Here is a 57,122-nt window from a genome sequence, read left to right as displayed (position 1 = left end):
GGGGGGCATCTGATGGTGCTCGAAGGACCTTTCGTCGACCCCGGGCTCGTCTCGGACTGCGTGCACTGCGGGTTCTGCCTGCCGACCTGCCCGACGTACGTGCTGTGGGGCGAGGAGATGGACTCCCCGCGCGGCCGCATCCAGCTGATGCGCCAGCGCCTCGAGGGCGAGCCGCTGACCCCGTCCGCCGCCGGCCACTTCGACGCGTGCCTCGGCTGCATGGCATGCGTGACCGCGTGCCCGTCCGGCGTCCGGTACGACACCCTGATCGAGCAGACCCGCGTCTCGGTGGAGCGGGAGCATCCCCGGCCGTTGCCGGAACGGGCGCTGCGGGGGCTGGTGTTCGGCCTGTTCCCCCACCCGCGACGGCTGGCGCTCGTGAAGCGGCCGCTCGGGCTGTACCAGCGGCTCGGCTCCCCGCTGCTGTCCCGGCTGCCGGGCCGGCTGGCGGCCCTGGCCGCGCTCGCTCCGCCGGTCCGCCGATCCGTGCCCCTGCCCGCGCTGGTGCCGGCCCTGGGCCCGCGCCGCGCCGTGGTCGGGATGCTCACCGGCTGCGTGCAGCGCGAGTTCTTCCCGTCCGTGAACGCCGCGACCGCCCGCGTCCTGGCCGCCGAGGGCTGCGACGTGGTGATCCCGCCGTCGCAGGGCTGCTGCGGCGCCCTCAGCGTCCACAGCGGCCGCCACGCCGAGGCCACGGACTTCGCCCGGGGCATCGTGGACACGTTCGCCTCGGCGGGCATCGACGCCCTGGTCGTGAACGCCGCCGGCTGCGGCTCGTCGCTGAAGTCCCTCGGCGAGCTGCTCGCCGACGACCCCGCGTACGCTCCCCGCGCGGCCGCGCTCGCCGCCCGCGTCACCGACTTCTCCGAGCTGCTCGCCGACCTCGGCCCGGCCGCCCCGCGCCACCCGCTCCCGCTGACCGTCGCCTACCACGACGCCTGCCACCTCGCCCACGCCCAGGGCGTCCGCTCCCAGCCGCGGACCCTCCTGCGCGGCATCCCGGGCCTCGACCTGCGCGAGATCCCCGACGCCGAGATCTGCTGCGGCTCCGCCGGCGTCTACAACATCCTGAATCCCGCCCCGGCGGCCGACCTGGCCGCGCTGAAGGCCCGCAACGTCCTGTCCACCGGCGCCGCCTGGCTCGTCACCGCCAACCCCGGCTGCCTCATGCAGATCACCGCCGGCCTCCGCACCACCGGCGCCACCATCCGCACCGCCCACACCGCCCAGGTCCTCGACGCCTCCATCCGCGGCGTCCGCCTCAACCCCGACCCCGCGTAACGGGACGGGCAGCGCGGCACGGCGGCGATCGCGGCCGCTGCGCTCGTTCATGCCGGTCGGCCCCGGACCATGGACCCGCCCGGCGTCGGGTAGGCGACGGGGCCGAGCCTGGTGACTCGGCCCCGCGTGGATGCCGGTATGACGACGAACCTCGTGGACTGTCCCGAGTGCGGGCTCCCGGCCACCGTGCGCGGCGACGGGCCGGCGCGGAGCACCGGCGGGCCGGTCGAGCACATCCGGCTGCACTGCGTGCTCGGTCACCGCTTCTTCGGGCCGGTCACCACCCTGCGGCGCCCGCCCGGGGCCGCGTAGCGGGGCCGGTCAGTTCGGGCGCAGGGGGCGGCCCTGGCCGTCGACCGGGCGGCCGGTCAGCAGGATGATGCCGTCGACCACGAACCAGACCCACAGGCCGAAGACGATCAGGAACGGCAGCCAGAAGAGGAAGCCGCACCAGAACGACGTCCAGCCGACGACGACGCTCAGCACCAGCTGGGTCACGCCGAGGGCGGTGTTGCCCGCGTACAGCCGGCCGATGCCGCCGAGGATGAGGAACAGGCCCGGCAGGAGCTGGAGCAGGCCGGCGGCGAGCTTCGACTTGTCGGAGTACGGCTGGCCGGTCGCCGGGTCGTAGCCCGCGTTGGCCGCGCCGGGGACGCCGTAGCCGGGCTGGCCGTAGGCCGCCTGCTGACCGTACGCCGCCTGCTGCTGACCGTACGGGTCGTAGCCGCCGGACGTGGGGGCGCCGGAGACCGGCAGCTGGTAGGTCGGCGAGTACGGCGGGCTGGAGCCCGGCGGCGACGAGGACGGCGGGCCCGACATCGGCTGCTGTCCGGCCGGCAGCGCGTACGGGTCGGAGGGCTGCTGCCCGTACTGGGGCTGCTGGCCATACGGGTTGGGCTGATATGGGTCCTGCTGCCCGTAAGGTGGCTGCGTCATGGGAGCAGGTTACCGCCACCGGCCGAAGGGACATGACCCTGTGAGCATGGTGACGTTGAGCCGCCCCCGTGTCATGCGATCGGATTGACGCATGGACTTCGACGGCCGCAGGCCGCTGCGCACCACCGTCCGCCTGCTGGCCCACCGGAAGTGGCGCATCGCGCTGGCCACCGTCGCGTTCGCGGTGAAGGACAGCCCGATCTGGTTGCTGCCGCTGCTCACGGCGAACATCATCGACGTGGTCGTGGAGCACCGGCCGCTCGCGCAGCTGTGGCTCAACGCGGTCGTGCTCGCCGTGGTCCTGCTGCAGAACATCCCCGTCCACATGCTGTGGGTCCGGCAGATGAGCCTGATCGTGCGGGACCTCGGCACGGACCTGCGCTCGGCGCTCGCCGGGCGGTTGCAGCAGCTGTCGATCAGCTTCCACACGAAGGCGGGCGCGAGCCTGCTGCAGACGAAGGTCGTCCGCGACGTGGAGAACGTCGAGATGATGCTGCAGCAGGTGGCGGCGTCGGGGACGTCGGCGGTGCTGACCCTGGCCGGGGCGCTGAGCCTGACCGCGGTCCGGGTCCCGCAGTTCGTGCCGCTGTTCCTGCTGGTGGTGCCGGCGACCGCGGGGCTGGTCGCGATGGTGCGGCGGCGGTCCGGGGCCCGCAACGAGGAGTTCCGCCGCCGGGTCGAGGACCTCTCGGCCCGCGTCGACGAGATGGCGCACCTCATGCCGATCACGCGCGCGCACGCCCTGGAGACCGAGGCGCTGCACCGGGTCCGCGGGACCGTCGAGGAGGTGCGCGCGGCCGGCCGCCGGCTCGACCTGGTCAACGGGCGCTTCGGCGCGCTGTCGTGGGTGACGTACCAGCTGCTGGGCGCGGCCTGCCTGATCGCGGCGGGATGGGCGGCGTGGAGCGGGTTCGCGCCGGTCAGCGCCGGCGACGTGGTGCTGCTCAGCACGTACTTCGCGGTGCTGACGTCGTCGGTCATCGGGCTCTTCGGGCTGGCCCCGATCATCACCAAGGGGCTCGAGTCGATCCGGTCGATCGGCGAGGTGCTCGCCGCGCCCGACCTGGAGCGCAACGAGGGCAAGCAGGTCGTCACGACGGTCGCGGGCGCCGTGACGTTGCAGGGCGTCGGCTACCGGTACACCGACGGCGCGGACCCGGCGGTGAGCGGCGTCGACCTCGACGTGCGGCCGGGAGAGACGATCGCGTTCGTGGGCCCGTCCGGGTCCGGCAAGTCGACGATGCTCAACCTGCTGATCGGGTTCATCCGGCCGACCGAGGGCCGGATCCTGCTCGACGGCGTCGACATGGAGCGCATCGACCTGCGTAGCTACCGCCGCAGCGTCTCGGTGGTGCCGCAGGAGTCGGTGCTGTTCGACGGCACGATCCGCGACAACGTCACGTATGGGCTGCGCGGCATGACGGAGGAGACGGTGACGCGGGCGCTGCGGGACGCGAACGCCCTGGAGTTCGTGGAGCGGCTCCCCCACGGCTGGGACACCGTCGTCGGCGAGCGCGGCGCGCTGCTGTCCGGCGGCCAGCGGCAGCGGCTCGCGATCGCCCGGGCGCTGGTCCGGGACCCGCGGGTGCTCCTGCTGGACGAGGCGACCTCGGCGCTGGACAGCGAGTCCGAGGCGCTCGTGCAGGAGGCGCTGACCCGGCTCATGCGGGGGCGGACGACGTTCGTCGTCGCGCACCGGCTCGCCACGGTCCGCAACGCCGACCGGGTCGCGGTCCTGTCCGGCGGCCGGCTCGCCGAGCTCGGCACCCACGACGAGCTCCTCGCGGCCGGCGGCACGTACGCGAGGCTGCACCGCCTCCAGCATGTGTAGCCACGCGCGAGCATCGTGGACGGGCGCGTGGACAGCCGCCCGCGAGCGGCGCGTGTGAGCGTCCCTCCCGGGGTCTGCGACACTGGGCAGGTGAAACCCGGTGCGTCTGACGAGCTGGCCAGCGCGAGCCTGGTCGAGCTCGCCATGTCACGGCTGCGCCGGGAGATCCTCAGCGGCGCCACCGACCCCGGCGAGCGGCTCGTGGAGGAGCAGCTGACCCGCAGGTTCGGCATCAGCCGCGCCCCGTTGCGGGAGGCGCTGCGCCTGCTCGCGCAGCAGGGCCTCGTGGAGCACGTGCCGCGGCGCGGGGTTCGGGTCGCCACGCTCTCCGCCGACGACATCCAGGAGTTGTACGCGGTCCGCGACGTCCTCGAGCGCCACGCCGTCTCCGCCACCGCATCCGACGCGGACCTCGCCGGTGTCGCCGCCGCGGTGAAGGCGCTGCAGGAGGCCGACGCCCGCGGCGACCAGTTCGACGTGGCGACCGCCCACCGGGAGTTCCACGTCGCGGTCGTCGCCCTCGCCGGCAACCGCCAGCTGACCCAGGTCTACGAGTCGATCCTGGTGAAGATCCAGCTGTACATGGCGCTGAACCTGCGCCGCGAGGCCGAGGTCGCCCGCCCGCACGACGGCGTCCACCGCCACGAGCGGCTCTTCGAGGCCGTGTCGGCCCGCGACTCGGCCGCCGTGCTCGCGGCGCTGGACGAGCACGGCGCCCGCTCGTACATCGGCTGACGACGCTGGACGCGAGGCGGTCGGCCCCGCAGGCGCCGGCGGCCGGTTGGGCGGCACCTCGGGCAGCGTCGCGGCGAACGCCTCGCGGGCGTGGTGCGGGAGCAGCCAGCCGCCGTCCATGCTGACCCGCACGCCCGCCGAGGCGCCCGGCGTGCCGCGGGCGGGGGTCAGCCGCTCGGCGAGGTCCAGCCGGAGTGCGAAGGCACCGGTGGCGGCGCGGCGGACGGCACGGGCACGGGCTCCGCGGCGGGCTGGACGGTGGCCCAGGCCGCCGACGGCGCGGCGGTGGCGGGGACGGTCCAGCCCGCGGGCATCGGGTACTCCGGCAGCGGCTGCGCCGCGAGGGCCGCGACGAACGCGGGGTGCGGGCGCCGCGGCTCCAGCCACAGGCCGTCGCGGCTGACCCGGACGCCGGCCACGGCTACGCGGGTACCGCGGGCGACGACGATGAGCCCGGCACCCATGCAGGCCACCGTGACGGCGATGGCGGCGAGCGCGGCCGTGCCGTGGACCCGCTCGCTCAGGTACAGGGCGGCGACGAGGCCGGCGACGATCGTGGCGGCGCCGGCGGCGATCCGGGCGGCGCGGCGCAGGCCGCAGCGGTGGCACGACGGCCAGGCCGGCGCGAGCGCCTCCTTGCGCAGCGGCCTGAGCAGGATCCGGTAGAGCAGGCGGCCGGCGAGCACCGCCAGGGGCCACGCCCACAGGGGCAGCGGCGACAGGAACACCATCGGCCGCATGCTGGTGGCGGGCCGCCCGTGGCGCGGGCAGATCGGCGGCACGAACGCGCCGGCGGGGATGCGGACGGGCGGCATGGCAGGCTCCGGGGGCCGAGGGGTCGGCGGGATTCTGCCACGCCGCGCGCCGTCCGGGAACCCGTCAGGGCAGCGGGGCGAGGATGGAACAGCTGCTGGTGGTGGCGCCGTCGGCGCCCGGGTAGCAGATGTCGGAGTCGGCGCCGCCGTTGAGGCTGTCGAACCCGGCGTCGCCGTACAGGGTGTCGTTGCCGGTGCCGCCGTTGATGGTGTCGGCGCCCTGCCGGCCGCGGAGGATGTCGGGGCCGCCGCCGCCGTTGATGACGTCGTCGCCGGAGTAGGTGGTGCACGGCGGCGGCGCCTGGATCGCGGTGGGCACGAGCAGCCCGCCGCCGGACGGGAAGGGCTGGCACGGCGTGGTGTACCAGCCGCCGTCGATGACGTTGGCGTTGCCGTCGCCCGTGAGGGTGTCCGCGGCGCCGCCGCCGGTGAGGTTCTCGATCTCCTGGTACACGTCGGCCTCGCCGGTCAGCGGGTCGCCGCCGTGCGCCGGGCTCACCAGGGTCGCGGTGATCTTCGCGGTCCGGCCCTGGAACGTGACGGTGTCCGAGCCGGTGCCGCCGTTGATCCAGTCGTCGCCGGGGCCGGAGTGGATGACGTCGTCGCCCGGTCCGCCGGACGCGTCGCCGGCCGCGGCGGGCGTGGCGTGGCCGCCCATCTTGATGACGTCGTTCCCGTCGCCGCCGGAGGCGTGCACGTTGGACGTGGTGCGGTTGTCGATGACGTCGTCGAGGTCGGAGGTCTTGATGTCCAGGAAGGTCGCCGCATGCACACAGTGGACGGTGGTCTGGGTGGCGTACGGATAGCTGCAGGTGCTGCCGTCAGGCGTGCTGAACGTGATCGGGTAGACGTCGGTGAAGGCGACGACACCGGGCGACGGGTTGCTGACGGTGAGCCGGTTGGCCTGGTTGAGCGCCGCCTCGTAGTGCATCTCACCGCTCATGGTGAGGGTAGCGACCAGTGGTTCCGCGTGGGCGGGACCCACGGCGGCGACGGTGAAGCCGACACCGAGGATCACCGCGAGTCCGAGCCGGGACAGTCGTCTCATCGCGGCAGGGTCGCAGTGACGGCGATCACATACGAGCAACTGTCGGGTACCGGCCTCCGGACATCGACGCGTTACACGGGCCGCGGTTCGGCGTAACAGAACTGTCGACAATCGACAGCATGCCCGCACTCGACGGGCCGCCGAGGAGCCGACCGCGGCGCACGGGTTCCTGTGCGAGGCCTCCGCGGCCGGCACCGCGCGGGACATCACCGCCAGCGGGGGCCTTTCGGGCACACCGTCACTTGGAGGGGCAATGACTGCAAGCATCGGCCCGGTCGTCGAGGCCCGGCCCTACGCCTGGCCGTACGACGGCTCGGTCCCGGTCGAACGCACGGCGCTGCTGTGCATCGACTGGCAGACGGACTTCTGCGGACCGGGCGGCTACGTCGACAGCATGGGCTACGACATCGGCCTGACCCGGGCGGGCCTGCCGGCGACCGCGAAGCTGCTCGACCACGTGCGCGGGCTCGGCATGCTGGTCGTGCACACCCGGGAGGGCCACGACCCGGACCTGTCGGACCTGCCGCCCAACAAGCGCTGGCGGTCCGCGCGGATCGGCGCGGAGATCGGCGCCGCCGGCCCGTGCGGGCGGATCCTCGTCAAGGGGGAGCCGGGCTGGCAGATCGTGCCGGAGGTCGCGCCGGCGCCCGGCGAGGTCGTCGTCGACAAGCCCGGCAAGGGCGCGTTCTACGCCACCAACCTGGACCTGGTGCTGCGCACGCGCGGCATCACCCACCTCATCCTCACCGGCATCACGACCGACGTGTGCGTGCACACCACGATGCGCGAGGCGAACGACCGCGGCTACGAGTGCCTCATCCTGTCGGACTGCACCGGCGCGACCGACCCGGCCAACCACGCCGCGGCGCTGCACATGGTCACCATGCAGGGCGGCGTCTTCGGCTGCGTGGCCACCTCCACCGACGTCATCGCGGCGACCGTGTCCGGCACGGTGGTCTGAATGGCCACGGTGGACGCCTCGCCCGGGCCCTTCACCTTCGACCCGGCGAGCACCGCGCTCCTCGTCATCGACATGCAGCGCGACTTCATGGAGCCCGGTGGCTTCGGCGAGACCCTCGGCAACGACGTCGCCCAGCTGCGCCGCGTCATCGAGCCGACGGCTGCGCTGCTCGCGGCCTGCCGGGCGCTGGGCCTCACGGTCATCCACACCCGCGAGGGGCATCTGCCGGACCTGTCGGACTGCCCGCCGGCGAAGCTCAACCGGGGCGAGCCCAGCATGCGCATCGGCGCGCCCGGGCCGATGGGCCGCATCCTGATCCGCGGCGAGCACGGCCACGACATCATCGACGAGCTGGCCCCGGCCGCCGACGAGCTGGTCATCGACAAGCCCGGCAAGGGCGCCTTCTACAACACGTCCCTCGGCGACGTCCTCGCCGCGCGCGGGATCCGCAGCCTGGTCGTCACCGGCGTGACCACCGAGGTCTGCGTGCACACCACCGTCCGGGAGGCCAACGACCGCGGCTACGAGTGCCTCGTGCTGTCGGACTGCGTCGGCTCCTACTTCCCGGAGTTCCAGGAGGCGGGCCTGCGGATGATCGCCGCGCAGGGCGGCATCTTCGGCTGGGTCGCGCCCTCATCCTCGTTCATCGCCGCACTGCAACCCTCTCCGCAGAGGACGTGAGACATGACCACTCCCGCTTCGCTCAAGGTCCCGTGGTGGGTCCGCGGTGACACCAACGCGTTCTTCGGCTTCGGCGTCAACGTGCTCGTGAACGTGCTGACCCTGACGTCACTGTGCCTGTTCGTGGTGAAGCTCAGCGAGCGCGACGTCTTCCACGCGATCCTGCCGGCGCTCGGCATCGCGCTCGTCGCCGGCAACGTCTACTACACGTTCCTGGCCCGGCGCCTGGCCCGCAAGGAGAACCGCACCGACGTCACCGCCCTGCCCTACGGGCCGAGCGTGCCGCACATGTTCATCGTCATCTTCGTCATCATGCTGCCGGTCTACCTGAAGACCGACAACCCGACGCTGGCCTGGAAGGCCGGTCTGGCCTGGGCCTTCATCATCGGGGTCATCGTCATCATCGGCGCGTTCGTCGGGCCGTACATCCGCAGGTACGCGCCGCGGGCGGCGTTGCTGGGCACCCTCGCCGGCATCTCCATCACGTTCATCTCGATGCTGCCCGCCGCCCGGATGTGGGACCTCGCGTGGGTGGCGCTGCCGGTGTTCGCGCTGCTGCTCATCGGCCTGCTCACCGACACGAGGCTGCCGGGCAACTTCCCGATCGGGCTCGCCGCGCTGCTCGTGGGCACCGCGATCGGCTGGGCCGGCGGCGCGATGGACGGCAACGCGGTCAGCGCCGCCGTCGACGACATCGGCTTCGCCCTGCCCGGCCTGCACCTGGACCTGCTCACCTCCGGCCTGTCCGACGTGGCGCCGCTGCTCGCGACCGCGATCCCCCTCGGCGTCTACAACTTCACCGAGGGAATGTCCAACGTGGAGAGCGCCGCGGCCGCCGGCGACAACTACAACCTGCGCAGCGTCCTGCTCGCCGACGGCGCCGGGGCGCTGATCGGCGCGGCGCTCGGCTCACCGTTCCCCCCGGCCGTGTACGTCGGGCACCCCGGCTGGAAGAAGGCCGGCGGCGGCAGCGGCTACTCGATGGCGACCGGCGTCGTCATCGCGATCCTGTGCTTCCTGGGCCTGTTCGGCTTCCTCGGCGCCATCTTCCCGCTGCCGGCGATCGTGCCGATCCTGCTCTACATCGGACTGCTGATCGGCGCGCAGGCCTTCCAGTTCTCCCCCAAGGCGCACGCCGCGGCGGTCATCGCGGCGCTGATCCCCAACATCGCCCAGTGGGCCACCAGCCAGATCGACAACTCCCTGGCGGCCGCGGGCACCACCGCCGCCAAGGTCGGCGACGCCGCGCTCGCCGGCAACGGCGTCGTCTACAGCGGCCTGCTCACCCTCGGCCAGGGCGCGATCCTCGCCGGCCTCGTGTTCGGCTCGATCGTCGCGTTCATCATCGACAAACGCTTCATCCACGCGGGAATCTTCGCCCTCTCGGGCGCGGCGCTGGCCTTCGTCGGCCTGATCCACGGCGAGAAGGTCGCCTGGAACGCCAACGGGCAGGTCGCGCTCGGCTACCTCTTCATCGCGGTGGTGTGCGGCCTGTTCGCCCTGAGCCGCCCCGAACCCCGGCCGAAGGACGCCGACGAGCTCGAGCTGGACCGCCTACACGGCGAAGCCCCACCGGCTCCCGCTCCGGCGGCCTCTGCCCCCGCCGCCGCACCACCGGCCTCCGCCCCCGCCGCCGCTCCGGCGGCGTAGCCCTCCCCGACTGCGCGGTGGTCCCCCGTCCTCCCTGGGGACCACCGCGCGACCAGCACCGTGCAAGCCAGTCGCGTCAGAAGGGACACCCGTGCGGATCAACAGGGACGACATCGTCGCCGAGGTGGAGGCGGCGTTCGTGGCGTACGAGAAGGCGCTCGTCGCCAACGACGCCACCGCCCTCGCCGAGGCGTTCTGGGACTCCCCGGCCGTGGTCCGCTTCGGCGTCGCGGACCACCAGACCGGCGCCCGCGAGCTCCGCGACTGGCGGTCCGCGCAGCGGCCGCTCCCGCCGGGCCGCCGGCTGTTCGGCACCAGGATCACCACGTTCGGCACCGACCTGGCCACCGTCACCACGATGTTCGACTACCCCGGCACCGACGACCGTCCCGGACGGCAGTCCCAGACCTGGGTCCGCCTCCCGGAGGGCTGGCGCATCGTCCACGCCCACGTCTCCCATCCGCGCGGCGACTGAGCGGCCTTTCAGGCGGCCGACAGCCGTCCCCGCCCCTGATGCGACAGCTGGTACGCGGCGACGAGGAGCAGCACGCCGCTGGCGATCGCGTACACCCCGATCGCCCACGCGATCGCGACCGCGCCCGCCTCGGGCCGCACCACCACGAACAGCCCGGCCACCACCGAGATCGCGCCCACCAGCGCCAGGGTCCAGCCGCCGTGCTGGCGGGCGGCGAGCCACAGGTCGGCGACGCCGGTCACGATCGCCCAGGCGCCGACGATGACGGCCAGCACCACCCCGGTGATGCCCGGCCACACGATGGCGAGGACCCCGACGACGAGCCCGAACAGCCCGGCGACCGCCCGCGCCAGCCGCGGCCCGTTGCCGTCGGCGAAGCCGGTGACCGGGTTCGTGGCGCCCGCGGAGGGGCGCATGGCGTGGACGAGCTGCTCGATGCCGGTCGCGATCGTGAAGATGCCGAACAGCACCGCGAGCGCGATCACCGTCACCCCGGGCCAGATGATCGCGACGATGCCGAACACGACGGCGAGGACGCCTCGCACACCGAGCAGCCACGCTTCTCTTCTGAGCATCATGCCCTCCTTGCGAGTCGGTCTTCGAGTTCGTCGATCCGGTCGAGCAGGTCCAGCACCACGCCGACGGCGGCGTAGTTGAGCGTCAGGTCGTCGTGCAGCCGGCGGATGCGGGCGACGGTGGCCAGCTCCCGGACGGCGAAGCCGGGTGCGCCGTCCGGGAACGTCGTGACCTCCACCAGCCCGAGCGTGACCAGCCGCGCCACGAGCTCGGGGTGCAGCCCGGCCGCCGCGGCGAAGTCGGGCAGGGTCAGTTCGTCGGGAAGCCGCGCCGCCCGCACCAGTGGAAACGTCATGCCGGGCTCCGGGGGTCGGTCGTGGACGCCGCGGCGAGCTCCGCGTACAGGCGCCGCTCGCGCTCGGACAGGTCCGGCGGGACGACGATGCGGACCTTGGCGTACAGGTCGCCGGCGGCGCCGCGCGGGTTGGGCAGGCCGAGCTCGGGCAGGCGCAGCCGCCGGCCCGACGACGAGCCGGGCGGCACGTCCAGGCGCACCGGACCGGCCGGGGTCTGCACCCGCACGGGTGCGCCGAGCGCCGCCTCCCACGGCGCCACCGGCAGCTCGACCAGGATGTCGCGGCCACGGACCCGGTACCGGGGATGCGGCGACAGACGGACGACGAGGTAGAGGTCCCCGTCCGGCGCGCCACCGGTGCCCGGCCAGCCCTGACCGGCGAGCCGGACGCGCTGCCGGTCGGCGACGCCCGCCGGAATGTCCACTGTGTACTGCCGGGGCCGTCCCGTCGGTCCGGGCAGCGTGATCGTGCGCCGGCCGCCGTGGTACGCGTCCTCGACGGAGACGGCGAGCTCGGCCTGGTTGTCCGCGCCGGCCCGCCCCTGGGAACCCTTCCCGTCCCGGGAAGCGTTCCCGTCCTGGGAGCCGGACCGGTCCCGTGCGCCGGCCTGGTTCGCGGGGCCGGTGGGGTCGCCGGGAGCCGCCTGGTCCCGGGGGCCCGGCTGGTTGTACGGGGGCTGGCGGCGCTGCGGTCCGGGGGCCTGCCGTCCGGGGGCGGCCGCCGGGCCGGGACCGCCCCGCTGGAACAGGCTGCCGAGCCAGTCGTCGGCGGCCGCCTGGGTCGCGTCGTAGTCGCGGCGGCGGCGCGGGTCGGACAGCACCCGGTACGCCTCGGCGATCCTCTTGAAGCGCTCCTCCGCGCCGGGTTCGCGGCTCACGTCAGGGTGGTGCAGGCGGGCGAGGGTCCGGTACGCGCGCCGGACCTCCTCCCGGCGGGCGTTCCTCGGCACGCCGAGGTCTGCGTAGTAGTCGCGGGTGTCAACCGTCGTCATCGGTACCCCCAACTCGTGCGCCGACCGCGTCGACCGGCGAGCGGCCCCGCGAGGGGCGGCATCGCCGTGTCGCGCGCCTGGACCCGGCCGCTCAGGTCATGCCGCTGCGACCGACCTGGCCCGTGCTGCCGGTGCCGGTGCTTCCGGCCTGCTGGCTCGCCGGCCGTGGACGGGACTGGCCCTCACGCATCTGCTTCGCCTGCGCCGCGGGCGTGTCGGCGGGGTCGGTCTGCGGCGGCCGCCCGGCCCGCGCCTGCTGCTGCCCGGCGCCCGTGCCCTGCGGGCCGGTGCCGGTGGCCCGCTGCTCCAGGCCGGGCCGGGCCGCCGACGACTGGACGGTGATGCGGCGGGGCTGCTCGCCGCGCGCCTTGGGCGCCACGATCGTGAGCACGCCGCTGTCGAGGTTCGCCTCGACCCGGTCGCCGTCGATGTCGCCCGGCAGCGCGACGAGGAACTCGAACTCGCCCTCCTGCCGCGCGTGATGGTGCATCGTGCCGGTGCGGGTCCGGGCACGGTAGCTGCCGGCCACCCGGATCTCGTTGTCCCGCAGGTCGATCCGCACGTCGGCGGCGTCGACGTCGGGCAGGTCCAGGTCGACCCGGTAGGTGTCGGTGGTCTCCTCGATGTCGACCGGCACGCCACCGATGCGCGGCATCGCCGCCGCCGGGAACGGGAACGCCCGGCCGGGTCGGGTCACCAGGAATGCCATCAGTAGGTCTCCCAACGGTGAGGGGATGTACGCGGCCATGCTGGGCGCGCGCCGGGTGACCCCGTCCCACCTCCGGCGGATGAGCGGACGTGTTAGGCCCGTTCGCTCCCTGCTGGTGATGGTGCTTCACCTGCGGGCTGGGGAGCGTTCCTCGCATGTATGAAGACGTGTTCATCACGGAGGTCCGCGAGAAGACCGGCCTTGCCACCGCCGAGGAGACCCGGCGCGCGGTCCGGGGTGTACTGCACGCCCTCGCCACGCGCCTGCCCGACGGCTGGGTGCACCACCTCGCGGCGGAGCTGCCACCGACGCTCGCGGAACCCCTGTGGTCCTATCAGCACCTGTACGACCAGGAGGTCCACGTGGACTTCCTGGCCGACGTCGCCGCCCGTGCGGCCGTGCCACCGGCCCTCGCCGAGCCCCTGGCCCGCGCGGTCTTCGCCGTCATCGCGAGCGCCGGCGACCCGGCCCTGCTGCGCCGCGTGTACGCCCCGCTGACCAGCGACATCCTCGCGCTCACCGCGTCCGACCGCTCCCTCCTGCCCGTCTGATCCGGGCCCGGAGGCGGCACCCACAAGGACCCCGTCCGAACCCGGGCGGGGTCCCCGCAACCCGGCCGGCGCCGCCGGGACGGGGTGGGACGCGACCGCGCTGCCGCAGCGCCCCCCTCACGGCTGACGCCGGCTCGCATCGACGGCTGCGGGTATCGTCGCTCGGATGGCTGCCGTGTGCGGGATCGACGACTGTGGCGTGCTGGCGATCGGGAGGTGCCGGGACTGCGGCAACGCGTTCTGCATGTCGCACCAGGGGCGCAACCCTGCCTCCGGCGACGGCTACGCCGCGCTGTGCGAGCCGTGCGCCGCCCGCCGCCACGCCGCCACCGCCTCGAACCGTGACGTCGCCCCCGTGCAGCGCCTCGGCGACGAGCAGCGCTGGGTCATGTCGGGCCAGGCCGTCCGCGACCTGACCGCGAAGGGTGTGCCGGCGCTGCCGGTGATCGAGCAGCGCCGCCGCGCCGTGAAGCTCCGCTTCGGCGGCGAGCGCGTCGAGATCGACGAGATCGAGGTCGGCACGCTGTGGGTCCTCGGCAGGTTCGAGTGGACGCAGCCGGTCGACGGCGTCGCCGAGACCCGGGAGCGCACCACCGGCCTGCTCGCCGAGCCCCGCGGCGGCTACCCGGTCGCCGCGTTCCGCCAGGCGGTCGCCCGCTGCCGCGTCACCGAGCTCGGCGCCACCCTGGTCCGCGACGGGGGCGCCGAGCTGGAGGCCCGCGCCGTCCCCCTGCTCGCCCAGGCCGCCCGCCGCCTCCTGCGCTGAACCGCGCCGGACAAGGCCCGCCGCGCTGATCGTGCGACCCCGAATGACACGTTCGGTAGTTGACCCTGGCGGCGGCGGTACGCCAATCTGGCTGCCATGCTGTCGTGGGGGCGCTTCCGGCGGTCCGCGCCCGACCTTGCCGCGGCAGGGCGGGCGCTGCTGTACCGCAGCGGGGTCGGGCTGGCGTACCTCGGGACGGTGCGGGTCGACGGCGGGCCGCGGGTGCACCCGGTCAGCCCGCTGCTGGTCGAGGACGGGCTCTACGCGCTGCTCATGGTCTCGCCGAAGCTGGAGGACCTGCTCCGGGACGACCGGTTCGCGCTGCACACGTTTCCGCTCGGGGACACCGAGGACGCGTTCTACCTGACCGGGCGGGCCCGGTTCCCGCGCGAGGAGGCGCTGCGGCGCAGCGTCGCGGCGGCGTTCCTCGCCGAGCGCGCCATGTCGGGGCCGCCGCCCGGCTTCGGGCAGAACGTGCTGGTCGAGCTGGTCGTGGAGACATGCGTGCTGAGCCGGGCGGGCGAGCAGATCACCTGGGCGGCGGCCGGCCCCTACCGGCACGAGGTCGGCCGCCACCGCGCGATGCGCTGAGCCCGGAGGCCACCGCGCACCGCGCTGAGCCCAACGGCGCTACCGCGAGTACGCCTCCAGCTCCCACAGCGAGTAGCCGTAGCCGGTGGCGCGGGCGACGCCGGCCATGCGGACGTAGCGGGCGCTGACCGGGGCGAAGGTCACGCTGTCGGTGCCGCCGTTGCCCGCGTCGATCGTGGCCGCGGTGGTCCACGCGGTGCCGTTGGCGGACACCTCGATGCGGTAGCGGGTGCCGTACGCGGCCTCCCACCGCAGGATCACCCGCCGCAGGGTGCGGGCCGAGCCGAGGTCGACGGTCAGGGACTGGTCGTCGCTCCACCAGCTCGCCCAGCGGGTGGTCGGGTCGCCGTCGACGGCGGCGCCGGCGCTGTAGCCGATGAACGTGCCGTTGCCGGTCGCCTTGCGGCCGAGGGCGAGGTTGGTGATGTCGTCGCCGCGTTTCGCCGGGAACGACACGACCTGCTGGTAGGTGGGGCGGTTCTGCCAGGAGATCTTGTCGTGGGTGATGCCGCCGAGCGGGGACTGGACGATGCTGTCGGCGCACCACTGGTCGCCGGCGCCGCAGGAGGCGTCGCCGGGGTAGGTGGTGGTGGCCGGCTCGGCCGCCGCGGCCGCGAGGGTCGAGGACAGCGTGGCGCGGCAGGCGGCCGGCGTGCCGCAGTAGGTGCGGCCGAGACCGCCCCGGACGGGGTCGCCGAGGACCGTGCGGAGGTCCTTGTCGAGGTACCCCCACCAGCCGTTCTGGAACGACGAGCCCTTGTGGCTCTGCGACTGGTTCAGCGACGTGGCGCCGGTCGATCCGGTGAAGCCGGACGGCGACTCGTCGATCTGCAGGGCGCCGGTGAGGGCCGTGTACACGTCGTCGCCCAGGCCGGGCTTGAAGACGCCGGCGATCAGCTTCGGCCACCAGGCGTCGAAGAGGCGGATGGCGTCGGCGTGCTGGTACACGTGGGACCCCGGCGCCGTCTCGATCCGCTTCGCGCCGGCCGCCTGCCACGCGGCCAGCGCGGCGTAGGACGGCGCTCCGGGGCCGAGGATGCGCAGCAGCTCCGGCAGCAGCGCCTCGGCCCGCAGGTCGGTGACGGCGGCGTCCTCGACGAGGCGCACCACCGCCGCCCGGTCGACCTTGCCGCCGCCGGCGAGGGCCGCCTTGACCCGGCGGTCGAGCAGGTCGGCGCGGTGCACGGCGCCGAAGCTGAAGTTGCCGTCAGCGGCGCTGTAGCCGGCCGCCTGCTTGTTGTTCCAGCTGACGAAGTAGTCCTGGCCCGCCGACTGGGGGTGCTGCGCGACGGTCGCGTAGTCGGCGGTGTTGGTGTCGGGGTTCCAGTTCTGCCACTCGTAGGCGGCCTCGGCGCGGGTCGGCAGGTTCGGGTTCGCGCCCGCCTTTCGGACCGGGTTGGCGCCGGAGTTGAAGTACGCGGTGTCGGTCGCGTTCACGTAGAACCAGTTGAACGCGTAGCCGACGTCCGCGGCGGAGGCGATGAACGCCGCCGGCGAGCCCATCGCGGCCGGGTCGTTGAACGCCTGGAACCCGATCGCGGAGTCCGCCTCGTGCCGGTAGGTGGAGCGCAGCCGGGTGAAGGCGACCGGCACGCCGCCGGCCTTGCCGCGCCAGGCGACGAGCCCGTACTTCGTGCGGAACGTGGTCAGCCGGTAGGAGCCCGCCGGCGTCGGGTCGGCGAGCGTCGGCGTCCACGCGTTGGTGCGGGTCAGCGCCTCCATCGGCGTGCACGTGCCGTGGAACAGGTAGCCGGAGGACTGGACGGTCGGCGCGGAGCCGTCGGTGTTGCACAGCGGCACCGAGTAGGTGTCGGTGATGTCCTGCTCGGCGGAGGTGGCGCTCCAGGCGTAGTCCTGGCCGCGGCCGAGCAGCACGTACAGGTTGAGGCCGGCGAACGCGACACCGTGCGCGCTGATCCCGGGGCCCTGCAGCTCCTGCAGCATCAGCAGCTGCGGCGAGAAGTAGCCGGTCTGCGGGCCGAACACCGCGATCGGATGGCCGGTCGCGGAGTGTGCGGCGTCGACGACGACCGCGTTGGACATGCCCTTGTGCTGGGCCGAGAACGAGCCGGTGGCGGCCGCGGTCCCGGAGCCGGTGGGGTCGAAGACGACCGGCTGCGCGGTGACGGTGCCCGCGTCCGGCAGCGCGACGCCGGGCGCGTCCGGGTCGGCGGCGCCGTAGGGGAACGACTGTCCGTTGTGGAGGGTGAGGACCGCCTCGGGGTCGTTCTGGCCGCGGAACGCCGCCCAGAGGCGGTCGCCCTCGACGGGTCCGTAGCGGGCGCGGGCGGTCACCCGTACCAGGGCCGACTCCACCTCGCCGCCGCCACCGCCGCCGAAGAGGCCGCCGACGACGCCGGCGATCGCGATCAGGTCGGTCATCTTGAACTGCTCCGGCCCACCGGCGTTGGTGACCGCGTCGAGGTGCCCGGTCAGCACGTACTCGCCGGGGCAGTTGCGGCCGGACATGCAGGCGGCGATGTAGGCGTTGACGCCGGCGACGTAGTCCTGCACGTCGGTGTAGAGCTGCGCGCCCCGCGGACCCTTGGTCCGCAGCTGCTCGACCTGGGCCTGCAGGTCGGCCTCGGTGTAGGGGGCGTTGCGCCAGATGCTCTGCTCCAGCTCGCGGTTGCCCGGGGAGCCGCCCGCGAACGGGGTCAGCTGCCCGCGGCCGACCCGGCGCAGCAGGTCCATGACGAACAGCCGGTCCTCCGCGCCCGCGTAACCGGCGCCGAACATGGTGCCGGCGCGGGTCGTGCCGGTCACGTGCGGCACGCCGGCGCTCTTGTCCCGCACGATCGTGACGTCGGCGCGCGGGCTGTAGGTGCGCTCGGCCTGGCCGGCGGGGACGCCGAAGGAGGCGCTGTTGTAAAAGCGGTCGATCTGCTCGCCCGTGAGGCCGGTGTACGCGGAGACCAGGTCCGCGTACCTGCCGAGCTGGTCGGCGGAGTGCGGTGGCCGGTAGCCGAGCGCCTGGTGCGCCAGGATGTCGGCGAGGGTGGCGTTGCCGTTCTGGCCGGGCGGGACGATGTCGTCGCACTCGTCGAGGCAGTAGTCCGTGGGGACGAGGACGGCGGCGGGAGCCTGCACGGGGGTTGCGACGAGGACGCCGGCCGTGATGAGGAGTGCCGCGGCGGCGCGTTTCAGCAGGGGCAGGGACATGGCGGATCCCTTCCGGGGTCGCGAGTCAATGTGAATATGACTCGGGTTACCGGATGGTAACAACGACATCCATCACTGAACAGAGGTTCAGCCGTCCGTGTCGACCGGGCTGGGCTAGGCTCCCTGAGGTGATCGCAGGGTGATCGTCGTGCACGCAGCCTGGCTCGACGGCCGCCTCTGCCTCTGGGCCGAGGACACCGACACGCCGCCCGCACCGCGGCGGGGGCGCCGGCCGAGGATCCCCGCGCACCCGTTCGCCGTCCGCGGCCTCCGCCTCGACGAGGACACCGGCCTCCAGGCGACCCGCACGCTCACCCTCCCCACCCGCGGCGACCTGCCCGAGCCGTCGCCCGCCGCGTCGGTGCGGCTCCCGCCCGCCGACGCCCCGCTCCGGCTCAGCGAGTGGACCGTCGACACGATCGAGTACGACGCGGACGACGCCTACGCCCTCCTGCGCTCCAGCCTCGTGGCGATCACCGGCGACGACGGCGACGACGACTTCGTCTTCGGCGAGACCATCCGCGCCCTGGCCACGGTGGCCGCCTTCGCCGGCTCCCTGGTCCGCCGCGGCCGCATGCTGCCGGGGCTGACCGGCGCCGAGGCCCGGTGGGTCCCGGTGCTGACCGGCCGGGACGCCGCATACACGCGCTCCCTGGCGCTGTCGCTGCCGCAGGCCGTGCTCGGCGGCGCGCCCTCCCGGGCGGCGCTGCTCACCGAGGTGCTCGACACACTCGTCGACGCCGCCGCCCGCGCCGTGCTCCCGCCCGCCACCCACCGGCTCACCGGCGTCGCCGGCGCCTGGCTCACCGCGCTCACCGGCACGGACCGTGCCGTCGAAGGGTCCCCGGCCGAGCTCGACGCCCTGGGCGACGACCTGCGGGCATGGCAGGCCGACGCGGTCGGCGGCGCGGTCCGGGCCTGCTTCCGGCTCGCCGCACCCCCCGACCCCGGCACCATCGAGTACGCCCGCCTCGACCTGGACGACGACGAGGAGCCGCAGTGGCGCCTGGAGTTCGCGCTGCAGGCCGCCGACGAGCCCAGCCTCGTCGTCGACGCCGCCACCGTCTGGCAGTCGCCCGGCCCGATCGAGCTGTCCCAGTGGCAGGTCCCCGCCCCGCAGGAGACGCTGCTCACCGAGCTCGGCCGGGCCAGCCGTCTGTACCCGGCCCTGGAGGACTCGCTGCGCGCGGCCCGGCCAGCCGCGCTCACCCTCGACACCGCCGGCGCGCACCAGCTGCTCAGCGAGCACGCGCCGCTGCTGTCGGCCGCCGGGTTCGGGGTGCTGCTGCCCGGCTGGTGGCGCAAGCCCCAGGCCAGGCTCGGCGCCCGGCTCACCGCCAGCAGCCCGTCCACGACCCAGCCCGGCACCGTCGCGACGAAGAGCGCCGTCGGGCTCGGCTCCGTCGTCGACTACCGGTGGGAGCTCGCCATCGGCGGCGACCCGCTCACCGGCGAGGAGATGCGCCGGCTCGCCGACTCGAAGGCGCCCCTCGTGCGGCTGCGCGGCGAATGGGTCGAGCTCGACCAGCGCCGCCTCGCCGCCGGCCTCGAGATCATGCGGCGGCAGGCTGAAGACGCCGAGATGACCGTCGCCGACCTGCTGCACCTCGCCGGCGGCGACGCCGAGGGCCCCGGCGGCCTGCCGGTCGAGGTGACCGCCGACGGATGGCTCGGCGACCTGCTGTCCGGCGACACCGAGGTGCGGGTCCCGGCCGCGTCGCCGCCCGAGCGGTTCGAGGGCAGCCTCCGCCCGTACCAGCTGCGCGGCCTCAGCTGGCTCAGCTTCCTCGAATCGGCCGGGCTCGGCGGCATCCTCGCCGACGACATGGGCCTGGGCAAGACCGTCCAGCTCCTCGCCCTGCTCGCCGGCGACGCGCCCGGCCCGACGCTGCTGATCTGCCCGATGTCGCTGGTCGGCAACTGGCAGCGGGAGGCGGCGAAGTTCGCGCCGGCCCTGCGGGTGCACGTCCACCACGGCGCCGAGCGCGCCCGAGGCGCCGACTTCCGCGCCGCCGTCGCCGCGTCGGACCTCGTCATCACCACCTACTCGATCGCCGCCCGCGACGCGGCCGCGCTGAAGTCGCTGTCGTGGCACCGGCTCGTGCTCGACGAGGCGCAGGCGGTGAAGAACGCCGCCACCAAGCAGGCCGTCGCGGTCCGCGGGCTGCCGGCCCGGCACCGCATCGCGGTCACCGGCACCCCGGTGGAGAACCGGCTCGCCGACCTGTGGTCGATCATGGACTTCGCCAACCCGGGGCTGCTCGGCAGCGCCACGAAGTTCCGCGAACGCTTCGCCGAGCCCGTCGAGCGCCGCGGGGACGCCGACGCCGCCGCCCGGCTGCGCCGCATCACCCAGCCCTTCGTGCTGCGCCGGCTCAAGACCGACCGCACCATCATCTCCGACCTGCCGGAGAAGCTGGAGATGGAGGTGCTGTGCAACCTCACCCGCGAGCAGGCGTCGCTCTACCAGGCCGTCGTCGACGAGATGCTCGGCAAGATCGAGCGCAGTGAGGGCGTCGCCCGGCGCGGCCTGGTCCTGGCGACCATGACCCGCCTCAAGCAGATCTGCAACCACCCGGCGCACGCGATGCGCGACGGCAGCCGCCTCGCCGGACGCAGCGGCAAGCTGCAGCGCCTGGAGGAGATCCTCGACGAGGTCCTCGCCGCCGGCGAGCGCGCCCTCGTCTTCACCCAGTACGCGGAGTTCGGCGGCATGCTCCGGGCGCACCTGTCCGCCCGGCTCGGCCGCGAGGTCGCGTACCTGCACGGCGGCCTCGACAAGCCGGCCCGGGACGCGCTCGTCGCCCGCTTCCAGGCCGCGACGCCGTCGTCGCCGCCGGTCTTCGTGCTGTCGCTGAAGGCCGGCGGGACGGGCCTGACCCTCACCGCCGCCAACCACGTCGTGCACGTCGACCGCTGGTGGAACCCCGCCGTCGAGGACCAGGCGACCGACCGCGCGTTCCGCATCGGGCAGCGCCGCGCCGTGCAGGTCCGCAAGTTCGTCACCGCCGGCACGGTCGAGGAGAAGATCGCCGCGATGATCACCGAGAAGCGCGGCCTCGCCGCGAAGATCGTCGGCACCGGCGAGCAGTGGCTGACCGAGCTGTCCACCGCCGAGCTGCGCTCGCTGCTGGCCCTGGAGGCCGGGGCGGTCGTCGAGTAGCCCGTAGACTGCACCGGTGTTCGTGATCACGCTCAGCTACCTGGTCGACGTCGAGCAGATCGACGAGGCGATGCCCGCGCACCGCGAGTGGGTCGACGCCCAGTACGACGACGGCATCTTCCTCGCCTCCGGGCCGCGGGTCCCCCGTGAGGGCGGCGTCATCCTCGCCGCCGGCGTCCCCCGCCCGGAGCTGGAGGCGCGGCTGTCGCTCGACCCGTTCATGCAGAAGAACCTCGTCGCCTACGACGTCGTCGAGTTCGTCGCCCGCGCCGTCAAGCCCGGCCTGGAGGCGCTGCGCGCATGACGACCCCGGAGTACTGGGGATCACGGACCGTCAAGGTCGAGGGCGGGCTCCGGGCCCGCAGCACGCGCGGCGACATCGGCGAGAGCTGGTGGAGCAAGCGCTTCCTCGCCGTCCTCGAGTCGTTCGCGCTCGGCACCCGCCTCACCCGCGGCCGCAACTACGCCCGCGCCGGGCAGGTCCTGTCGCTGACCGTCGAGCCCGGCGAGGTCGCGGCGGTCGTGCAGGGGTCGCGGCCCACGCCGTACCAGGTGAGCATCGCGCTGCAGGTGTTCGGCGACGACGTGTGGGGCCGGGTCGAGGCCGCCCTGGCCGCGGAGGCCCTCGGCGCCGCGAAGCTCCTCGCCGGCGAGCTGCCGCCGCACGTCGAGGACGTGTTCGCCGATGCCGACGCGCCGCTCTTCCCCAGCCGCGTGTACGACCTGGCGATGCGCTGCTCCTGCCCCGACGCCGCCGTGCCGTGCAAGCACCTCGCGGCCGCGTTCTACCTCCTCGCGGAGCGCTTCGACGCCGACCCGTTCCAGATCCTGCTGTGGCGCGGCCGCGGCCGGGAGACGCTGCTGGCCAACCTGCGCGCCCTGCGCACGGGCACGGCCGCGGCGACGGTCGCGGCCACCGGGCCGGCGGAGCCGGTGCTGACGGGGGCGGCCAGGGTCCTCGCCGACATGGCCGAGCCGGAGGTGGAGCCGGAGCGCTTCTGGTATCCACCGGTGCCGCTCGCGGAGCCCGAGCCCGGCGCCGTCACGGGCCGGGACCTGCTGCTGCGCCAGCTGCCGACGCCGCCACCGGCACTGGGCGGCCGCGATCTGCTGTCCGCATTGCGCAGCTGGTACCGGTAGCGCCGTTCACGTTCGGGTAGGGTCGCGGGCATGACCGGTCCGCAACCGCCGCACCAGCCGGAGCCGTCGCCGCCCGGCCCGGCCGGACCGCACGACGCCCAGCCGACGAGCGCCCCACCGACTCCCCCGTCCGGGGCGCAACCGTCGTCCGGGGCGCCCCAGCCCGGTGGGCCGCAGCTGCCGGCCGCGGTCCACGCGTTCGGCACGCCGCAGCCGTTCGGTGCACCGCAGCCGTTCGGGGCGCCGCAACCATTCGGGGCGCCGCAGCCGTTCGGGACACCGCCCGGTGCCGCTCAACCACCGGCCACGCCACCACCGTCCGGGGCACCCCAACCATTTGGCGCCGCCCAGCCGCCGGGCACGCCGCCACCGTTCGGCACCCCGCCGCCGTCGGGCGCGCCGCAGTCGTTCGGGCCGCCGCAGTCGTTCGGGGCGCAACCGCCCGGGGCCCCGCAACCGTTCGGCGCTCAGCAACCGTACGGGGCACCCCAGTCGTTCGGGGCGGCGCCGCCGCAGCCGGCGCGGGACAAGCTTGTCGTCCCACTGATCATCATCGTCGCGACGCTGCTGGTGCTGTGCCTGGCGGGCGCCGCCGGCGCCGTCTACTTCCTGCGGGAGGAGCCCGGCGGCGACAAGACCTCCGAGATCGTCGGCGGCTGACCGTGCGGCGCGGTCGGCGGGTCACGGTCGCGATCCTGTGCGTGGCCGGCGCGCTCGCCGGCTGCGGCACCCCCGCCGGCACCGACGGCGACCTCACCAACGGCTGGCCGGCTCTGCCCGCCGCCTCCTACTCCCCGCCGGCCCAGGGGTCGTGCCTGCAGGGGGCCGTGGCCGCGTTCGAGCCGTCGGCGTCGCCGCTGCGGGCCGTCGACTGCGCCGAGCCGCACGCCGTCGAGGTCGTCGGCGGCGGCACCGTCCCCGACGCGCCCGCGCCGCCCGCCTGGGACAGCGACCCGAGCCGCGCCGCGTACGCCGAGTGCGACAAGGCCGCCACCGCCTACCTCGGCGGCGACTGGCGCACCGGACGGCTGTTCCCCGTCTTCCGCATGCCCGCGGCGGCGACGTGGCAGGCGGGCGGCCGCCGGTACCTGTGCGGGATCGCCGAGGCGTCCGACGACCTCTTCGCGCCGCAGGAGCGGACCGGCAGCGTCAAGGGCGGCCTGAGCGCCGGCACGGGCCCGCTCGCGCTGGCCTGCGTCCAGCTCTCCGGCGGCAACCTCGACGCCAAGGGCTTCTACGGCACCGTCGACGCGGTCAAGCCGGTGGCCTGCGACGCCCCGCACGACACCGAGTTCGTCGGCGCCTGGACGGCCCCCGCCGGCGGGTACCCGTCGCAGCAGAAGCTCAAGGAGCTCGCCGGCGACGCCTGCTACCTGAAGATCGCCCAGTTCCTCGGGCTCTCGCAGACGCAGCTGTTCCAGCGGGCCGACATCTACACGTTCTGGACCGGCCTGACCGCCAACCAGTGGGCCCTCGGCGACCGCACCGCCCACTGCTTCCTCAACGTGTCGAGCAAGACCCCGCTGCGCGTCTCGGTCCGCAACCTCGGCACGAAGCGGCTGCCGTGACGCTGACGCTGCCCGAGCCCTGCGTGGTCGTGCTCGTCGGGCCGGGCGGGGCCGGGAAGTCGACGTGGGCCGAGGCGCGCTTCGCCGCCGACCGGATCGTCAGCAGCGACCGGCTCCGCGCGCTCGTCGGCGCCGGCGAGGACGACATCACCGCCAGCGCCGACGCGTTCGCGCTGCTCGACACGGTCGTGGCGCAGCGGATGCGGCGACGGCTGACCACCGTCATCGACACGCTCGGCCTGGACGCCCAGCGGCGGGCGGGCTGGATCGCCGCGGCGCGGGAGCACGGGCTGCCGGTGGTGGCGGTCGCGTTCGACACGCCCGCCGCGCAGTGCCGCGCCAGGAACCGGGACCGGGCCACGAAACGGATCCCGGCCGGCGTCCTCACCGCCCAGCTCCGCACCTGGGCCTCGACGAGGGACGCGCTCGCGTCGGAGGGGTTCGACGCCGTACACCTGGAGCGACCGACATCGGAGACGCCGGCGCGCACGGTGCCCGAGGCGTTCGTCGCGGACGCGCTGCGGGTGCTGCCGCTGCTGTGGGGCAAGGGCAGCCCCGGGTTCGAGGGACAGGCCCTGACGGTGCCGGAGGCGCTGTGCTACCCGCGGCCCGTACAGGAGCGGCTGCCGATCATCGTCGGCGGCAACGGCGAACGGCGCACGCTGCGGCTCGCCGCCACCTACGCCGACGCCGCCAACGTCATGGGTGACCTCGCCACCGTGCGCCGCAAGGCGTCCGTGCTGCACGGGTACAACCCGGACACCCGCCTCACCCACCTGGGCACGGCGCTCGTCGCCGCCGACGACCGCCACCTCGCCGACCTCGTCGAGCGCCGCCGCGGCCGCAGGTCACGAGAGGCCTACGCCCGGGAGGTCAACGCCGGCACCGTCGCCGACCACGTCGGCCGCTTCCGTCAGCTGGCGGACGCGGGTGTCCGCGAGGCGATGGTCCGCCTCCCCGACCCCGAGTGCCTGGCCCCGATGGCCGAGGTCATGGCCGCCTTCCGCTGAGCGCTACGGGGCGGAGTCGGTGATCGCCTGGCGGAAGACCTTGGAGCGGTGGGCGTAGTTGTCGAAGCGGCCGTAGCTGGGGGCCGCCGGCGACATCAGCACGACCCCGCCGGCCGGGGTCACCTTGCGGGACAGGGTGACCGCCTCCTCGAGGCTGTCGGCGACGTGGGTCGTGACGAGGGGCAGGTCCGCGAGGAGGCCGACGAGGCGGGCGCCACTGTCGGGCATGCCGATCACCGTGGTCGGGGTCGTCGCCGCGGCGAAGTACTCGCGCAGCGGCGAGTAGTCCACGCCGCGGTCCTCGCCGCCCAGCAGGACCGTGAGCGGGCGGCCGCGGAAGGCCTCGATCGCGTGGATCGCGGCCTGCGGGATCGTGGACAGCGAGTCGTCGACGAACGTGAGGCCCGACGGGTCCTCGATGCGCTCCAGGCGGTGCGGCAGGCCGGCGAAACCGGCGAGGGCCGCCTCCAGCAGCGGCGCCGTGGCGGCCACGTCGACGCCGTAGGCCTGCAGGACGCCGAGGGCGACGCACAGGTTGGCCTCGTTGTGGGAGCCGAGCAGGCGCAGGGCGGTGCGGGGGAAGAGCGGGGTGCCGCCGAGCCTGAACACGCCGCCGGCCAGGTGGAACGAGTCGGGGCCGCCGACGACGTGCAGCGGCAGGTCCGTGAAGCGACGGGCCAGCTCCGACAGGACGGACGTGGAGCCGGCGTGCACCACGACCGCGGACGGGCCGTTGGCGACGAGGTTGAGCTTGACCCGGTAGTACTCGTCCTCGCCGCCGGTCCAGTCGAGGTGCTCCGGGAACAGTGACGTGACGGCCGCGACACGGGGCGAGTCGTCGAGGTCGGCGCACTGGTACGCCGAGAGCTCCAGCACGTAGGCGGGCGCGGGCGGCAGGTCCAGCACGGGGATGCCGATGTTGCCGCCGAGCTCGTTGGGCGCACCGGCGGCGGCCAGCAGATGGCTGACGAGGCTGCTCGTGGTGCTCTTGCCCTTGCTGCCGGTGACGCCGATGGTCACGTCGCGGTGGGCGGCCATCCACAGGGCGGTGCCGCCGGTGACCCGCGTGCCGGCGGCGCGCAGCTGGACCATCCACGGGTGGGTCTGCGCGACGCCGGGCGAGCGGACGACGACGTCGGCGGCGCGCAGCGCGTCGAACCCGGAGGGCCCGGCGTGCAGCGGCGCGAGCGCGGCGAGCTCCGGCGACCAGTCCTTGGTGAGGAAGTTCTGCCGGTCGTCGACGGCGACCAGCGACGCGGGGCCGGCGGCGGCGATGGCGCGGACGGCGGCGACGCCCTCGCGGCCGGTGCCCCAGACGGCGACGCGCCGGTCGCGCAGGTCAGCGAGCTGCACCGAGACCCTCCAGGGCGGCGAGGTAGACCGGCGGGACCAGGTTGGGTCCGTCGCCGCGGAACGTGGCCTCGACCTCGGCGTCGGACGGCAGCCCCGCTCCCGCCCGCACCTCGGTGGTCAGCGCGGACACGATCAGGGTGTCCTTCCACTCGTCCTGCTCCGCGAGGAGGCGCAGCGCCACGAGGGACTCCTCGATCTCGCCCACGCACTCGAACGGCTTGTGCGCGGTGAGGCCCATCAGCTCCCGGTACCCCGGCAGCTGCGTCGGATCGGCGAAGATGTCGGTGCCGAAGATGCCGAGCAGGCGCTCGCGGCCGGTGAACGGGGCCATGGCGAGGAAGACGAACCGGCACTTGGGGCAGTGCCCGCACCACCGGTCGGTCGCGTCGCGCTGCTTGAACGCCGCGTTGCAGCTGGTCACGACCGCGTCGTAGGCGGTGAACTTCGCGAAGAGCGCCGCGATGTGCAGCTCCGACAGCCCGCGCAGCAGCGAGAAGTACGCCTCCTGCAGGCCGGCGTGCGCGAGCAGGGCGTCGCGCAGGTGCGCCTCGGCCGGCAGGCCCTTGGACCACTGGTGGTTGATGTCGCGGCCGAGCCAGCTGAGGTTGGGCACCGAGGCCGAGGACTCGTTGGACATGACGACCGGGCCGAGCCCGTGCATGAGTGAGGCGGCGACGGCGATCAGCGAGTTGATGGCCGTGACCGGGATGTGGCCGTTGTACGCGCCGGCGGCGTTCAGCTCCCGCATCCTCGGGTCGAGGGTGCGGCGGACGGCGCGGACGGGCTGCGGTGACACGGCCATGACGCTGCGGATGATCGGGTTGGGGTTGACCGCGAACAGCACCGGGTCGAGCCCCGCCCGCTGCAGCGCCTCCATCGTGACGATCGAGTCCTTGCCGCCGCCGACCGCCGCCAGGGGCGGGCCGGACGGCTCGTGGGTCTCCGCCGGCGGCTCGGCCCACGGGCCGGGGACGATCTCCAGGTCCAGCACGTAGTCGAGCTTGTTCTGGTACGCGAACTCGCCGAGGCCCTCGCGGAACAGCGCCGTCACCCACGCCCAGGCCTTCTCGGCGACCGGGAACCCGAGCTCCACCTTCCGCGGCGCGGCGATCTTGTAGTACGACGTGGACGCCGCGACGTAGAGAAGGTCCAGGACCCGGTCGAGGGCCGGGTGGAGCACCGACGGCGGCCCGAAGTCGACGGTCTCGGTGAGCACGAGGTCACCGAGCGCATAGTGGAAGCGGGCGACACCGGTCGACGGGTCGAACTCCCGGCCGGGGAAGCGCAGCGCTTCGACGTTCACGCGGGGTCTCCTAGCTTTCGCGCCCGCGCCATCCACGGACCGGGCAATGGTATCTGCCGCGCACCGCCCGCCGGCCGGTCCGGTGCGTCGGGAACCCGCCTCCATAGCGTCACCCCGCCCGTCACGGAAGGTGAGCGGGATCGCCCTCGATGGCGGAAGGACGTACGCTCTGGCCATGCGTACCCAGGGACGGGTTGTGGACTTGCCGGCGTCGCCGATGACGCAGTGTGAGTTCCATGGGTGGCACCACCCGCCGGGACGCGCTGCGGTGCAGCTACAGGGCCGGCTCCAGGCAGCGGCGACGGGGTGACCCCGTCCCGAGACCTGCCCGATGGCCGAGCGAGTCGCGGCAACCCCGCCGCGCCGCCGCCGGACGCACAGACTTGGGGGCAACACAGCGTGGGACAGATGCACTACGGCGGTGAGCCGGGCAACCCGCCGGCGGGCAGGGCGAGCGTTCCGGGCCCGCCGCCGCAGGCCGGGCGCGCGAGCGTCCCGGGTCCGCCGCCTCAGGCGGGGCGCGCGAGCGTCCCGCCGCCGCCCGCGGAGCCGCCGACCGGGCGCGCCTCCGTGGGTGGGCCTGTCGGCGGCCCTGTCGGGGGGCCGGTCCGGGCCGCCGTGCCGGTGACCGGGCCGGTCACCGGGTCGGCGTCGGTGCCGACCTCCGGGGCGGCGTTCGGCTCGGCGTCCGCGCGGGCCTCGGTGCCGTCGTCGGCGCGGATGGCGCCGCCGTCCGCCGCCGTCCCCGACGCCCCCGAAGGGCGGCCCGCCCCCGGTGCCCGCGCGAAGAAGCGGCGCCGGCGCAACATCCTCATCGCCGCGCTCGCCGCGTTCATCATGATCACCGGCATCGGCATGGTGGCCGGCACCTACTACTTCGACCAGGTGGAGTTGCCGGAAAACCTCGCCCTGGAGCAGTCGACGTCGATCTACTACGCCGACGGACCGCTGATGGCTCGCATCGGGCGCAACCGCACGATCGTCAAGTTCGAGGACATCCCGAAGCACGTGCAGCAGGCCGTCGTCGCGGCGGAGGACAACACCTTCTACACCAACGACGGCGTCGACTACTGGGGCGTCGCCCGCGCCGCGTGGAACAACATCAAGGGCGGTGAGCTGCAGGGCGCCTCGACGATCAGCCAGCAGTACGCCCGTAAGTGGGCCACCCTCGAGGGCGTCACGTACGGCCGGAAGGTCCGCGAGGCGATCATCGCGACGAAGCTCAACCAGCAGTACACCAAAGACCAGATCATGACGATGTACCTCAACATCATCTACTTCGGTCGCGGCGCGGACGGCATCCAGGCGGCGGCGTACGCCTACTTCAACAAGCCCGTCAAGGAACTGACCGTCGCCGAGGGCATGGTGATCGCCGGGATCATCAAGAACCCGAACGGCGACAAGGAGAAGGGCAGCCCGTTCGACCCGACGGTCAACCAGGCCGAGGCGCAGGGCCGCTTCGACTACATCCGCAAGCAGATGGTGGCCCTGAAGTTCATGCCCGAGGCCGAGGCGCAGCAGCTGAAGCTGCCGACGCCCATCACGCAGGCGCAGAACCGGGCCAACAACGCCACCGCCAACACCGGCCTGAACAACCCCGAGGGCCTCGCGGTGCACCACGTGCTGCAGGAGGTCGCGGCGCTGACCGACCCGGCGACCGGGGCGCTGCTGTACGAGGACGTCGACCCGCAGGGCGCGAAGAACTTCGACAGGGTCCGCAACGGCGGCCTGAAGATCGTCAGCACGCTCGACTCGCGCATCCAGAAGGTCGCGGTGCAGGAGGCGAGCACGCAGAGCAAAGACTCCAACATGTTCAACCAGCGGGACAACCTGCAGGCCGCCCTGGTCGCGGTCGAGCCCGGGACCGGCGCGGTCAAGGCGTACTACGGCGGCGACAAGGGCTCCGGCAACGACTACGCCGGCTACTACATGGATCCGGTGCTCGGCGACGGCAAGCCGAGCTGCTGCGGCGGCCACCCGCCGGGCTCGACCTTCAAGGTCTACACCCTCGCGACGGCGCTGATGGCCGGCTACACCATCGGCTCCCACTGGAACGGCGTGCCGCACGACATGGGCAGCCGCACCGCGGCGAACAAGAACCAGGTCAAGAACGCGACCGAGGGCACCATCCCGCACTGCAAGTCGGGCTCCGGCACGTGGTGCACCCTCGAGGAGATCACGGTCGACTCGCTCAACGTCCCGTTCTTCGAGATCGCGATGATGCTCGGCCCCGACAAGGTCATCGACACGGCGCGGGCCGCCGGCCTCACCGGGATGTGGGCCACCGTCAAGGTCGACGGCAAGTTCGAGGCGCAGCGCCAGGACCTGCTCAAGCTCAAGGGCACGGACGTCGGCGGGAAGCTGTTCGACAACGAGATCGGCTTCGGCCAGTACCCGATCACCGTCCTGGACCACGCCGGCGGCATGGCCACCTTCGCCGCCCGGGGCATGGCCGCGAAGACCCACTTCCTGAAGGAGGTGTGGCAGGGCGACAACCGCGTGTTCGCCGAGGTGCTCAAGCCGCAGCGGATCGCGGGGTTCACCGAGCAGATGGCCGACGACCTGACCACGGTCCTGCAGGGCGTGCCGAAGCACTACAACCTGTCGGCTCCCCACGGCTACCAGCTCGCCGGCAAGACGGGCACCTGGCAGCTGGGCGACACCAGGGACAACGCGCACGCGTGGATGGCCGGTTACGTCCCGTACGACAAGTCGAAGAACTCCCCCGGCCTGGCCGCCGCCGTCTGGGTGGGCAACAAGGACAAAGAGATGCCCATCAAGTTCAAGAACGGCGAGAACATCATCGGCGGCAAGCTGCCGGGACCCGTCTGGCGGGACTTCCTCGACGGGGCGCTGACCGCGGTGAAGATGCCGAAGGTGTCGTTCCTGCCGTCGAAGGGCGTCGGCGACAAGGACGTCGGCACCGGCATCTCGCCGACCCCGAGCACCCCGGTCGACCCGGCCAACCCGACGCCGGACCCCAACCCGAACCCGAGCCCCAGCGGGACCGGGCCGAGCAAGAGCCCGAAGCCGAGCGCCAGCCCGAGCGCCAGCAAGAAGAACTGACCGGTCCTGACCGGTCCTGACCGATCCTGACCGGCCCTTTCGAGGAGGGGCCGGTCAGGACCGCCAGGCGGCGATGATCGCCGCCGCGTCGTCGGCCACCTCGTCGGCCTCCAGGTCGTCGGTGTCCAGGACGGCGTCGGCGTGGGCGCGCAGGTCGCGCCGGGCGGTGAGGTAGGCACCGAGCTGGTCCAGGCGCCACGCCTGCGGGTCGTCGTCGTCATCGTGCTCGACGCGGTCGATGAGCACCGGCGCGGACACGTCGAGCAGCAGGTGGCGCACCTCGTGACCGCGGGACCGCAGCCCGTCGAAGACCTCGGCGAGCACCGGGGCGCGGACCACGGTCATGGGCACGATGAGCGGGTCGGCGCCGCGGGTCTGCCACGCGGCGGCGGTGACCGTGGCCGAACGCCAGACCGGGAGGTCCTGGTAGTCGCCGGACTTGAGCCGCCCGACGGTGCGCTTGAGGACCCAGCCGATGCGCTCCGGATCGAACGCGCGTGCCTTCGGGTCGCGGCGGCACAGCTCCTTCGTGAGGGTCGTCTTGCCGACGCCGAAGGGTCCATTGATCCAGACGATCACCTGTCCAGCCTTTCACGAGCCGGCGCCCGTGGACCGGTTACGCCGCGCCGGGCTGCCAGGTTCTTCGCAGCGGGCGTCGAGCCCAATGGCAGGCGCGCGGGCGATAAATGAGGCATGAACATCTTGACCCTCCCCCAGCGCTCCGCTTCCGGCCTCGACCACGTCACCGTGCTGATCGTCGCGGGCGGGGCGAGGTTCACGGACCTGACCCGGTACCTCCCCCACGACTGGACGGTGCTGCGCCGCACGACGGACGAGCCGGTCGGCCGGGACCCGGACATCGTGGTGCTCGACGACCCCGGCCCGAAGGCGGTGACCGCCGCGTGCCTGCGGCACCCGTCGTCGGCGATCGTGGTGGTGCTGAGCCCTTACAGCGACCACCAGGAGGTCGTCGACGTGCTCGAGGCGGGTGCGGACGCGTGTGTGCGTTCCAACACCACCGCCGTCGTCGCGGCACATGTCGAAGCCTGCCGGCGACGCCAGGCGGCATAGGGGTATTTGGCGTTTCCGACAACATATTCCAGAGAGCGCTTTCATGGGGTTTTACGATTGACAATGCGCTAGTCATGAGCCACTCTGAATCGTGTCTTGAGAGCGCTCTCAGGCCGATTGGCGGCCAGGGTGACCAGCCGATCGTCCAGGCGAAACGTGATCAGGGTGTAACCGGTGTGAGGGTGCGACGGGCGGCGGAGCGGCATGCTTCGTCGCCCGTCCTTTTTCTGCGCCATACCATCGGGCGACTTCAGTCATGATGGGTCCGGCAGACAGATATGGGGGAAAGCGCAGATGGTGATGTCGGGGCGGGATCGGCCCACGCTGGAGAACGTCGCGCAACGGGCCGGAGTCTCGCGGGCCACCGCCTCCCGCGTGGTCAACGGCTCGACCTCCGTCGCGCCGCACATCCGCGACAAGGTGCTCAACGCCGTCGACGCCCTCGGGTACGTGCCCAACCAGGCGGCCCGCAGCCTGGTGACCCAGCGGACCGACTCGATCGCCCTCGTCGCCTCGGAGACGACCAGCCGGGTGTTCTCCGACGACCCCTTCTTCGCCGCCGTCATCCGCGGCGTCAGCCTGGAGCTGGAGGCCGCCGACAAGCAGCTCGTGCTGATGATGGTCGGGCCGTCCGGCCCCAGCCACGACCGGGTCGAGCGCTACGCAACCGGTGGCCACGTCGACGGCGCGATCATCTTCTCCATGCACGGCGCGGACCCGCTGCCGGAGCGGCTCAGCCGCGCGGGCGTGCCGGTGGTCTGCAACGGCCGGCTGCTCACCCAGTCGCAGGTGCCCTACGTCGACGTCGACAACGAGGACGCGGCCCGCGCCGCGGTGCACCACCTGCTCGACACCGGCCGCCGCCGGGTCGCGACGATCGCCGGGCCGCAGGACATGAGCGCCGGCATCGACCGGCTCAAGGGGTACCGGTCCGCGATGCAGGACGCCAGCCGACGCTCGATCGTCGCGGTCGGCGACTTCACCCGGCAGTCCGGCGCGCTCGCCATGAGCCAGCTCCTCGCCGACGACCCGCAGCTCGACGCCGTCTTCGCCGCGTCCGACGCGATGGCGGACGGCGCCCTGCGGGCCCTGCGGCAGAACGGCCGCCGGGTGCCCGACGACGTGGCGGTCGTCGGGTTCGACGACATGGAGTTCGCCCGCGACACCGAGCCGCCGCTGACCACCGTCCGGCAGCCGATCACCGACATCGGGCGCACGGTCGCCCGGCAGGTGCTGCGGATGGCGGCCGGCGAGCAGATCGAGCCGGTGCTGTTGCTGCCGACGGAGCTCATCAAGCGCGAATCAGCTTGAGTGTGCCGCTTGCGGCGCACCGGGGGCTCCAGGGGATGAGAATCCCTCGGCGGGACCCGCCGCTTGCGGTGGGGCAGCCAGTAAGAGCTTGAGTGTGCCGCTTGCGGCGCACCGGGGGCTCCAGGGGATGAGAATCCCTCGGCGGGACCCGCCGCTTGCGGTGGGCAGCCAGTAAGAGCCTGACGAGTTCATCGAGATAGGGCATTGTGGGACGGGTGAGACTCGCGACCTGGAACGTCAACTCGGTCAAGGCCCGGCTCCCCCGGCTGCTCGACTGGCTCGAGACCACCGGGCCTGACGTGCTCTGCCTGCAGGAGACGAAGGTCGGCGCGGACGGCTTCCCCACCGAGGAGGTCGCCGCGCTCGGCTACGCCGTCGCCGCGCACGGTGAGGGCCGGTGGAACGGGGTGGCCCTGCTGTCGCGGGTCGGCCTCGACGACGTGGTGCGGGGCTTCGAGGGCGACCCCGGCTGGGGCGGCGAGCCGACCGGCGAGGAAGGGCTGTTCGAGTCGCCCCGCATCGAGGCCCGGGCCGTCTCCGCGACCTGCGGCGGCGTGCGGGTCTGGTCGGTGTACGTGCCGAACGGCCGCACCCCCGAGTCGGCGCACTACACGTACAAGCTGCGCTGGCTCGACGTCCTGCGCTCCCACATGGTGGACGAGCTGACCCGGACGGACCAGCTCGTGGTGTGCGGGGACTTCAACGTCGCGCCGACCGACGCCGACGTGTTCGACCCCGCGGCGTTCGCCGGCGCCACGCATGTGACGGCGCCCGAGCGGGAGGCCCTGGCCGCGCTGCTCGCCGCCGGGCTGCGCGACGTGGTGCCCGCGCCGATGAAGGGCCCGAACCCGTTCACATACTGGGACTACCGCGCCGGCATGTTCCATCAGGACAAAGGCATGCGGATCGATCTCTTCTACGCGAGTCCGGCGATCGCGGCGGCCGTCAAGACCGCCACCATCGACCGCGAGGCACGCAAGGGCAAGGGTCCGTCGGACCACGCGCCGATCGTCGTGGACATCGACGTTTGAACACGCTCCGTGACCAGTGACACCTGGCCGGACGGTACTGTTAAAAGTGAAACGATCAAGTAAAGTGGTGGCTGGCCCACGGCCTCCTTCTGTGCGTGCTTCAGCCAAAGCGGAGCGTGATCACACCGTTACGATGAGCTGGTAATTCGCCCGATTCGGGGGTGTATGATCCAAAAGTCTTTGTGCTTGGATCACGCCCTCATCACGGCCCGGCGTGGACTTGGTTACAGGACGGGGGGTGACCCTTGACGATCGGCCGAACGGGAGACAGGGTTCCACCAACGGAGGCGACACACCAAGTCGGCTTCGTGCACGCTCTGCCCGTGGACCGAACCTGCGGATAGGGCACCAGGAGTCCACGAAGACACAGCCGATCGGCTGCTGACTGCCACGGGCCCCGGTCTGGCCGACGCGCGGTTCCATGCGACGGTCATTGCTGGCGGTTGCGCAAGGCGGGGCAAGCGGCCGGGGAGAGGGGCGCCACGCCCATGACTATGGGACCCGTCACGTCCAAGAGCGACGAGCAGGTGCCGAGTGTCGAAGAGGCGACCAGTACGCCGTCCGGTGTCCCCGCCAAGGCCATCGAGGGTCGGTCGCTCGGTCAGATCGCCTGGACCCGTCTGAAGCGTGACAAGCTCGCGCTGACCGGTGCGGGCGTCATCGTGTTCCTCGTGCTCGTCGCGATCTTCGCGCCGCTGATCAACAAGGTGTGGGGACACCCGATCAACGAGTTCCACCAGGACAAGATCAACCCCAACCTCGGCGGTATCCCCGAGCCCGGCACGTGGGGCGGCATCAGCAAGGACTTCCTGCTGGGTGTCCAGCCGGTCACCGGCCGGGACATGTTCTCGCAGATCATCTACGGTGCCCGGGTCTCGCTGCTGGTCGCGCTGTCCGCCACGGTCGTCGCGGTGATCCTCGGCGTCGTGCTCGGCATCTGCGCCGGCTACTTCGGCGGGTTCATCGACAGCATGGTCAGCCGCCTGATGGACCTGATCCTGGCGTTCCCCTACCTGCTGTTCTCGATCGCGCTGATCTCCGTCGTGCCGGTCACGACCGCCTGGCGCATCGCGGTGGTCGTCGGCGTCATCTCGTTCTTCAGCTGGCCCTACATCGGCCGCATCGTCCGCGGGCAGACCCTCTCCCTGCGGGAACGGGAGTTCGTCGAGGCCGCCCGCAGCGTCGGCGCCGGGCCGACCCGGATCCTCTTCCGCGAGCTGCTGCCCAACCTGGTCGCACCGATCCTCGTCTACTCGACGCTCGTCATCCCGACGAACATCGTCTTCGAGGCGTCGCTGTCCTTCCTCGGCGTCGGCGTGCTGCCCCCCACTCCCTCGTGGGGCCGCCTGCTCTCCGACGCGGTGAACTACTACACCTACGACCCGGTGTACATGTTCGTGCCGGGCCTCGCGATCTTCATCATGGTTCTCGCCTTCAACCTGTTCGGCGACGGCCTGCGCGACGCGCTCGACCCCAAGGCCAACCGGTAACCCGTACCAGCGCTGCCACCTGCGTACCGACACCGCCACCCCGTGCCCGGACCGGATTCCGCACCTGGGATCCGTCCGTGCCGCCCCGATCTCCGCTCGCACAGCAGCACAGCTCGGACGGCCCGTCCCTCGGCGGGTCGTGCCAAACAAGGAGGGAAACCTAGTGAGAATGAGGACAGGGGCATTGGTGGCCGGTTCGGCTGCTGTCGCCCTGGTGTTGTCCGCCTGTGGGTCGGGCGGCGACGACAAGACGCCCAGCACGGGCTCCAGCACCGCGGGTGTGTCCGGTTTCAACGCCGCTACCAAGGGCGTCATCAACCCTTCTGACAAGAAGGGCGGCACGCTCAAGCTCGTCAACCACTCCGACCCGGACTCGTTCGACCCGGTCCGCGCGTACTACGCCTGGGTCTGGAACTTCCAGAAGGGTTACTACGTCCGGACCCTCCTCACCAACGCGTCGAAGCCGGGCGAGGACGGCCTGAAGCTCGAGGCCGACCTGGCCGAGAAGCTGCCGGAGATCACCGACGGCGGCAAGACGTACACCTTCAAGCTGAAGGACGGCGTCAAGTTCGAGGACGGCGCGCCGATCACCTCGAAGGACGTCAAGTACGGCATCGAGCGCGTCTTCGCGCAGGACGTGCTGTCCGGCGGCCCGACCTACATCATCGACGTGCTCGACCAGGGCCAGAAGTACCCCGGCCCGTACAAGGACACCGACCCCGACAAGCTGGGTCTGAAGTCCGTCGAGACCCCGGACGACAAGACGATCGTCTTCAAGCTGAAGGAGCCGCTCTCGGACTTCAGCTACCTGCTCGCCATGCCCGGCGCCGGCCCGGTCCAGAAGGCCAAGGACACCGGCGACAAGTACGGTGACAAGCCCGGCTCGACCGGCCCGTACAAGTTCCAGTCGTACGAGCCCGGCAAGAAGGCCGTCCTGGTCCGCAACGAGAACTGGGACGCCAAGACGGACCCCATCCGCAAGGCGCTGCCGGACCAGATCGACCTGACCATCGGCACGGCCGTCGAGGAGATCGACAACCAGCTGCTGAGCGGCGACGTCGACATCGACACCGCGCAGACCGGTGTCCAGCAGGGTGCGCAGCCGAAGATCCTGCTCGACCCGACCAAGAAGGCCAACGCGGACACGCCGACCACCGGCTTCATCCGCTACTTCTCGATCAGCACCAAGGTCCCGCCGTTCGACAACATCCACTGCCGCAAGGCCGTGCAGTACGCGACCGACAAGGTCACGATGCAGACCGCGCGTGGTGGTGCCGAGGCCGGTGGCGACGTCGCCATCAACATGCTCCCGCCGAACATCGCGGGTCACGACCCGGCCATGGACCTGTACAACACCAAGTCGGGCAAGCCGCAGATCGACAAGGCCAAGGAAGAGCTGGCCGCGTGTGGCAAGCCGAACGGCTTCGACACGGTCATCGCCACCCGTAACGCCGGCAAGGAGCCGAAGACGGCCGAGGCGCTGCAGGCCGCGCTGAAGAACGTCGGCATCAACGCCCGTCTCGACCCGACCGACGCCTCGCTGTACTTCCGCTCGACCATCGGCGCGCCGTCCAACGTGCACGCCAAGGGCTACGGCCTGATGATGGCCGGCTGGGGCGCGGACTTCCCGACCGCCTACGGCTTCCTGTCGATCCTGGTCGACGGCCGCACGATCTCCGCGTCGGGTAACAACAACTACGCCGAGCTCAACAACCCCGAGGTCAACAAGCTGATCGACGACGCCAAGGCCGCGACCGACCCGAAGGCCGCCGCGGACATCTGGTCGAAGATCAACAAGATCGTCATGGAGGAGGCCGTCATGGTTCCCTTCGTGTACGACAAGGCCCTGAACTACCGCAACCCCCGCCTGACGAACGTCTTCGTCACGGAGTACTACGGCATGTACGACTTCAGCAGCCTGGGCGTCTCCAGCTGACGAGGTCGTCCTGACCGAGCAATGCCAGTAAGCCGGTAACCCGCCCTTCCGAGGAAAAGAAGGCAGGTGAAGGCCACGGCGCCGGCCGGTGAGACGGGAACCCCGTCGAGCCGGCCGGCGTCAGGCCGCACACGTGATCAACTACATCCTGCGCCGCCTGGTCACAGCCGTCGTGCTGCTCGTGGCCGTCTCGGCCGTCACCTTCCTGATCTTCTTCGCGATCCCGAAGGCCGCCGGAGCTGATCCTGCCGAGATGTACGTCGGTAAGTCGGCGACCCCGCGCGACGTCGAGGCGACCCGGGTCAAGCTCGGCCTGGACAAGCCGATCTACATCCAGTACGGCCGCTTCCTGAAGGGCATCGTCGCCGGTCGCGACTACAACAACGGCCCGACCGTGACCCACTGCTCCGCCCCGTGCTTCGGCTACTCCTTCCGCACCGACCGCGAGGTGTGGCCGCTGCTGATCGACCGGCTCCCCGTCACCATCTCCCTCGCCATCGGGGCCGCCGTCATCTGGCTGCTCTTCGGCGTCGCCGGTGGCGTCATATCCGCACTGAGACGCGGCTCGATCGCGGACCGCACAGCGATGATCATCGCGCTCGCCGGCGTCTCACTGCCCATCTACTTCACCGGTCTGGTCGCCCAGCAGCTCTTCGTCCATACCTGGCCGATCTTCCAGGGCGGCGAGTACATCAACTTCAAGGACGACCCGGTCGGCTGGGCCAACAAGCTCTTCCTGGCCTGGGTCACCCTCGCGCTGCTCTTCGCCGCGCAGTACACCCGCCTCACCCGCGCCCAGATGCTCGAGACCATGAGCGAGGACTACGTCCGCACCGCCCGGGCCAAGGGCCTCAAGGAGCGGGTCGTGGTCGGCAAGCACGCGATGCGCTCCGTGCTCACCCCGATCGTCACGATCTTCGGCCTGGACCTCGGTGGCCTCCTGGGCGGCGCGATCCTCACCGAGAGCGTCTTCAGCCTCCCGGGCATCGGCCGGCTCAGCATCGACGCCGTCAACGTCAAGGACCTGCCGATCATCCTCGGCGTGACCCTCTTCGGCGCGTTCTTCATCGTCATGGCCAACCTGCTCGTGGACCTGCTCTACGCCGTGATCGACCCGCGGGTGCGGCTCTCGTGACGCTGCCGCAGCCCCGATCCGCTCGACCCGGCACCCCTGGAAAGGAGTGAGCATGTCCACCAGTCTGCTCAAGGACGGCGACCCGACCCCCGTCGGCGCCGGCTCGTCGGCACAGTCCTTCCTCGACGTGCGTGACCTGCGGATCCACTTCAAGACCGACGACGGCATCGTGAGGGCCGTCGACGGCCTCACGTTCCAGCTGGAGCGCGGCGAGACCCTCGGCATCGTGGGCGAGTCCGGCTCCGGCAAGAGCGTCACCAGCCTCGGCATCCTCGGCCTGCACCGGCGAGGATCGGCGAAGATCTCCGGCGAGGTCTGGCTCGACGGCGAGGAGCTCATCGGCGCCTCGCCCGAGCGGGTCCGCGCGCTGCGCGGCGCCAAGATGTCGATGATCTTCCAGGACCCGCTGACGGCGATGCACCCGTACTACACGGTGGGCAAGCAGATCATCGAGGCCTACCGGGTGCACCACAAGGTCAGCAAGGCCGAGGCGCGGCGCCGGGCCGTGGAGATGCTCGACCGGGTCGGCATCCCCCAGCCGCAGAAGCGCGTCGACGACTACCCGCACCAGTTCTCCGGCGGTATGCGGCAGCGCGCGATGATCGCGATGTCGCTGGTCAACAACCCGCAGCTGCTCATCGCCGACGAGCCGACCACCGCCCTGGACGTGACGGTGCAGGCGCAGATCCTGGACCTGATCCGCGACCTGCAGGCCGAGTTCAACTCCGCGGTCATCATCATCACCCACGACCTCGGTGTGGTCGCGGAGGTCGCCGACGACATCCTGGTCATGTACGGCGGCAAGTGCGTCGAGCACGCCTCCGCACAGACCATCTTCCGGCGGCCGGAGCACCCGTACGCCTGGGGTCTGCTGTCCTCCATGCCGCGCGTCGACCGGGAGGTGCGCGACCGGCTGGTCCCGATCAAGGGCAACCCGCCGTCGCTGATCAACCTGCCGAGCGGCTGCTCGTTCCACCCGCGCTGCCCCTACGTCGAGCGCAACGGCATCCCTTGCAAGACGGTCGAACCGACGCTGGCGGAAGGCACGATCGACCACGGGGTCTCGTGCCACATCCCGCCCGCGGAACGGCTGGCCATCTTCAAGTCGGACATCGCCCCATCCCTCTGAGGAGCACGACTGTGTCGACGAGCACCCAACCCCAGCCGTCCGCGGCTCCGCAGCGGGACGGCGAGAACCTCCTCGAGGTCCGAGGCGTGGAGAAGCACTTCCCGATCCTTCGGGGTGCCTTCTTCAAGCGCAAGGTCGGCGCCGTGCGCGCCGTGGACGGCATCGACCTCGCCGTCAAGAGCGGTGAGACGCTCGGCCTGGTCGGCGAGTCCGGCTGCGGCAAGTCCACCACCGGCCGGCTCATGACCCGCCTGCTGGAGCCGACGGGCGGCAAGGTCATCCTGGAGGGGCGCGACATCTCGCACCTCGGCGTCTCCCAGATGCGCCCCCTGCGCCGGGAGATCCAGATGATCTTCCAGGACCCGTACTCGTCGCTGAACCCGCGGCACACCGTCGGCTCGATCGTCGGCGCCCCGCTGCAGGTGCAGAACATCAAGACGCCGCACGGGCAGAAGCGTGAGGTCCAGCGCCTGCTGGAGCTGGTCGGGCTCAACCCCGAGCACTACAACCGCTACCCGCACGAGTTCTCCGGCGGCCAGCGGCAGCGCATCGGCATCGCCCGGGCGCTCGCCCTGCAGCCGAAGCTCATCATCGCCGACGAGCCGGTCTCGGCCCTGGACGTGTCGATCCAGGCGCAGGTCGTCAACCTGCTCGACGACCTGCAGCGCGAGTTCAACCTGACCTACGTGTTCATCGCGCACGACCTGTCCGTGGTCAAGCACATCTCGGACCGGGTCGCCGTCATGTACCTGGGGAAGGTCGTCGAGGTCGGTCCGCGGGACGGCCTGTACGGCACGCCGCTGCACCCGTACACCTTCGCGCTGCTGTCGGCGGTGCCGGTGCCCGACCCCGACCGCCGCGACAAGGCGCAGCGGGAGCGGGTCCTGCTCACCGGCGACGTGCCCAGCCCGATCGACCCGCCGTCCGGCTGCCGCTTCCGGACCCGGTGCTGGAAGGCGCAGGACGTGTGCGCCCAGGAGGAGCCGCCGCTGCGCGAGCTGCTGCCGGGCCAGACGGTCGCCTGCCACTTCCCGATCACCGACGAGGAGCGCTCCGCCAAGGGCGCTCAGGCGGCCCGGGCCGCCGCCGCGGAGATCCCGGTGGCCGCCTCGACGGACCCCTTTGCGGAGCCGATCGCATAACACCACGGAATGTGCGCCGGGGAGTCGACCAGGTCGGCTCCCCGGCTTTGTTCTGTCAATTCGCCCCTACCCGCGACCTGCCCCTATGTGGTGCGGACGCAAAGGAAACCGTGGAGCGAATCGCCCGAAACATTTGAAAATCTTGAGGCGAACGCCTTCCGCAGACCAATGTTTTTCGATCTCATATCCCCATCCCCTCGAACCGGGAGGACATGTGGGATTCAAGATGAGGTTCACGGGCGCCGCGGTGATCACCGCGGCGTTGACCGTGAGCACGGCAGGCTTGTCTGCACCGGCCAGTGCCGAGGCCGTCGCCAACACGGAGTACACCGTGGTGGCCGCGGACAACGTCTCCACCGGTGACGCGACCGCCGCCATCACCAAGGCCGGCGGCAAGGTCATCGCCACCAACGACACGGTGGGGATGTTCACGGTCCTGGCACCGCAGAGCGGTTTCGTCGAGAAGGCGGCAGCCTCCTCGAAGCTCGTCGGCGCCGCACACCGCACCGCCATCGGCAAGGCTCCCAAGAAGGAGCAGCCGTCCGGTGTGGAGAAGGAAGCACTGGCCGCGGCAGCGGCAGCGGCGAAGAAGCCCGGTGGCAAGAAGCCCGCCACCGCCGGACTGGACCCCATGGACGACAAGCTGTGGGGCCTCAAGACGGTCAGGTCGGACCTCGCCCGCAAGGTCAACGCCGGCGACAAGCGCGTCACCGTCGGCGTCCTGGACACCGGCGTCGACGCGTCGCAGCCCGACATCGCCCCGAACTTCAACTGGGCGCTGTCGAAGAACTTCGCGCCGGACAAGGTCGACATCGACGGTCCGTGTGAGGTCGCGAGCTGCCTCGACCCGGTCGGCACCGACGACGGCGGCCACGGCACGCACGTCGCCGGCACGATCGGCGCGGCGGCCAACGGCTTCGGCATCTCCGGTGTCGCGCCGAACGTGTCGCTGGTCGAGCTCAAGGGCGGCCAGGACTCGGGGTACTTCTTCCTCGAGCCCGTCGTCAACGCGCTCGTGCACGCCGGCCAGTCGGGCATCGACGTGGTCAACATGTCGTTCTACGTCGACCCGTGGCTGTTCAACTGCACGGCCAACCCGGCGGACTCCCCCGCCGCGCAGGCCGAGCAGCGCACCATCATCCGCGGCATGTTCCGCGCCCTGACGTACGCCCACTTCAAGGGCGTCACGCTCGTCGGCGCGCTCGGCAACAACCACGAGGACAAGGGCAAGCCGCGCACCGACATCTCCAGCCCGGACTACCCGGCGGACGCCGCGTACGACCGGCCCATCGACAACAGCTCCTGCTGGGACCTGCCCGTCGAGGGACCGTTCGTCATCGGCGTCTCCTCCCTCGGCCCGTCGCTGAAGAAGTCGGACTTCTCCGACTATGGCCTGGAGCGCATCGGCGTCTCCGCGCCCGGCGGCTGGTTCCGTGACGGCTTCGGCACGGACAGCTACCGCACCAACGAGAACATGATCCTCTCCACGTACCCGAAGAAGGTGCTGCAGGAGGAGGGCACGGTCGACGCCGACGGCAACGTCGTGCCGGAGGCCGAGGGCCTGGTCTACAAGGAGTGCACCGCCGCCGGGAAGTGTGGCTACTACACCTGGCTGCAGGGCACCTCGATGGCCTCCCCGCACGCGGCCGGCGTCGCGGCGCTCATCGTGAGCGCGCACGGCGCCAAGCACGGCAAGGACTTCGGTCTCGAGCCGTGGAAGGTCGAGTACATCCTGTACAGCACGGCCGCCGAGCACGCCTGCCCGGAGCCGCGCCTGCAGACGTACACGAACGAAGGCCGCTCCGAGGAGTTCAACGCGCTCTGCGAGGGTGGCACGGAGTTCAACGGCTTCTACGGCTTCGGCATCGTCGACGCCTACAAGGCCGTGACCGCCAAGGCCTGGTGGGAGCACCGCTAGCAGTTTGTGACCGTCCTGGTGGCACGCGTCTATGCGCCGCGTGCCACCAGGCGTCCGCCGAGCAGCGCGTCGGCCTTGCTGACCAGGACGCTCGGGCGGATCGGTTTCGTCATGTACTCGGTGGCGCCGACCATCATCGCCTCCTCGCGGCCCCGCATCCGCCCGTACGCGCTGAGCATGAGGATCGGCAGCTTCGCCGTCGCCGGGTCGGCCCGCAGCGCCTTGCACAGGTCCAGGCCCGAGATGTTCGGCATCCACATGTCGGTGACCAGCAGGTCGAACCGGTCCTTCCGGAGGGCCTCCAGCGCCTCGCCGCCGCTGGTGACGGCGACGACCGACGCGCCTGCGGACTCCAGCGCCATGGTGAAGAGCTCACGGATATCCGGATCGTCCTCTGCCACCAGTACCGTCGCGGCCCCCATTACCCCAGCTTAAGATCCTCAGCGTGGCGTATGAGGCGGCTTCGAGCCGATACCAGGACATGCAATACCGGCGCAGCGGCCGCAGCGGGCTGAAGCTGCCGGCGATCTCGCTCGGGCTGTGGCATAACTTCGGGCACGCGCGTCCGTACGAGACCCAGCAGGCGATCGTGCGTCGCGCCTTCGATCTCGGGGTCACCCACTTCGACCTGGCCAACAACTACGGGCCGCCGCCGGGCTCCGCGGAGACGAACTTCGGGCGGATCCTCGCCGAGGACCTCCGGCCCTACCGGGACGAGCTGATCATCTCGACCAAGGCCGGCTACGACATGTGGGACGGCCCCTACGGTGAGTGGGGGTCGCGCAAGTACCTGACGGCGTCGCTGGACCAGTCGCTGCGGCGGATGGGCCTGGAGTACGTCGACATCTTCTACTCCCACCGGCCGGACCCCGACACGCCCCTCGAGGAGACGATGGGGGCGCTGGACCGGGCCGTGCGGGCCGGCAAGGCGCTCTACGTGGGCATCTCCAACTACTCGCCCGCGCAGACCGCTGAGGCGGCTTCCATTCTGCGCTCGCTCGGCACGCCGCTGCTGATCCACCAGCCGCGGTACTCGATGTTCGACCGCTGGATCGAGGACTCGCTGCTCGACGTGCTCGAGTCGGAGGGCGCCGGGTGCATCCCGTTCTCGCCGCTCGCGCAGGGGCTGCTGACGGACCGCTACCTTTCCGGTATTCCGTCCGACTCGCGGGTGCGGACCAGCCGCTTCCTCAACGAGAGCGACCTCAGCGAGTCGCGCCTGAAGACGATCGAGGCGCTGAACGAGGTGGCCCGCGGGCGCGGCCAGAGCCTCGCGCAGCTGGCCCTGGCGTGGGCGCTGCGCGACCCGCGGGTCACCTCGCTGATCATCGGGGCGAGCTCGGTGGCGCAGCTGGAGCAGAACCTGGGGGCTTTGTCGGCTCCCGCGCTGACCTCCGAAGAGCTCACCCGCATCGACGCTGTGCTAGCTCAGCAGACCGTTTAGCGTCGTGATCACCGGCTGGAGGGCGGCGGGCACGGCGCCGTCCTTCACCTGGACCTCCTTGCCGCCATAGGTGATGGTGTACGTGTAGCCGTCGGCGACGTTGGTGCTGCCGGCGGCGGTGGGCAGCTTGGAGAAGCCGACCTGCTCCAAGGTGCCCTTGAGCGTGGTCAGCTGGGCCGGGGTGAGCTTGCCTTCCTTGGTGCCGGCCTTGGCGGTCAGCGTCCAGCCGCCGTCCGGCCGCACGACCAGGCGGTCGTTGGTGCCGGCGAGGCCTCCCTGGCGGGTGAAGATCAGCAGCGCGTCCGTGGTGTTCTGGCTGCTGCCGGTGCTGGGGTCGGCGCTCGGGCTCACGCTGGTGCTCGCCGGCGCCGCCGCACTGGTGGACGGCGCCGTGCCGGCCTGGTTGGCGTCGTCGGCGCAGCCCGTCAGGGCCAGCGCGAGCAGGGCGGTGACGGCGATCGGGGTCCTCGACCTCATCGAAGGTGTCTCCATCTCTCTTGGACTGCGGGTTCGCAGCTCGGGTTCCCCGTGACGTGTTCTTCGTTACCTTCTGTGCGCTCGTGGCGGTAACTCGCTCGTTTCTTGTCATACCCCCACGACATGATTGCCCCATGCGCCTCGACCCGTACCGTCACGTCCTCGCTCTTCCTGGGGTGCGGTCGCTCATGGTGCTGGCGCTGCTCGCCCGGATCCCGATCACCGCCATCGGGGTCACGATGACGCTGCACGTGGCTCAGGACCTCCACCGCGGCTGGGGCGCCGCCGGTCTGGTCGGCGCCGCCCTCACCGTCGGCACCGCGATCGGCGGCCCGCTCAACGGTCGCTTCGTCGATCGTAAGGGCCTGCGTCCGATGCTCGTCGTCACCACCGTGTGCGAGGCCATCTTCTGGGTCGTGGCGCCGTCACTGTCCTATCCCGCGCTGCTGGTCGGCGCCTTCGTCGCCGGCGTGTTCTCCCTGCCGGTGTTCTCCGTGGTCCGCCAGTCGCTGGCCGCGCTTGTCCCCGCCGACCAGCGCCGCCAGGCCTACGCGCTGGACTCGATGTCGGTCGAGTTGTCGTTCATGGCCGGCCCGCCGCTCGCCGTGCTGCTCATGAGCAGCCTCTCCGGCCGCGTCACCATGTGGTCGATCGGCGGCTGCCTCGTCCTCGCCGGCCTGGCCCTCTTCCTGACCGACCCCCCGGTCCACGCCCCCGCCGACGAGGACTCCCTCGCGGGCGCCACCACCGCGCCGCTGCGCCGCCGCGACTGGCTCACGCCCCGCTTCCTCGCGGTCTGCGCCGCCGCGGCCGCCACGACGATGGTCCTGGCCGGCACCGACCTCGGCATCGTCGCCATGCTCCGTGAGGCGGGCAAGGTCCAGCTCATCGGCGGCCTCCTCGCCGCGTGGGGCATCTATTCGCTGATCGGCGGCTTCGTGTATGGCGCTCTGACGCGCGCGGTGCCGCTGGTCGCCCTCATCGGCGGCCTCAGCCTCTTCACGATCCCCCTCGGCCTGGTCGGCGACCGCTGGTGGCTGCTCACCGTCGCCCTCCTGCCGGCCGGCGCCCTCTGCGCCCCCACCCTCAGCGCCAGCACCGACCTCGTGAGCCGCCTCGTCCCCTCATCCGCCCGCGGCGAGGCCATGGGCTGGCACGGCTCCTCCCTGACGGTCGGCCTGGCCGTCGGCTCCCCGCTCGCCGGCTGGGCCATCGACCGCGGCTCCCCGGGCTGGGGCTTCGCCGCGGTCGGCACCGTCGGCCTCCTCATCACCGGCGTCCTGCTCACCCTGCGCCACACCCACACCCCGGCGCCCTCCCCCACACCCGCAACCAAGCCCTCACCCGCAGCCACAACCGAACCGGGGACCGAACTCGCAACCGCGATCGAACCTGGGACCGCGACCGCCGCCGGGACCGAACCCACGACCGCGACCGCCGCCGCGAAGCCCTCCACCTCCACCCCAACGCCTTCTCCTCTGACCACCACCGCCCCCACGACCACCCCCGCCGCTGCTCCAACCGCCACAGTTGCTCCCACGACGGCCACCTCGGCAGCCAGCACCGCGGCATCCCACTAACACGCCGACTCCGCCCTCCAGGGTCGCGTCCACTGTCCAAGCAACCCCCCGCTCCCGCCTCCGCCCCCACTTCCCGCCTTCACCACGGATCTGGCTGGTCCTGCTCCCGCGGCCCCGGCTGCTGCCACCGCCCAACCGCCACCCCTGCTCCCACTCCAGCCAACACCGCGGCACCCCCACCAACACGACCAGTCCCGCCGCCGAGGTCGCATCCGCTGTCCGAGCAGACCCGCCGCCCCCGCTCCCATCTCCACCCCCACCGCTACTCCCACAACACCGCCTCTGCAGGCCAACACCGCGGCACCCCACCAACACGACGACTCCGGCCTCCAAGGTCGCGTCCGCTGGCCGGGCACCTCCGCCACTCCCGGCCCCGCCTCCACCAGTGCTCCAGGCGCCACCCACTACTCCCGCCTCCACCACGGCTCCGGCTGCTACCCCCACTCCACAGTTCCGGCTGCCGCCGCCACAACCGCCGCCTCGGCTCCCGCTCCAGCCAGCAGCGCGGCACCCCACCAACACGACGACCCCGGCCTCCGAGGGACGCGTCCGCTGTCCGAGCAGCCCCGCCGCTCCCACTCCCGCCTCCACCATTGCTTCGGCTGCTGCTCCTTCCGCGGCTACTCCGACTCCCGCGGCCCCGGCTGCTGCCACCGCCCTGCTCCCACTCCGGCCAGCCCCGCGGCATCCCGCAAGCACGACAGCCCCGACCGTTGACCGGGTAGCCCCGCGGCTCCAGCCGCCACTGCCGCTTCCCGCCGGCACCGCCGGCTAGGCAACCGCTACCGCCGCTCCCACCACGGCCGCTTCCGCAGCCAGCACTGCCGCACCACTAACCGACAATTCCGGCCGCACTGACACGACAACTCCCGCAGCCGAGGTCGCGTCCGCTGATCCGAGCTGCCCGCTGATCCAGCCAGCACCGCCACCTCCACCAGCACCGTCACCCGACAGCTGGGCGCCGATCCGAACCGCTCCCACAGCCCCGCCTCCATCGCCGTTCACGCCAGCACTGCTTCCTCTCGCCACCGCCAGCCGCCGCCCTGAACAGCTCCACCGCTGCCGCCCCTGCTCCGGCTGCTGCCACCGCTCCAACCGCCACCGCCGCCCGCTCCCGCAACAGCCGCCTCGGCAGCCAGCACCGCAGCGCCCCACTTGCGCGACGGCTCCGGCACCGAGGTCACGTCCGCTGATCCGAGCAGCCCCGCCGATCCAGTCCGGAGCGCTGCTTCTCTTGAGCACCGCCGCCCCAGGTCACCGCCACAGATCCGAACACCTCCGCCGCTCCACCCCGCCACCGTCACCCCGGCCGCCGCCGCCACCGGTGCCCCGCTCCAGCCACTTCCGCAGCTGACACTGCAGCGTCCACTAGTGCGACGACTCCTGCCGCTAAGGTCGCGTCCGCCGATCCGGGCAGCCTCGCCGCCCCAGCTCCAGCTCCAGCCAGCACCGCTACTTCCCATGAGCACCGCCACCCCGGCAACCGGACGCAGATCCGAACAGCTCCCGCACCTTCCGCTCCGGCCAGCACCGCTACTTCCCGCCAGCAACGCCGCCACCGCCACCGACCCGAACAGGTCCACCGCTGCCGCCATCACTCCGGCGGCCGCCGCTGCAACCGCCGCCGTTGCGGCCGCGACAGCCGCTTCTGCGGCCAGCACCGCGGCGGTCCACTAGCGCGACGACTGCGGCCGCCGAGGTCACCTCCGCTGATCTGAACAGCCCGCAGTTCCAGCGAGCACCGCTGGTCCGGCGGCTGGGCGGTGCTGTCGGTGCCGCTCTGGGCGCCGCCCGGCCCGGGTGCCCCCGTGCCGCGTTGATCAGGTAGCGGATCCGGTCGCCATGGCAGCCGGATCTGCTACTCGATCAAGAGCGGGGCGGAGGTTGGCGCGGGGTGTGGGGCGTCTGATTCGGGGTTGGGGCGTTGAGAGTTGTGGTGGGTCGGGAGGGCGGGGGGGAAGGTGTGGATCGTGCCGGTTTGGGGTTTATCGGGTGGGAGGGGGGTCCGTTAAATCTTTGTGTTGGCACGTTTCGGGCGTGGTTCGCGGGGTGGATCACCGAGCGTGCCTCCGGCGGGAGGGGGGCGCGACCGGACGGGGGCCGGGTGTAGGCGAGGGCTGGACCGCGGGGGGCGTGATGGGCGGAGAGGGTGCGGGATTGTCCGGAAGGGGACCGTTTCGGGGGCGAAGGGTGGCGGGAATCAAGCGGTGTGGAACTGGGGTGGGTGGCGTCCGAAGCGCGTTGGGCTTCCTATTCGTCGGGAGCGGGAAATGGGTGGGGTGGGCGCTGGCCAAACGGCTGGCGACGGGTGGGCGAACGGTGGGTTGCGGCCGGTCAGGCGGGTGGGCCGGGCGGGGGCGTGCAGGTTGCAAGGTGCGGTCCGCGAGGGGAATACAGCACGGAGAAAGGTGGGGCCGGGAAGGGACCTAGGGATCGGTGGGCGTCGCTGCGTGAATGCGATTCGGCGTGGCTTCTAGATCGACAGAGGAGGACGACGTGTACTTCGTCACCCGGCGAGATGGGGTCGCGGGGCTGGACGGGAGGAGTAATGGCTGTTCAGAGTGGGTGTGTGGCGTCAAGTCGGGCGGGTTGACCGGCTGTGGCACACAGGACGGAAGCCCGATCTACGGGTATCCAGGAGTGGGGCCGATCGATGGGTCCTGTCCGGATCGACCGATAGGAGAGGTTTTGCTGGCAGTGATAACAGCGACGGGGGCGATCACCGCAAGGACTGCGGCAGTCACAGAACGTATTCGTCGCAGTGGGACCGCCGGCATGGGCAACTCTCCGGAAAACTCGTCATCAATCGGGGTGAATCCGCCCAGATCTACCCGCCTGTCAGGCATATCCAACGGGTCCGGCGACAAACAGGATGGTTGCGTCCGTCACTCAGCGCGGTACGATCCGCCAGAGCCGCCATGCGGTCATCGGTGTGGAACCCCCTCCGCATCGCACCGCTCGTGGCACACCCGACGGAGGGCGATCTTGACTATCTGCTGCCCGCTTGCAGCAAGCGCGCCGGACGATCAGGCTGCGATGCGCTCTGTGGCATCGCTATCCGCCGGGTCAGCAGATCGTGTGAGGTTCGCATGAGTACGGCGATGCAGGTTCGGCTGCGGCACTGGCCCGGCATGAAGGTTTCCTGGCTCGGCGCGGGTGCTGTCGTCCATTCCGGCGACGAGCCCAGCCCGGGCGCGGCGGCGCTGGTCGTGTCGCCGCACGGCTCCACCGAGTGTGCGGTGGTCATCAGCTCGCACACCGTCAAGCTGCAGCCCGCGATGGTCGAGGAGCTGGCCGAGGTCCTGGCCAACGGGCTTCCCCGCGGGTTCACGGCGATGCGGTTCGTCGCGTGGGACGGCGCGTGCGCCACCAACGAGCGGCCGGCCGCGGCGCACTTGATCGCCATGCGGCTCGGGATCGACGTCATCGCGGCGGCGGGGCCGCTGCTGGGCGTGCCGGGTGGGTCGCTGTTCGCGCCGATCGGGCGTGGGGAGCACCGGCCGGGCGGGTTCTGGCGGTTCCGGACGGGTGCGCAGCCGCAGCGGGTCGGCTGGCGGTTCCCCGCGCCGCACTGGGAACAGGACCTCGGCGAGGTGCCCGAGCTGCCCGGCGACCTGGTGCTCGACCAGATCCCCGCGGGCCTGTGGCTGCACCGCCGCCGGGTCGGCAGCGTCACGGACCTCGCGTACTCGGTGCCGACGGATCACTCGCACCCGGCGATGATCCTGTCGCACCCGAACGAGGAGCCGCTGCACCGCGACGAGCTCATGCAGGCCGTCTCCGTCATTCCGGCGCTCGCCGCCGATCGGTGTGTCTTCACGCCGTACGGGCAGCGCCCCCTCCTCGACGGCCCCGTCGGGCCGGTCGTCGCCGACGTGCTGGGCCGCGCCGTGCACGTGCGCACCGGTCTGCCGCTGTGCGCGCCCGCCGGGCAGCGCGCGGTCGTCACGATCGACCAGAAGGGCCTCCCCCGCTGGCGGACGTTCGCCCGGGAGCTGTGGCACGCGCCGCGCACCGGCGCGCCGCGGCCGGTCGACTGGGTCAACCCGTGCCCCGACGTGCTCGACACGCCGGCGGGTGCGGCCACGTTCACGCTCGGCGGCGGCTGGGTCCTGGAGGTCGTCCAGGCCGGCCTGTGGATCCGTCCCGAGCACCTGACCGACCCCGCGGACTGGATCCGCGGCCTGCCGGTCGACGTCAACCGCTGCGCGATCATTGTGGGCGCCCCGCACGCCGCGGAGCTGCCGCCCCCTGGTCACACGATGGCCGACGTACTGGAGAAGCTCCCGGTCGACGCGCGCAAGCGGGCCTATCTGGCCGTGCCGCGCGGGGCCGCGCCGAACGTGTTCATCCTCGCGACCGCGCTGCGGGACTCGCTGCCGGAGCCCGGTGAGGTCGAGCTCGTCGCCCCGCCGACGACGAGCGGCTCGTTCCCGGCGGTCGGGTCGACGACGGGTTCGTTCCCCGCGGCGGCGCCCAACGGGCACCGGCCCGACGGACCGTTCCTGGTCAACGGCCGGCCCGCCAACGGGCACCCGTCCGGCGCACACCCAACGGTGTCGCGCCCGGCGCACGCCTCGTTCGACGGCGACGAGCCGCAGGACCCGTGGCGCACCGTCTACGACCCCCAGCGCACCGGCTCCTTCGAGCCGCTCACCAGCACCGACCGCCGCGAGCCGCGCACGGGTGGCTTCGCGCCGGCCGAGCCGACCAGCGGGTCGTTCGCCCCGGTCGAGCCGCGGTCGGGGGCCTTCCCGCCGGTGGAGCCGCGGACCGCGGCGTTCCCGGCCCCCCACAACGGAGCGGACCACCGCAACGGCGCCGACCTGCGCAACGGGGCGGACCACCGGAACGGGGCTGACCTGCGCAACGGGGCCGACCTGCGCAACGGGGCGGACCACCGGAACGGGGCTGACCTGCGCAACGGCGCCGACCCTCGTACCGGAGCGGACCCGCGCAACGGCAGCGACCTTCGCAACGGCGCCGATCCCCGCAACGGGGCGGACCACCGGAACGGCAGCGACCTTCGCAACGGGGCCGACCTGCGCAACGGGGCCGACCTGCGCAACGGCGGCGACCCTCGTACCGGAGCGGAACTGCGCAACGGCAGCGACCTTCGCAACGGGATGGACCACCGCAACGGCGCCGACCCGCGCAACGGGCACGACCCGCGGACCGGGGCGTTCGCGCCGGTCGAGCCGCCGACGGGGTCGTTCGCGCCGCTGAGCCCGAACGGGACCAACGGCCAGCACGCCCCCGGCGGTTTCGGGCCGCAGCCCGGCCAGCCGCAGCACATGGGCCAGGGCCACATGGGCCAGCCGCAGCACCCGGGCCCGCAGCACCCCGGTCAGACGCACCCCGGTCAGTCCCGCCCCGGTCAGCAGTACCCGGGCCAGCAGGGACGTGGTCCCGGGTTCGGCAACGGGCGGGGCGACAGCACCACGGCGTTCCCCCCGGTCGCGCCCGAGGCCTACCGCGGCATGCCCAACGGCACCCACCCGGAGCTGAACGTGGCGCCGCCGCGGACGTACCACCGCGAGCAGCAGTCGTACGACACCCAGGCCCACGACGCGGGACGGCCGGCCAACGACGGGTACCGCTTCGACGCCCCGAACTACGACGAGCACCACTTCGACCTGCCGACGCCGCCCGGGCAGCGCGCACCGGTCCAGCGGATGCCCGCGCACGACGAGGCCGAGGACGCGGCCGGCGCCGAGGACACGTCGTCGATCCGCTCGGGCCGGGAGATCCGCTCGCACGGCAAGAAGGCGAAGGCCACCCGCGCGGACGACAAGACCAGCACGCAGGAGCTCGACCGCCTGCTCGGGTTCTTCGACGAGATCCGCCGCGCGAAGGCGTGGGACGAGGACTCGCCGGGCTCGGAGACGGACGAGGCCACGGCGCGCCGCGCGGCCGCCGGCCAGCCACCCGCCGGCCCCCGGCGCGCCCGCTAGGCAAAACCCGGCAAAGCCAGGCAAGGCCCACTGGGCGAAGCCAGGCAAACGACGCGACAGCGGCCCGGTCTCGGAAAGAGGCCGGGCCGCCGCGTTTTCGCCGCCGGGCCGGGGCCGACTAGGATCGGCCGGGTGCTCGACATCATGCTGCCGCACTACGGCGACGTGGAGCTGCTGAAGCTCGCCGTCAACAGTGTCATCGCGCAGACCGACGACCGGTGGCAGCTGACCGTCCTGGACGACAGCACCACCGAAGGCATCCCCGAGTGGTTCGCCGCATTGGGGCACGAGCGCGTCACGTACCGGCGAAACCCCACAAACCTGGGCGTCACCGGCAACTTTCAGCAGTGCGTCGACCTCGCCACCGAGCCGTTCATGGTCATCATGGGCTGTGACGACGTGATGCTGCCCAACTACGTCGCGTCGGTGCACGCGCTCGTCGACGCGCATCCGGACGCGGTGCTGATCCAGCCCGGCGTCGAGGTGATCGACGCGCGCGGCGAGGTGGTGCGGACGCTCGCCGACTCGACGAAGCGCCGGGTGTACGCGCCGAAGATCGACGGCACCGTGGTCATGTCGGGCGAGGAGCTCGCGGTGAGCCTGCTGCGCGGCAACTGGCTGTACTTCCCGTCGCTGTGCTGGCGCACGTCGCAGGTACAGGCGGTCGGCTTCGACCAGTCGCTGAAGGTGATCCAGGACCTCGCGCTCATCCTCGAGCTGGTGACCCGGGGCGGCACGCTCGTCGCGACGGACGTGGTGTCGTTCCGGTACCGGCGGCACGGCTCCAGCCTGTCGTCGTCGTCCGCGGTGACGGGCGGGCGGTTCAGCGAGGCCCGGGACTTCTTCCTCGCCGCGGCGGCCCGGATGGACGCGCACGGGTGGCACAGGGCGGCCAAAGCGGCCCGCTGGCGCCTGTCGTCGCGCATCCACGCGCTGACGATGGTGCCGGCGGCCGCGAAGCAGCGCAGCGGCAGCAGTGTGGGCGTGCTCACAAAGTACGCGCTCGGTCGCTGACCATGTAGACATCGCGGGGGCGGCTTCGTCGTATCCAGTGCAAGGCCGGACACGACGAAGGAGACCGCGATGATCCACTCCAGCCACCTGCTCTGGCAGGCGAGCACCATGACCGAGGACCGGCAGCGCGAGGCGGAGCGGCAGCTGGCCCGCGCCGCGGCGCGGTGGCACCGCCGCCTGTGGGGGGCGAAGGCGGAGAGGGTGGGAGTCGAACCCACACGGGCGTGAACCCAACGCCGTTTTCGAGACGGGTGCCGGCACCAATCGGCTGGCCTCTCCAGTGCTGTGACGTGCCCTCGGAGGGATTCGAACCCCCGGCCTCTTCGTTCGTAGCGAAGTGCTCTCGTTCCGCTGAGCTACAAGGGCATGGTGGTGCGCGGAAAGTGAGGGGATCGAACCCCCGCGGGGTCGTCCCCCGTCGACGGCTTAGCAAGCCGCAGCCTTACCTCTCGGCCAACTTTCCTCAGTACCCGGAAGAGGATTCGAACCTCCAACCTCCTGACCCTGAATCAGGCGCCTCTACCGTTGGGCCACCCGGGCACGGGTGTGGTGCGGTCGTGCGTGGACCCGACCGGACTCGAACCGGTCGCCTCCGCTGTGCAAGAGCGGCGCTCTTCCTGATGAGCTACAGGCCCGTGTGGCCCGGCGGGGAGGTAGCAGGGCCCCGCCGGGCCCATGGGTCAGCGCTGGGCGAGTGCGTGCCAGGTCGGAATCGACGGCTGGTGTCGCAGCACCATGCCCGCTTCGGCGGGGGTGCGGTCGCCCTTGCGCTGGTTGCAGACCATGCAGGCCGCAACGGTGTTCTTCCAGGTGTTCCGCCCGCCCCGGGACCGGGGCAGGATGTGGTCGATGGTGGTGGCGTCCTTGCCGCAGTAGCCGCAGCGACGGCCGTCACGGGCGTGGACACCGGCGCGGGACCACGCGGGCCCGCTGCCGAAGCGCCAGCGCGTGACGACGTAGGACACGAGCCGGACGACCTTCGGCATCGGGTAGACCCCGATGAGCCGGTCGGGCTCGGACTCGTGCACCACGGCAACCTCACGCAGCAGCATGCGCACCGCATGACGGAGGGTGACCCGGTGCAGGGGTCCGAGGTCGGCGTTGAGAACGAGAACCGCGGTCACCGGGCCTCCCTTCGTTTGTTTCTTCCCAACTGATACCAAACGATCTTGCGTGCCGTGAGCGGGATTCGAACCCGCACCGATCCCATTTTGAGCGGGACGCCTCTACCGATTGGGCTACCCCGGCGAATTGTATTCGGGCACAAAAAAGCCGCCCATTGTCGCGGGCGGCGGAAGAGGAGGGGGAAACCCTATCCTCGCCACCGTCCGGGCAGGAGTAGACTGGCCGACAGGCCGCTGAGCAGCAGGTCACGCCGGGCTCGGGCCGCGCGGGATCGACCGCGTGACGCCGACAACTCGATGCGCTCTGCCATTTGCGGTCTCCCTTCTCAATCCCTGTTGATCTTGACGTGTGGCTCGTTGATGTATTCAAAGATACGACCCCGGCGCCGCCGCGGCAACCATTTAATCGACGGCGCCGGAGGTCGGCTCAGGCGGCGGCCGTGTAGTGCGCGAGGTACAGGTCCATCTCGTCGGTGGACTCGTCGCCCTCGTTGACGCTGAACCACAGCGAGTTCTCCAGCCAGAACCGGTGGATGAACTGCTCGAAGCTGTCGGCGGCGTGGACCATGTTGGCGACGAGGGCGTCGGGGTCCACCTCTTCCAGGCCGACGATCTCCAGCAGCCACGGCGAGGCGATCACGAACGGTTCGGTGCCGGGTCGCAGGTACAGGTACCAGATGACCGCGTCCTGCTGGTCGCGCAGGAACCGCACGAGTTGCGCCGAGGGCTCGACCGGGCTCGGGACGGGGCGGGGCGCCAGGTCGAAGTCGCAGCCGGTGCAGGACGGGATGGCGTCCATGAGGACCTGGCTGCTCATGAAGCGCTTGAACGCGGCCGGCAGCTCGACGTGCGTGGCGAGGGCGCCGACGTCCATGGCCCGCAGCGGGTCGTGCGGCGCGTCCGGGACCAGCCAGCTGAACGTGCCGTCGAAGCGTGACTGGTCCACTACCGGCAGGCTCTCGGTGGGGTACAGCTCGTAGGTACCCATGCTTGCCCGGGCGCTGCCCAGGTCCGTGCCCCACCAGCCGCGCGGAAAGTCGATCGTCATGTGTCGCACGGTACGACGCCATGTGGTGTTCTTCCGTCGCCTATCGGACCAAGACGAGCGCGTTTCAGGTCAACTCGTGTCACCCGTTGCTGGCCGCCTCCAGCGTCGGGATCTGCGGCAGCACGCCGAGGTAGCTCAGCTTTTCGACGATCGCCTCTGCCGTGAAGGGTTTGATGACGTACTCGTGGGCGCCGGCGGCGAGGGCGCGCACGATCTGCCCGTGCTCGCTCTCGGTCGTCACCATCATCAGGGTCATCTGGCGCAGGTGTTTCTGCTTGCGGACCGCCATCACGAACTCGAGGCCGTTCATCTCCGGCATGTTCCAGTCGATCAGGGCGAGCCCGGGTTGCAGGTCCTGGTCCCAGATCTGGTCGAGGGCGTCCTTGCCGTTGGTGGCCTCGCGGACCTCGAAGCCGAGCGGCAGCAGGATCCGTTTGAGGATGCCCCGCATGGCACGCGAGTCGTCGATGACCATGGCGAGCTTCGTGTCCATTCAGACTCCGACAGGTTGGTAGGTGGTGGTTTCGTACGGGTCCGTGGTCGTGTCGATCTTCGTGTGGAAGAGCGGGTCGGCGGCGAGGATGGCGCGGCGGACGTCGAGGAGCTCGGTGACGCGTTGCTGGATGACGGCGGAGCCGAGCAGGCCGTCGTCGCCGAAGTCGCGGCGGGAGTCGTCGAGGCCTTCCTCGACGATGTCGAGGATCTTCTCCACCGCGAGGGCGACGGACCGGCCGTTCTCGGTGTAGACGACGACCGGCACGGTCGGCCCGGACTCCGTCTCGTACGCGCCGAGCATGTGCGACAGCCGCAGCACGGGAAGGATCTGGTCGCGGTACTGCACGACCTCCCGGCTCCCGGTCCGCTCGATCCGCTCCACCGGGAACTCCTCCAGGCGCGTGACCATGTCGAGGGGGATCGCGACCCGCCGGTCACCCACACCCGCAATGAGCAGGCGGCCGCCGCCGTCGGCACCGCCGCGCCGGACCGACGTGTCGGCGTCGCCGGACTCGACGCCGGCGGCCAGCTGGGCGCGCCTGGCCAGGGAGGCCACATCGAGGATGAGCGCGACGCGGCCGTCGCCGAGCAGGGTGGCGCCGGCGTACGTGCCGATGTCCTTGAACCGGGACGTGAGCGGCTTGACCACCACCTCCTCGGTGTTGAGCACCCGGTCCACCACCAGCCCGAACCGCTTGCCCTCCGCCTGCAGCACCGCCACGTAGACGTCCTTGTCGTGCTCGCCCTCGCGGGGCAGCCCGAGGGTGTCGTCCAGGTACACCAGGGGCAGGAGCTTGCCCCTGAGGCGGTACACCTGCGCCCCCATGGCGTGCTCGACGACGCGGCCGGACTGCCCGTCGAGGTACACCAGCTCGTGCACGGCGACCTGCGGGATGACGTACCGTTCCTCGCCGCACTCGATCGTGAGCGCCTGAATGATGGCGAGGGTCAGCGGAATCGTCAGACGCCAGGTCGTGCCCTTACCCACCACGGAATCCACATCGACCGCACCACCGATACGCTCGATGTTGGTCTTCACCACATCCATACCCACACCACGACCGGACACATTCGTGACCGCCTTCGCCGTGGAGAACCCCGGCCGGAACACCAACGCCAGAATCTCCCGACGATCCATCGCCGCCAACTGATCCCGCGACACCAG

At 71.9% G+C, this 57,122-nt stretch carries 50 protein-coding genes and 5 tRNA genes (1 of these 55 running past the window's edge); 33 read left to right on the top strand and 22 right to left on the bottom strand.

Annotated features, from left to right (window positions below; all coding sequences use genetic code 11):
- The 3 genes from ABZ321_RS19510 to ABZ321_RS19500 all read left to right on the top strand — a co-directional run.
- On the top strand, positions 1 to 13 hold the 3' end of the coding sequence (locus ABZ321_RS19510) for an FAD-binding oxidoreductase (RefSeq protein ID WP_354892946.1). The gene continues 1,187 nt to the left of window position 1, outside the view; 13 of the gene's 1,200 nt are visible here — the last part of the coding sequence; its start codon lies beyond the left edge, outside the window; its stop codon occupies positions 11 to 13.
- Positions 13 to 1,281: a heterodisulfide reductase-related iron-sulfur binding cluster gene (locus ABZ321_RS19505; protein ID WP_354892943.1), complete on the top strand. Its 1,269-nt coding sequence runs from the start codon at positions 13 to 15 to the stop codon at positions 1,279 to 1,281. Before ABZ321_RS19510 ends, ABZ321_RS19505 begins: the two co-directional genes overlap by 1 nt.
- Positions 1,282 to 1,419: 138 nt before the next feature.
- Positions 1,420 to 1,593 carry a hypothetical protein gene (locus ABZ321_RS19500; protein ID WP_354892940.1) on the top strand — a complete coding sequence of 58 codons (174 nt, stop codon included), beginning with the start codon at positions 1,420 to 1,422 and terminating at the stop codon, positions 1,591 to 1,593.
- A gap of 9 nt (positions 1,594 to 1,602) precedes the next feature.
- Here ABZ321_RS19500 and ABZ321_RS19495 read toward each other — a convergent pair whose 3' ends face one another.
- Positions 1,603 to 2,217, bottom strand: coding sequence for a hypothetical protein (locus ABZ321_RS19495; protein ID WP_344502748.1), 615 nt, complete (start codon positions 2,215 to 2,217; stop codon positions 1,603 to 1,605).
- Between the two features lie 91 nt (positions 2,218 to 2,308).
- On the opposite strand from ABZ321_RS19495, the gene ABZ321_RS19490 reads away from it, so the two are divergent.
- Positions 2,309 to 4,048 carry an ABC transporter ATP-binding protein gene (locus ABZ321_RS19490; protein ID WP_354892937.1) on the top strand — a complete coding sequence of 580 codons (1,740 nt, stop codon included), beginning with the start codon at positions 2,309 to 2,311 and terminating at the stop codon, positions 4,046 to 4,048.
- A gap of 90 nt (positions 4,049 to 4,138) precedes the next feature.
- Complete coding sequence (locus tag ABZ321_RS19485; RefSeq protein WP_354892934.1) at positions 4,139 to 4,783, top strand: GntR family transcriptional regulator; 645 nt, start codon at positions 4,139 to 4,141, stop codon at positions 4,781 to 4,783.
- A gap of 167 nt (positions 4,784 to 4,950) precedes the next feature.
- Here ABZ321_RS19485 and ABZ321_RS19480 read toward each other — a convergent pair whose 3' ends face one another.
- Together ABZ321_RS19480 and ABZ321_RS19475 are read right to left on the bottom strand one after the other, a co-directional pair.
- Entirely contained in the window at positions 4,951 to 5,598 is a 648-nt protein-coding gene (locus tag ABZ321_RS19480) for a hypothetical protein (RefSeq protein ID WP_344502751.1), read from the bottom strand.
- Positions 5,599 to 5,662: 64 nt separating this feature from the next.
- Positions 5,663 to 6,646: a calcium-binding protein gene (locus ABZ321_RS19475; protein WP_354892931.1), complete on the bottom strand. Its 984-nt coding sequence runs from the start codon at positions 6,644 to 6,646 to the stop codon at positions 5,663 to 5,665.
- A gap of 253 nt (positions 6,647 to 6,899) precedes the next feature.
- Here ABZ321_RS19475 and ABZ321_RS19470 point away from each other — a divergent pair, with 253 nt between their 5' ends.
- The 4 genes from ABZ321_RS19470 (at position 6,900) to hpxZ (ending at position 10,413) form a co-directional block, all read left to right on the top strand.
- Complete coding sequence (locus ABZ321_RS19470; protein ID WP_354892928.1) at positions 6,900 to 7,607, top strand: isochorismatase family cysteine hydrolase; 708 nt, start codon at positions 6,900 to 6,902, stop codon at positions 7,605 to 7,607.
- Positions 7,608 to 8,288 (top strand): cysteine hydrolase, encoded by a 681-nt coding sequence (locus ABZ321_RS19465; RefSeq protein ID WP_354892925.1) that lies wholly within the window; start codon positions 7,608 to 7,610, stop codon positions 8,286 to 8,288. It begins immediately after the preceding gene.
- 3 nt (positions 8,289 to 8,291) lie between these two features.
- Positions 8,292 to 9,938 carry a regulator gene (locus ABZ321_RS19460; protein ID WP_354892922.1) on the top strand — a complete coding sequence of 549 codons (1,647 nt, stop codon included), beginning with the start codon at positions 8,292 to 8,294 and terminating at the stop codon, positions 9,936 to 9,938.
- A gap of 91 nt (positions 9,939 to 10,029) precedes the next feature.
- Positions 10,030 to 10,413, top strand: coding sequence for an oxalurate catabolism protein HpxZ (hpxZ, locus tag ABZ321_RS19455; protein WP_344502756.1), 384 nt, complete (start codon positions 10,030 to 10,032; stop codon positions 10,411 to 10,413).
- Positions 10,414 to 10,421: 8 nt separating this feature from the next.
- Here hpxZ and ABZ321_RS19450 read toward each other — a convergent pair whose 3' ends face one another.
- The 4 genes from ABZ321_RS19450 to ABZ321_RS19435 all read right to left on the bottom strand — a co-directional run bounded on the left by ABZ321_RS19450 (position 10,422) and on the right by ABZ321_RS19435 (position 12,985).
- Positions 10,422 to 10,988 carry a DUF308 domain-containing protein gene (locus tag ABZ321_RS19450; RefSeq protein WP_344502757.1) on the bottom strand — a complete coding sequence of 189 codons (567 nt, stop codon included), beginning with the start codon at positions 10,986 to 10,988 and terminating at the stop codon, positions 10,422 to 10,424.
- A complete protein-coding gene (locus ABZ321_RS19445; RefSeq protein ID WP_344502758.1) occupies positions 10,988 to 11,284 on the bottom strand; it encodes a chaperone modulator CbpM in 297 nt (98 codons plus the stop codon). Before ABZ321_RS19445 ends, ABZ321_RS19450 begins: the two co-directional genes overlap by 1 nt.
- Complete coding sequence (locus ABZ321_RS19440) at positions 11,281 to 12,276, bottom strand: DnaJ C-terminal domain-containing protein (protein ID WP_344502759.1); 996 nt, start codon at positions 12,274 to 12,276, stop codon at positions 11,281 to 11,283. The genes ABZ321_RS19445 and ABZ321_RS19440 overlap by 4 nt, the downstream gene beginning before the upstream one ends.
- A 91-nt stretch (positions 12,277 to 12,367) precedes the next feature.
- A complete protein-coding gene (locus ABZ321_RS19435; RefSeq protein ID WP_344502760.1) occupies positions 12,368 to 12,985 on the bottom strand; it encodes an Hsp20/alpha crystallin family protein in 618 nt (205 codons plus the stop codon).
- Between the two features lie 155 nt (positions 12,986 to 13,140).
- Here ABZ321_RS19435 and ABZ321_RS19430 point away from each other — a divergent pair, with 155 nt between their 5' ends.
- The 3 genes from ABZ321_RS19430 (at position 13,141) to ABZ321_RS19420 (ending at position 14,893) form a co-directional block, all read left to right on the top strand.
- Positions 13,141 to 13,536 (top strand): DUF2267 domain-containing protein, encoded by a 396-nt coding sequence (locus ABZ321_RS19430; RefSeq protein ID WP_344502761.1) that lies wholly within the window; start codon positions 13,141 to 13,143, stop codon positions 13,534 to 13,536.
- Between the two features lie 166 nt (positions 13,537 to 13,702).
- Positions 13,703 to 14,302 (top strand): hypothetical protein, encoded by a 600-nt coding sequence (locus ABZ321_RS19425; protein WP_344502762.1) that lies wholly within the window; start codon positions 13,703 to 13,705, stop codon positions 14,300 to 14,302.
- A gap of 96 nt (positions 14,303 to 14,398) precedes the next feature.
- Positions 14,399 to 14,893, top strand: coding sequence for a pyridoxamine 5'-phosphate oxidase (locus ABZ321_RS19420; protein WP_344502763.1), 495 nt, complete (start codon positions 14,399 to 14,401; stop codon positions 14,891 to 14,893).
- A gap of 39 nt (positions 14,894 to 14,932) precedes the next feature.
- Here ABZ321_RS19420 and ABZ321_RS19415 read toward each other — a convergent pair whose 3' ends face one another.
- A complete protein-coding gene (locus ABZ321_RS19415; RefSeq protein WP_354892915.1) occupies positions 14,933 to 18,055 on the bottom strand; it encodes a penicillin acylase family protein in 3,123 nt (1,040 codons plus the stop codon).
- Positions 18,056 to 18,194: 139 nt separating this feature from the next.
- On the opposite strand from ABZ321_RS19415, the gene ABZ321_RS19410 reads away from it, so the two are divergent.
- The 6 genes from ABZ321_RS19410 to ABZ321_RS19385 are packed head-to-tail and all read left to right on the top strand — an operon-like array spanning position 18,195 to position 24,936.
- Positions 18,195 to 21,218: a DEAD/DEAH box helicase gene (locus ABZ321_RS19410; protein WP_354892912.1), complete on the top strand. Its 3,024-nt coding sequence runs from the start codon at positions 18,195 to 18,197 to the stop codon at positions 21,216 to 21,218.
- A gap of 16 nt (positions 21,219 to 21,234) precedes the next feature.
- Positions 21,235 to 21,522 (top strand): YciI family protein, encoded by a 288-nt coding sequence (locus ABZ321_RS19405; protein WP_344502766.1) that lies wholly within the window; start codon positions 21,235 to 21,237, stop codon positions 21,520 to 21,522.
- Complete coding sequence (locus tag ABZ321_RS19400; RefSeq protein ID WP_354892909.1) at positions 21,519 to 22,358, top strand: SWIM zinc finger family protein; 840 nt, start codon at positions 21,519 to 21,521, stop codon at positions 22,356 to 22,358. Before ABZ321_RS19405 ends, ABZ321_RS19400 begins: the two co-directional genes overlap by 4 nt.
- 30 nt (positions 22,359 to 22,388) lie before the next feature.
- Positions 22,389 to 23,018 carry a hypothetical protein gene (locus ABZ321_RS19395; protein WP_354892906.1) on the top strand — a complete coding sequence of 210 codons (630 nt, stop codon included), beginning with the start codon at positions 22,389 to 22,391 and terminating at the stop codon, positions 23,016 to 23,018.
- Between the two features lie 2 nt (positions 23,019 to 23,020).
- Positions 23,021 to 23,926: a septum formation family protein gene (locus ABZ321_RS19390; RefSeq protein ID WP_354892903.1), complete on the top strand. Its 906-nt coding sequence runs from the start codon at positions 23,021 to 23,023 to the stop codon at positions 23,924 to 23,926.
- On the top strand, positions 23,923 to 24,936 hold the full coding sequence (locus ABZ321_RS19385; protein WP_354892900.1) for an LLM class flavin-dependent oxidoreductase: 1,014 nt from the start codon (positions 23,923 to 23,925) through the stop codon (positions 24,934 to 24,936). The genes ABZ321_RS19390 and ABZ321_RS19385 overlap by 4 nt, the downstream gene beginning before the upstream one ends.
- Positions 24,937 to 24,939: 3 nt before the next feature.
- Here the strand turns inward: ABZ321_RS19385 and murD are convergent, their stop codons facing one another.
- Positions 24,940 to 26,289: a UDP-N-acetylmuramoyl-L-alanine--D-glutamate ligase gene (gene murD / locus ABZ321_RS19380; RefSeq protein ID WP_354892898.1), complete on the bottom strand. Its 1,350-nt coding sequence runs from the start codon at positions 26,287 to 26,289 to the stop codon at positions 24,940 to 24,942.
- On the bottom strand, positions 26,276 to 27,592 hold the full coding sequence (locus ABZ321_RS19375) for a hypothetical protein (RefSeq protein WP_344502773.1): 1,317 nt from the start codon (positions 27,590 to 27,592) through the stop codon (positions 26,276 to 26,278). The genes murD and ABZ321_RS19375 overlap by 14 nt, the downstream gene beginning before the upstream one ends.
- Positions 27,593 to 28,000: 408 nt before the next feature.
- On the opposite strand from ABZ321_RS19375, the gene ABZ321_RS19370 reads away from it, so the two are divergent.
- Complete coding sequence (locus tag ABZ321_RS19370; protein ID WP_344502774.1) at positions 28,001 to 30,658, top strand: transglycosylase domain-containing protein; 2,658 nt, start codon at positions 28,001 to 28,003, stop codon at positions 30,656 to 30,658.
- Positions 30,659 to 30,712: 54 nt separating this feature from the next.
- Here ABZ321_RS19370 and ABZ321_RS19365 read toward each other — a convergent pair whose 3' ends face one another.
- Positions 30,713 to 31,237 (bottom strand): AAA family ATPase, encoded by a 525-nt coding sequence (locus tag ABZ321_RS19365; RefSeq protein ID WP_344502775.1) that lies wholly within the window; start codon positions 31,235 to 31,237, stop codon positions 30,713 to 30,715.
- Between the two features lie 114 nt (positions 31,238 to 31,351).
- Here ABZ321_RS19365 and ABZ321_RS19360 point away from each other — a divergent pair, with 114 nt between their 5' ends.
- From ABZ321_RS19360 to ABZ321_RS19320, 9 genes are all read left to right on the top strand, one after another.
- Positions 31,352 to 31,729: a hypothetical protein gene (locus ABZ321_RS19360; protein ID WP_344502776.1), complete on the top strand. Its 378-nt coding sequence runs from the start codon at positions 31,352 to 31,354 to the stop codon at positions 31,727 to 31,729.
- A 300-nt stretch (positions 31,730 to 32,029) separates the two neighbouring features.
- Complete coding sequence (locus tag ABZ321_RS19355; protein ID WP_344502777.1) at positions 32,030 to 33,040, top strand: LacI family DNA-binding transcriptional regulator; 1,011 nt, start codon at positions 32,030 to 32,032, stop codon at positions 33,038 to 33,040.
- Positions 33,041 to 33,255: 215 nt separating this feature from the next.
- Positions 33,256 to 34,071: an exodeoxyribonuclease III gene (locus tag ABZ321_RS19350; RefSeq protein ID WP_344502778.1), complete on the top strand. Its 816-nt coding sequence runs from the start codon at positions 33,256 to 33,258 to the stop codon at positions 34,069 to 34,071.
- Positions 34,072 to 34,559: 488 nt separating this feature from the next.
- A complete protein-coding gene (locus ABZ321_RS19345; RefSeq protein WP_344502779.1) occupies positions 34,560 to 35,561 on the top strand; it encodes an ABC transporter permease in 1,002 nt (333 codons plus the stop codon).
- Between the two features lie 214 nt (positions 35,562 to 35,775).
- Complete coding sequence (locus ABZ321_RS19340; RefSeq protein ID WP_344502780.1) at positions 35,776 to 37,497, top strand: ABC transporter substrate-binding protein; 1,722 nt, start codon at positions 35,776 to 35,778, stop codon at positions 37,495 to 37,497.
- Positions 37,498 to 37,630: 133 nt separating this feature from the next.
- Positions 37,631 to 38,632 carry an ABC transporter permease gene (locus tag ABZ321_RS19335; protein WP_344502781.1) on the top strand — a complete coding sequence of 334 codons (1,002 nt, stop codon included), beginning with the start codon at positions 37,631 to 37,633 and terminating at the stop codon, positions 38,630 to 38,632.
- 52 nt (positions 38,633 to 38,684) lie between these two features.
- Positions 38,685 to 39,761: an ABC transporter ATP-binding protein gene (locus ABZ321_RS19330; protein ID WP_344502782.1), complete on the top strand. Its 1,077-nt coding sequence runs from the start codon at positions 38,685 to 38,687 to the stop codon at positions 39,759 to 39,761.
- 11 nt (positions 39,762 to 39,772) lie between these two features.
- On the top strand, positions 39,773 to 40,903 hold the full coding sequence (locus ABZ321_RS19325; protein ID WP_344502783.1) for a dipeptide ABC transporter ATP-binding protein: 1,131 nt from the start codon (positions 39,773 to 39,775) through the stop codon (positions 40,901 to 40,903).
- Positions 40,904 to 41,129: 226 nt separating this feature from the next.
- Entirely contained in the window at positions 41,130 to 42,821 is a 1,692-nt protein-coding gene (locus tag ABZ321_RS19320; RefSeq protein ID WP_354892890.1) for a S8 family serine peptidase, read from the top strand.
- Between the two features lie 29 nt (positions 42,822 to 42,850).
- Here ABZ321_RS19320 and ABZ321_RS19315 read toward each other — a convergent pair whose 3' ends face one another.
- Positions 42,851 to 43,243, bottom strand: a complete 393-nt coding sequence (locus ABZ321_RS19315; protein WP_354892887.1) for a response regulator — start codon at positions 43,241 to 43,243, stop codon at positions 42,851 to 42,853.
- A 59-nt stretch (positions 43,244 to 43,302) separates the two neighbouring features.
- Between ABZ321_RS19315 and mgrA the strand changes: the two genes are divergently transcribed.
- Positions 43,303 to 44,265, top strand: coding sequence for an L-glyceraldehyde 3-phosphate reductase (mgrA, locus tag ABZ321_RS19310; protein WP_354893504.1), 963 nt, complete (start codon positions 43,303 to 43,305; stop codon positions 44,263 to 44,265).
- On the opposite strand, the gene ABZ321_RS19305 is transcribed toward mgrA, so the two are convergent.
- Positions 44,245 to 44,742, bottom strand: a complete 498-nt coding sequence (locus ABZ321_RS19305) for a hypothetical protein (protein ID WP_344502786.1) — start codon at positions 44,740 to 44,742, stop codon at positions 44,245 to 44,247. The genes mgrA and ABZ321_RS19305 overlap by 21 nt on opposite strands.
- Before the next feature lie 134 nt (positions 44,743 to 44,876).
- Between ABZ321_RS19305 and ABZ321_RS19300 the strand changes: the two genes are divergently transcribed.
- From ABZ321_RS19300 to ABZ321_RS19285, 4 genes are all read left to right on the top strand, one after another.
- Positions 44,877 to 46,322 carry an MFS transporter gene (locus tag ABZ321_RS19300; RefSeq protein WP_354892884.1) on the top strand — a complete coding sequence of 482 codons (1,446 nt, stop codon included), beginning with the start codon at positions 44,877 to 44,879 and terminating at the stop codon, positions 46,320 to 46,322.
- 3,101 nt (positions 46,323 to 49,423) lie between these two features.
- On the top strand, positions 49,424 to 52,276 hold the full coding sequence (locus ABZ321_RS19295) for a hypothetical protein (protein WP_354892881.1): 2,853 nt from the start codon (positions 49,424 to 49,426) through the stop codon (positions 52,274 to 52,276).
- 132 nt (positions 52,277 to 52,408) lie between these two features.
- Entirely contained in the window at positions 52,409 to 53,290 is an 882-nt protein-coding gene (locus ABZ321_RS19290) for a glycosyltransferase family 2 protein (RefSeq protein ID WP_354892878.1), read from the top strand.
- A 69-nt stretch (positions 53,291 to 53,359) separates the two neighbouring features.
- The gene (locus ABZ321_RS19285; protein ID WP_344502790.1) at positions 53,360 to 53,518 is read left to right on the top strand and encodes a hypothetical protein; all 159 of its coding nucleotides are present in this window, start codon (positions 53,360 to 53,362) and stop codon (positions 53,516 to 53,518) included.
- Here the strand turns inward: ABZ321_RS19285 and ABZ321_RS19280 are convergent.
- From ABZ321_RS19280 to ABZ321_RS19240, 9 genes are all read right to left on the bottom strand, one after another.
- A tRNA-Ser gene (locus ABZ321_RS19280) sits at positions 53,484 to 53,569 on the bottom strand. The two genes, ABZ321_RS19285 and ABZ321_RS19280, sit on opposite strands and share 35 nt — an antisense overlap.
- A gap of 12 nt (positions 53,570 to 53,581) precedes the next feature.
- Positions 53,582 to 53,656 (bottom strand) — tRNA-Arg (locus ABZ321_RS19275).
- Between the two features lie 11 nt (positions 53,657 to 53,667).
- Positions 53,668 to 53,753 (bottom strand) — tRNA-Ser (locus ABZ321_RS19270).
- A gap of 4 nt (positions 53,754 to 53,757) precedes the next feature.
- Positions 53,758 to 53,830: transfer RNA gene (locus tag ABZ321_RS19265), tRNA-Leu, on the bottom strand.
- Between the two features lie 22 nt (positions 53,831 to 53,852).
- Positions 53,853 to 53,925: transfer RNA gene (locus tag ABZ321_RS19260), tRNA-Ala, on the bottom strand.
- Positions 53,926 to 53,970: 45 nt separating this feature from the next.
- Positions 53,971 to 54,414, bottom strand: coding sequence for an HNH endonuclease (locus ABZ321_RS19255; RefSeq protein ID WP_344502791.1), 444 nt, complete (start codon positions 54,412 to 54,414; stop codon positions 53,971 to 53,973).
- A 427-nt stretch (positions 54,415 to 54,841) separates the two neighbouring features.
- On the bottom strand, positions 54,842 to 55,462 hold the full coding sequence (locus ABZ321_RS19250) for a hypothetical protein (protein WP_344502792.1): 621 nt from the start codon (positions 55,460 to 55,462) through the stop codon (positions 54,842 to 54,844).
- Between the two features lie 79 nt (positions 55,463 to 55,541).
- Positions 55,542 to 55,955, bottom strand: coding sequence for a response regulator (locus ABZ321_RS19245; RefSeq protein WP_344502793.1), 414 nt, complete (start codon positions 55,953 to 55,955; stop codon positions 55,542 to 55,544).
- On the bottom strand, positions 55,956 to 57,122 hold a 1,167-nt coding region (locus tag ABZ321_RS19240; protein WP_354892875.1), incomplete at its 5' end, for a chemotaxis protein CheW.

Source organism: Dactylosporangium sp. NPDC006015 (assembly GCF_040614215.1).
GTDB lineage: Bacteria > Actinomycetota > Actinomycetes > Mycobacteriales > Micromonosporaceae > Dactylosporangium > Dactylosporangium maewongense.
Note: the sequence above shows the minus strand (reverse complement) of the source record. Positions and strands in the feature narration are given on the sequence as shown.

Coding starts and splice junctions, on each gene's coding strand:
- ABZ321_RS19505 (WP_354892943.1), top strand. CDS start 13: ATGGTGCTCGAAGGACCTTTCGTCGACCCCGGGCTCGTCTCGGACTGC.
- ABZ321_RS19500 (WP_354892940.1), top strand. CDS start 1,420: ATGACGACGAACCTCGTGGACTGTCCCGAGTGCGGGCTCCCGGCCACC.
- ABZ321_RS19495 (WP_344502748.1), bottom strand. CDS start 2,217: ATGACGCAGCCACCTTACGGGCAGCAGGACCCATATCAGCCCAACCCG.
- ABZ321_RS19490 (WP_354892937.1), top strand. CDS start 2,309: ATGGACTTCGACGGCCGCAGGCCGCTGCGCACCACCGTCCGCCTGCTG.
- ABZ321_RS19480 (WP_344502751.1), bottom strand. CDS start 5,598: ATGCCGCCCGTCCGCATCCCCGCCGGCGCGTTCGTGCCGCCGATCTGC.
- ABZ321_RS19475 (WP_354892931.1), bottom strand. CDS start 6,646: ATGAGACGACTGTCCCGGCTCGGACTCGCGGTGATCCTCGGTGTCGGC.
- ABZ321_RS19470 (WP_354892928.1), top strand. CDS start 6,900: ATGACTGCAAGCATCGGCCCGGTCGTCGAGGCCCGGCCCTACGCCTGG.
- ABZ321_RS19465 (WP_354892925.1), top strand. CDS start 7,608: ATGGCCACGGTGGACGCCTCGCCCGGGCCCTTCACCTTCGACCCGGCG.
- ABZ321_RS19460 (WP_354892922.1), top strand. CDS start 8,292: ATGACCACTCCCGCTTCGCTCAAGGTCCCGTGGTGGGTCCGCGGTGAC.
- ABZ321_RS19450 (WP_344502757.1), bottom strand. CDS start 10,988: ATGCTCAGAAGAGAAGCGTGGCTGCTCGGTGTGCGAGGCGTCCTCGCC.
- ABZ321_RS19445 (WP_344502758.1), bottom strand. CDS start 11,284: ATGACGTTTCCACTGGTGCGGGCGGCGCGGCTTCCCGACGAACTGACC.
- ABZ321_RS19440 (WP_344502759.1), bottom strand. CDS start 12,276: ATGACGACGGTTGACACCCGCGACTACTACGCAGACCTCGGCGTGCCG.
- ABZ321_RS19435 (WP_344502760.1), bottom strand. CDS start 12,985: ATGGCATTCCTGGTGACCCGACCCGGCCGGGCGTTCCCGTTCCCGGCG.
- ABZ321_RS19430 (WP_344502761.1), top strand. CDS start 13,141: ATGTATGAAGACGTGTTCATCACGGAGGTCCGCGAGAAGACCGGCCTT.
- ABZ321_RS19425 (WP_344502762.1), top strand. CDS start 13,703: ATGGCTGCCGTGTGCGGGATCGACGACTGTGGCGTGCTGGCGATCGGG.
- ABZ321_RS19420 (WP_344502763.1), top strand. CDS start 14,399: ATGCTGTCGTGGGGGCGCTTCCGGCGGTCCGCGCCCGACCTTGCCGCG.
- ABZ321_RS19415 (WP_354892915.1), bottom strand. CDS start 18,055: ATGTCCCTGCCCCTGCTGAAACGCGCCGCCGCGGCACTCCTCATCACG.
- ABZ321_RS19400 (WP_354892909.1), top strand. CDS start 21,519: ATGACGACCCCGGAGTACTGGGGATCACGGACCGTCAAGGTCGAGGGC.
- ABZ321_RS19395 (WP_354892906.1), top strand. CDS start 22,389: ATGACCGGTCCGCAACCGCCGCACCAGCCGGAGCCGTCGCCGCCCGGC.
- ABZ321_RS19370 (WP_344502774.1), top strand. CDS start 28,001: ATGCACTACGGCGGTGAGCCGGGCAACCCGCCGGCGGGCAGGGCGAGC.
- ABZ321_RS19360 (WP_344502776.1), top strand. CDS start 31,352: ATGAACATCTTGACCCTCCCCCAGCGCTCCGCTTCCGGCCTCGACCAC.
- ABZ321_RS19355 (WP_344502777.1), top strand. CDS start 32,030: ATGTCGGGGCGGGATCGGCCCACGCTGGAGAACGTCGCGCAACGGGCC.
- ABZ321_RS19345 (WP_344502779.1), top strand. CDS start 34,560: ATGACTATGGGACCCGTCACGTCCAAGAGCGACGAGCAGGTGCCGAGT.
- ABZ321_RS19330 (WP_344502782.1), top strand. CDS start 38,685: ATGTCCACCAGTCTGCTCAAGGACGGCGACCCGACCCCCGTCGGCGCC.
- ABZ321_RS19320 (WP_354892890.1), top strand. CDS start 41,130: ATGAGGTTCACGGGCGCCGCGGTGATCACCGCGGCGTTGACCGTGAGC.
- ABZ321_RS19315 (WP_354892887.1), bottom strand. CDS start 43,243: ATGGGGGCCGCGACGGTACTGGTGGCAGAGGACGATCCGGATATCCGT.
- mgrA (WP_354893504.1), top strand. CDS start 43,303: ATGCAATACCGGCGCAGCGGCCGCAGCGGGCTGAAGCTGCCGGCGATC.
- ABZ321_RS19305 (WP_344502786.1), bottom strand. CDS start 44,742: ATGAGGTCGAGGACCCCGATCGCCGTCACCGCCCTGCTCGCGCTGGCC.
- ABZ321_RS19300 (WP_354892884.1), top strand. CDS start 44,877: ATGCGCCTCGACCCGTACCGTCACGTCCTCGCTCTTCCTGGGGTGCGG.
- ABZ321_RS19295 (WP_354892881.1), top strand. CDS start 49,424: ATGCAGGTTCGGCTGCGGCACTGGCCCGGCATGAAGGTTTCCTGGCTC.
- ABZ321_RS19285 (WP_344502790.1), top strand. CDS start 53,360: ATGATCCACTCCAGCCACCTGCTCTGGCAGGCGAGCACCATGACCGAG.
- ABZ321_RS19250 (WP_344502792.1), bottom strand. CDS start 55,462: ATGACGATCGACTTTCCGCGCGGCTGGTGGGGCACGGACCTGGGCAGC.
- ABZ321_RS19245 (WP_344502793.1), bottom strand. CDS start 55,955: ATGGACACGAAGCTCGCCATGGTCATCGACGACTCGCGTGCCATGCGG.